Genomic DNA, 57671 nt, shown 5'->3' on the forward strand with positions numbered 1-57671 from the left:
TCTGTTGAACTCATTTATAAGAGTCTGGTAGGTCAGTTGGTACCTTAAATACCGTTTATATTCGAAGATTTGGGTTATTAATGGTTATTAGAACCTGAGGACAATACCGTCCTCAGGTTTTATGTTAAGGTTAATTAATTTGAAGTAAGGTATAAATATCCGTCTTTTGTATTTGTTTTCACACCGCCATTCCCATCAATGGAAGTGTAATTCAAAATATAAAAGTAGGTGCCGGTAGGCAAACCAGAGGATTGGCTAATAGTGGATCTTCCTTCAGAAACGCCTCTGAATGCTTTATCATTGTTGTTATATCCACTGGTTTCGTAAACCAATACACCCCAACGGTTGTAAATTGAAACTGTATTTTCAGGATAACATAGTGTATCGTCAATATTATCAATTGTAAAGACTTCATTGATTCCATCCCCGTTTGGAGAGAAAGCATTATGGACCGTTACAGTTCCACATCCTAATACAATACCAGGAGCTGTTACAATTACCGAAACCGTTGCTTGATCACAATTTGTTGGATTCAGTATTTCACAAATTTGGTAAATCAATGTGTAAGTGCCCGAAGGTGTTCCCGCAGCAACCAGAACACTAGTGCCGGATAAAGTAATCCCAGTATTTGTGGAAGACACAAAAGTGGTATTTACTTGGGCAGCAATAACCGCAGCACCATTAAGCGTATCGTTTGAAAGTATGTTGGTCAAAGCCGTTCCGCCTTCAGAACCATTCACTTCATTTCCGACATCGTCATTAGCAACAATATTTGCTCCAGTCACTGTTACAGTTACGTTAGCTTGATCACAATTGGTTGGATTGAGTATTTCACAGATGCTGTATACCAGAGTGTAAGATCCGGCAGGCGTTCCCGCAGCCACCAGCACAGTAGTGCCAGATAAAGTAATTCCCGCATTTGTGGAAGACACAAAAGTGGTATTTACCTGAGCAGGAAGAACCGCAACACCATTAAGCGTATCGTTTGAAAGTACGTTGGTTACAGCCGTTCCACCTGTTGAACCATTCACCGCATTTCCGGCATCGTCATTAGCAACAATATTTGCTCCAGTCACTATTACAGTTACGTTAGCTTGATCACAATTGGTTGGATTCAATATTTCACAGATGTTGTACACCAGAGTGTAAGACCCGACAGGCGTTCCCGCAGCCACCAGCACAGAAGTGCCAGATAAGGTAATTCCCGCATTTGTGGAAGACACAAAAGTGGTATTCACTTGCGCAGGATCAACCGCAACACCATTAAGCGTATCATTTGAAAGTACGTTGGCAACAGCCGTTCCGCCTGCAGAACCATTTACAGCAGTTCCGGCATCGTCATTGGCGACAATAGCAGCTGCGTTCACCGTCACAGTAACCGTAGCGGTATCACAATTTGTTGGATTTAATATTTCACAGATGCTGTACACCAATGAATAAGAGCCGGCAGGAGTTCCCGCAGCCACCATAACAGTAGTGCCGGATAAAGTAATTCCTGCATTTGTGGAAGACACAAAAGTGGTATTCACTTGGGAAGGAAGAACCGCAACACCATTAAGCGTATCATTTGAAAGTACGTTGGCAACAGCCGTTCCGCCTGTAGAACCATTCACCGCATTTCCGGCATCGTCATTAGCGACAATAGCAGCTGCGTTCACCGTTACAGTAACCGTAGCGGTATCACAATTGGTTGGATTTAATATTTCGCAGATGCTGTACACCAAAGAATAAGAGCCGGCAGGAGTTCCCGCAGCCACCATAACAGTAGTGCCGGATAAAGTAATCCCCGCATTTGTGGAAGACACAAAAGTGGTATTCACTTGGGCAGGAACAACTGCTACACCATTAAGCGTATCGTTTGAAAGTACGTTGGTCGAAGCCGTTCCTCCAATAGAACCATTTACAGCAGTTCCGGCATCATCATTAGCGACAATAGAAGCTGCATTAACAATAACTGAAACTGTAGCGGTATCACAATTGGTTGGATTTAATATTTCACAGATGCTGTACACCAAAGAATAAGAGCCTGCAGGAGTTCCCGCAGCCACCAGCACAGTAGTGCCTGATAAAGTAATTCCCGCATTCGTGGAAGACACAAAAGTGGTATTCACCTGGGCAGGATTAACCGCAACACCATTAAGCGTATCGTTTGAAAGTACGTTGGTTACAGCCGTTCCACCTGTTGAACCATTTACAGCAGTTCCGGCATCATCATTAGCGGCAATAGCAGCTGCGTTCACCGTTACAGTAACCGTAGCGGTATCACAATTTGTTGGATTTAATATTTCGCAGATGCTGTACACCAAAGTGTAAGAGCCGGCAGGAGTTCCCGCAGCCACCTGCACAGTAGTGCCGGATAAAGTAATCCCCGCATTTGTGGAAGACACAAAAGTGGTATTCACTTGGGAAGGAAGAACCGCAACACCATTAAGCGTATCATTTGAAAGTACGTTGGTCGAAGCCGTTCCTCCAATAGAACCATTTACAGCAGTTCCGGCATCATCATTGGCGACAATAGCAGCTGCGTTCACCGTTACAGTAACCGTAGCGGTATCACAATTGGTTGGATTTAATATTTCACAGATGCTGTACACCAAAGTGTAAGAGCCTGCAGTAGTTCCCGCAGCCACTATAACAGTAGTGCCGGATAAAGTAATTCCCGCATTTGTGGAAGACACAAAAGTGGTATTCACTTGCGCAGGATCAACCGCAGCACCATTAAGCGTATCATTTGAAAGTACGTTGGCAACAGCCGTTCCGCCTGTAGAACCATTGACAGCAGTTCCGGCATCATCATTGGCGACAATAGCAGCTGCGTTCACCGTTACAGTAACCGTAGCGGTATCACAATTGGTTGGATTTAATATTTCACAGATGCTGTACACCAAAGTGTAAGAGCCTGCAGGAGTTTCCGCAGCCACCATAACAGTAGTGCCGGATAAAGTAATTCCCGCATTTGTGGAAGACACAAAAGTGGTATTCACTTGCGCAGGATCAACCGCAGCACCATTAAGCGTATCATTTGAAAGTACGTTGGCAACAGCCGTTCCGCCTTTAGAACCATTGACAGCAGTTCCGGCATCATCATTGGCGACAATAGCAGCTGCGTTCACCGTCACATTAACCGTAGCGGTATCACAATTGGTTGGGTTTAATATTTCACAGATGCTGTACACCAAAGTGTAAGAGCCTGCAGGAGTTCCCGCAGCCACTATAACAGTAGTGCCGGATAAAGTAATCCCCGCATTTGTGGAAGACACAAAAGTGGTATTCACTTGCGCAGGATCAACCGCAGCACCATTAAGCGTATCATTTGAAAGTACGTTGGCAACAGCCGTTCCGCCTGTAGAACCATTGACAGCAGTTCCGGCATCATCATTGGCGACAATAGCAGCTGCGTTCACCGTTACAGTAACCGTAGCGGTATCACAATTGGTTGGATTTAATATTTCACAGATGCTGTACACCAAAGTGTAAGAGCCTGCAGTAGTTCCCGCAGCCACTATAACAGTAGTGCCGGATAAAGTAATTCCCGCATTTGTGGAAGACACAAAAGTGGTATTCACTTGGGAAGGAAGAACCGCAACACCATTTAGCGTATCGTTTGAAAGTACGTTGGCCGAAGCCGTTCCTCCAATAGAACCATTGACAGCAGTTCCGGCATCGTCATTAGCGACAATAGAAGCTGCATTAACAATTACTGAAACTGTAGCGGTATCACAATTGGTTGGATTTAATATTTCGCAGATGCTGTACACCAAAGTGTAAGAGCCGGCAGGAGTTCCCGCAGCCACCATAACAGTAGTGCCGGATAAAGTAATCCCCGCATTTGTGGAAGACACAAAAGTGGTATTCACCTGTGCAGGAACAACTGCTACACCATTAAGCGTATCGTTTGAAAGTACGTTGGCAACAGCCGTTCCGCCTGTAGAACCATTCACCGCATTTCCGGCATCGTCATTAGCGACAATAGCAGCTGCGTTCACCGTTACAGTAACCGTAGCGGTATCACAATTGGTTGGATTTAATATTTCACAGATGCTGTACACCAAAGAATAAGAGCCGGCAGGAGTTCCCGCAGCCACGATAACAGTAGTGCCCGATAAAGTAATCCCCGCATTTGTGGAAGACACAACAGTGGTATTCACCTGTGCAGGGACAACTGCCACACCATTAAGTGTATCATTTGAAAGTACGTTGGCAACAGCCGTTCCTCCAATAGAACCATTTACAGCAGTTCCGGCATCATCATTAGCGACAATAGCAGCTGCGTTCACCGTCACAGTAACCGTAGCGGTATCACAATTGGTTGGATTTAATATTTCGCAGATGCTGTACACCAACGAATAAGAGCCGGCAGGAGTTCCCGCAGCAACCAGAACACTAGTACCGGATAAAGTAATCCCCGCATTTGTGGAAGACACAAAAGTGGTATTCACTTGGGCAGCAACAACTGCCACACCATTAAGTGTATCGTTTGAAAGTACGTTGGTTACAGCCGTTCCTCCAATAGAACCATTTACAGCAGTTCCGGCATCGTCATTAGCGACAATAGCAGCTGCGTTCACCGTCACAGTAACCGTAGCGGTATCACAATTGGTTGGATTTAATATTTCGCAGATGCTGTACACCAAAGAATAAGAGCCGGCAGGAGTTCCCGCATCCACCAGCACAGTAGTACCGGATAAAGTAATCCCCGCATTTGTGGAAGACACAAAAGTGGTATTCACTTGGGAAGGAAGAACCGCAACACCATTAAGCATATCATTTGAAAGTACGTTGGCAACAGCCGTTCCGCCTGTAGAGCCATTCACCGCATTTCCGGCATCGTCATTAGCGACAATAGCTGCTGCCTTCACCGTTACAGTAACTGTAGCGGTATCACAATTGGTTGGATTTAATATTTCGCAGATGCTGTACACCAAAGTGTAAGAGCCGGCAGGAGTTCCCGCAGCCACCATAACAGTAGTGCCGGATAAAGTAATTCCCGCATTTGTGGAAGACACAAAAGTGGTATTCACTTGGGCAGGAACAACTGCTACACCATTAAGCGTATCATTTGAAAGTACATTGGTTACAGCCGTTCCGCCTGCAGAACCATTCACCGCATTTCCGGCATCGTCATTAGCGACAATAGCAGTTGCGTTTACCGTTACAGTAACCGTAGCGGTATCACAATTTGTTGGATTCAGTATTTCACAGATGCTGTACACCAAAGAATAAGAGCCGGCAGGAGTTCCCGCATCCACCAGCACAGTAGTACCGGATAAAGTAATCCCCGCATTTGTGGAAGACACAAAAGTGGTATTCACTTGGGAAGGAAGAACCGCAACACCATTAAGCATATCATTTGAAAGTACGTTGGCAACAGCCGTTCCGCCTGTAGAGCCATTCACCGCATTTCCGGCATCGTCATTAGCGACAATAGCAGCTGCATTAACAATTACTGAAACTGTAGCGGTATCACAATTGGTTGGATTTAATATTTCACAGATGCTGTACACCAAAGAATAAGAGCCTGCAGGAGTTCCCGCAGCCACCATAACAGTAGTGCCGGATAAAGTAATCCCCGAATTCATGGAAGACACAAAAGTGGTATTCACTTGATCAGGAACAACTGCCACACCATTAAGCGTATCGTTTGAAAGCACGTTGGTCGAAGCCGTTCCTCCAATAGAACCATTTACAGCAGTTCCAGCATCATCATTAGCGACAATAGCAGCTGCGTTCACCGTCACAGTAACCGTAGCGGTATCACAATTGGTTGGATTTAATATTTCACAGATGCTGTACACCAGAGTGTAAGACCCGACAGGCGTTCCCGCAGCCACCATAACAGTAGTGCCGGATAAAGTAATTCCTGCATTTGTGGAAGACACAAAAGTGGTATTCACTTGGGAAGGAAGAACCGCAACACCATTAAGCGTATCATTTGAAAGTACGTTGGCAACAGCCGTTCCGCCTGTAGAACCATTCACCGCATTTCCGGCATCGTCATTAGCGACAATAGAAGCTGCATTAACAATTACTGAAACTGTAGCGGTATCACAATTGGTTGGATTCAGTATTTCACAAATGCTGTACACCAAAGTGTAAGAGCCGGCAGGAGTTCCCGCAGCCACCATAACAGTAGTGCCGGATAAAGTAATCCCCGCATTTGTGGAAGACACAAAAGTGGTATTCACTTGCGCAGGATCAACCGCAACACCATTAAGCGTATCATTTGAAAGTACGTTGGTCGAAGCCGTTCCGCCTGTAGAACCATTCACCGCATTTCCGGCATCGTCATTAGCGACAATAGCAGCTGCATTAACAATTACTGAAACTGTAGCGGTATCACAATTGGTTGGATTTAATATTTCACAGATGCTGTACACCAAAGAATAAGAGCCTGCAGGAGTTCCCGCAGCCACCATAACAGTAGTGCCGGATAAAGTAATTCCCGCATTTGTGGAAGACACAAAAGTGGTATTCACTTGATCAGGAACAACTTCCACACCATTAAGCGTGTCGTTTGAAAGTACGTTGGGAACAGCCGTTCCTCCAATAGAACCATTTACAGCAGTTCCTGCATCATCATTAGCGACAATAGCAGCTGCGTTCACCGTCACAGTAACCGTAGCGGTATCACAATTGGTTGGATTTAATATTTCGCAGATGCTGTACACCAAAGTGTAAGAGCCGGCAGGAGTTCCCGCAGCCACCATAACAGTAGTGCCGGATAAAGTAATCTCCGCATTTGTGGAAGACACAAAAGTGGTATTCACTTGGGCAGGAACAACTGCTACACCATTAAGCGTATCGTTTGAAAGTACGTTGGCAACAGCCGTTCCGCCTGTAGAACCATTCACCGCATTTCCGGCATCGTCATTAGCGACAATAGCAGCTGCGTTCACCGTTACAGTAACCGTAGCGGTATCACAATTGGTTGGATTTAATATTTCACAGATGCTGTACACCAAAGTGTAAGAGCCTGCAGGAGTTCCCGGGGCTACTAAAACATTTGTTCCAGATAAAGTAACGCCTGAATTAGTGGAACTAATAAAGGTTGTAATGATATCGGCGGAATTAGCAGTTTTGCAGTTTAATAAGTCATTTGTCAAAACATTGATTAATGCTACACCGCCAATAGATCCATTAACATTCGTCCCTATATCATCATTAGCTATAATTGAACCAATAACAGTTACGGTTTGTTCACATGAAGCAGTCAAGCCCGCGCCATCTGTAACTGTCCAAGTGACTGTTGTCGTTCCGATAGGGAATGTGTTTGGTGCGTCATTGCTAACCGAGGCAACCACGCAATTATCGGCAGTAGAGGGTATATCCAATGTTACATTAGAAGCGTAACAAGCCGCAGAATCCAATTTTACCGTTACTGGACCGGCACAAGATATTGTTGGTAACGTGGTATCCGTTATAATTACATTTTGAGTAGCTGTTTCAACATTTCCATTACCATCTGTAAAGGTCCAGGTCACTACTGTGGTTCCCTGAGTTGTAATTGGAAAGACGGTTGAAGTTGTACCTGTTATTGTTCCTGAACAATCATCAGTAGTGGTAGGATGCGTGACCACAGCAGAACATTGACCAAATACATCTGTAAGTACTGGTTTTATAGGTTTAGTAGTATCGGCTATAATTACATTTTGTGTAGCCGTTTCTGTATTTCCTTTCGCATCAGTGAACGTCCAAATGACTACAGTAGTTCCCTTAGTTGTGATAGGAAAAACGGTTGTGGTAGTACCTGTAATTGTTCCTGAACAATTATCTGTAGTGCTAGGTGCCAAAACAGTAGCGGAACATATACCGTTTACATCAGTAAGAATAGGTTTTGTAGGTTTAGTAGTGTCGTTTATAATTACGTTTTGAGTAGCTGTTTCGATATTACCATTGCTATCAACGAAGGTCCAAGTCACTACAGTAGTTCCCTGAGTTGTGATAGGAAAAACGGTTGTAGTTGTACCTGTTATTGTTCCTGAACAAGCATCTGCAGCAGTAGGAGGCATTAGAACAACAGAACATTCCGCTGTTACATCTTGTAGTATTGTTTCTGATACAGTAGGAGCAGTAGTATCCTGAACAGTTACGGTTTGAGAATGTATTGTGGTAAGACCACAAGCATCGGTAGCAGTCCAAGTTCGTATTAAAACAAAAGAACCTGAATTAGTACCTGCAACAGAACTTTCCGTAAATTTTACCGTAGCCCCACCACAATTATCCGCAGCAGTTAAAGTAGCTGCAGTAGGGACAGCAGAACATTCGACAGTTACATTTTCGGGTAATGTTCCTATAAATGTGGGAGCAGTTGTATCCTGAACATTAATAATTTGAGAATGCGTTGTTGCAGTGCCGCAAGCATCAATAGCTGTCCAAGTGCGCGTTAGAATGTAAGAACCAGCACAAGCACCAGCAACAGAATTTTCAACAAAATTTACCGTAATTGCGCTACAATTGTCAGTAGCAGTTAAAATAGCAGGAGCAGGTACCATAGAACATTCCACCGTTAAATTTTTCGGTAATGTTTCTACGAAAACAGGAGCAGTTTTATCTTCAATTTTAATAGTTTGAGTAGCAGTAGTTTTATTTCCACAAGCGTCGGTTACCGCCCAAGTTCTTGCAATAAATTGCGTTACTGGACATGAAATTGCGGGCGTTAGACAAACACTTTTAAAATCAATACTGCCATTGACTTGAGCTTGTTTTCGGGCATAAATAAACCAGGTACCATTCATTGGTCCAGTAAAATTTTCAAAACTGGATACATAAGATGTCAGTCCAGCAATTGTATTGGGTGAAGTGGTGGTTCCGTATGGCTTGAAGTTTTGCGCACTGCCAACTTGAATAAAATTGCTGTTATTCCATTGTATATACTCAGAAGAATTTGGATAAAATACTGGTAAGTATAATTCTTTTGAATTTGATGTTGCATCATCACACTCGCCACCGGTGCAATAAGGACCAACTAAAATAATTCCTTGACCACTAGGTGAAACTAATGTAAATTCAGCTCTCCCTTTTCCTTGATTTGTTTCAAATGCTAAAGCAATTTTTTCAATATTACTTGCTGACAAGTCATCAAATCCACTTACAACAAAAGGGAAATAATTTCCACTCCCACTATTTATTGAGCCATTTTCTGGTGAGGAGCCAAAACAATTATCATCCTTATAGGTTACAATTGGATTAGAATCGCAAATGTCTTTTATGTTTGTTAAAGTACCAGTTACAGTAGGATTAGTATTTGCTATACAATTTTCAGCATTGCTTATTGTTATATTTTGTGGGATCGTAAAAGTAGGAGCTGTATCGTCTTGCACATTAATAGTTTGTGAAGCTGTACTAACATTATTGCAAGCATCTGTAGCAGTCCAAATCCTTGTTATTGAATACTCGCCGGCACAAGCACCGGGCGTTGTTACATCAGCCGACGTAAGTGTAAAAGCAGCATCACAATCATCGGTCGCGGTTGCATTAGCAAATAGTGGAGCTCCGGGACAAGAAATGGTCATAGCACTAGGTAGAGCAGCAATAACTGGAGCCGTTTGATCCACCAATCGGATTAATTTTTGGGTAACATTGATGGAGTTTCCACATGCATCGGTTACACTGTAAGTCCTTAAAGTGGTTTCGTTACATCCGTTTAAAGTTGGCGCACTATCGCTAACAAAAGCGACCAACGGAATAGAACATGTATCCGCTTCATCAATTACTACAGTAGTATCAGGCAGCGGGAAAGTTCCGTTGCAACCAGTAATAGTGATATCAGACGGATTGGAAGCCGTTGGTTTCGTAGTATCAATGGTTCTAATTAATTTTTGGGTTACCATTATGGAGTTTCCACATGCATCGGTTACACTGTAAGTCCTTAAAGTGGTTTCGTTACATCCGTTTAAAGTTGGCGCACTATCACTAACAAAAGCGACCACTGGAATAGAACATGTATCCGCTTCATCAATTACTACAGCAGTATCAGGCAGCGGGAAAGTTCCGTTGCAACCAGTAATAGTAATATCAGACGGATTGGAAGCCGTAGGTTTCGTAGTATCAATGGTTCTAATTAATTTTTGGGTAACATTGATGGAGTTTCCACATGCATCGGTTACACTGTAAGTCCTTAAAGTGGTTTCGTTACAGCCGTTTAAAGTTGGCGCACTATCACTAACAAAAGCGACCAACGGAATAGAACATGTATCCGCTTCATCAATTACTACAGCAGTATCAGGCAGCGGGAAAGCTCCGTTGCAACCAGTAATAGTAATGTCAGACGGATTGGAAGCAGTTGGTTTCGTAGTATCAATGGTTCTAATTAATTTTTGGGTTACCGTTATGGAGTTTCCACATGCATCGGTTACACTGTAAGTCCTTAAAGTGGTTTCGTTACATCCGTTTAAAGTTGGCGCACTATCGCTAACAAAAGCGACCACCGGAATAGAACATGTATCCGCTTCATCAATTACTACAGTAGTATCAGGCAGCGGGAAAGTTCCGTTGCAACCAGTAATAGTAATGTCAGACGGATTGGAAGCCGTTGGTTTCGTAGTATCAATGGTTCTAATTAATTTTTGGGTTACCGTTATGGAGTTTCCACATGCATCGGTTACACTGTAAGTCCTTAAAGTGGTTTCGTTACATCCGTTTAAAGTTGGCGTACTATCACTAACAAAAGCGACCACCGGAATAGAACATGTATCCATTGCATCAATTACTACAGCAGTATCAGGCAGCGGGAAAGTTCCGTTGCAACCAGTAATAGTGATATCAGACGGATTGGAAGCCGTTGGTTTCGTAGTATCAATGGTTCTAATTAATTTTTGGGTTACCGTTATGGAGTTTCCACATGCATCAGTTGCACTGTAAGTCCTTAAAGTGGTTTCGTTACATCCGTTTAAAGTTGGCGTACTATCACTAACAAAAGCGACCAACGGAATAGAACATGTATCCATTGCATCAATTACTACAGTAGTATCAGGCAGCGGGAAAGTTCCGTTGCAACCAGTAATAGTAATGTCAGACGGATTGGAAGCCGTTGGTTTCGTAGTATCAATGGTTCTAATTAATTTTTGGGTTACCGTTATGGAGTTTCCACATGCATCGGTTACACTGTAAGTCCTTAAAGTGGTTTCGTTACATCCGTTTAAAGTTGGCGCACTATCACTAACAAAAGCGACCAACGGAATAGAACACGCACCAGCTTCAACTGTAATTAATTTAATATCAGGAGCTGGAAAATTCCCGTTACAGCCTGTAAGAATAATATCAGACAGCTTCACAGAAGGCTTTGGCGTTGTACTATCTATTACATTTACTGTTTTTTCGCATGTGGAAGTACAGCCATTTTCATCAGTGACTGTTAATGAAAGCGTGAAAGAACTGTTGCATACTAAACCTGCTAAAACTGTAACATCTTTATCATCCTCTGTACCAGTAACAATTGTGGCACCATTTCCTGATACGAGAGACCATTTATAAGTTTTCATCCCAACAGGTGCTGCATAGGTATTAGAAGAAGAAGGACATACCGGACCGGCAGCACCTGTAATTGAACAAGCTGGTGGAGCGTTCTCATTAATGGTTCTGCTTTTTGTAATACTACAGTTATTAGCATCAGTTATAGTTACAGTATAAGTACCTGCAACTAAATTAGTAAGATCTTCATTGTTCAGTTGCGCGGTGGGGATATTGCCATCTAGAGTTGTCCATGAATAGGTATATGGGGCTTTACCGCCCACTGGCTTTAGGTCTATACTGCCGTTGCCGATGTTACATTTTGTATCGGTAAGAATAAATTCAGCATTAACTCCAGAGTTGATTTCTATTGAAGGTAATTTTCCGCATTTAGGAGAAATACTAGCTGGATCCAAAGGACATATGCTGTTTGGGCTGGCATCCGTCCATGCCAAGAACAAATTTGTGATTTTTAAAGTGTTGCCGCAAGTAAAAGATATATCAGAAAAGTTTAAATTCGTAATCCGTTTATCAGGAACGGGGCCCTTACATCCTGAAATTGGGGTTGTTTTCACTAATGATCCATCATCACCACTATATTCTTCCAAATCTCCCCAGAAAGCAAAGGAGGTCCTTGTAGAACCTGTAGAATTGTTTATGGACAATGTCAAGGTTTTCGTTACCAGTGTTCCAGAATCACATGAGTTACATAAATCTCCGCCAGTGAGCGTTGCTCCAACTAATGATAGGTCGCCGGATGGGCATGAAGTGTCTGAACTCGGCACTAATACTTGTGCAAATGTTGCTGAAAAACTTAATAAAAATAATAAAAGTAGAGTAGTTTTAATTTTCATATAGTCAAATTTTATTTTGTTATTTATGCTTTTTGATTCTAAAAAATCATATAATTTTTCTTAAAAAGAAATAATTTCAAGAAATATATTGGTAGGATTCAATAATTACTGTACGACCGATATATTAAATTTGTGCACTAAACTAACTAGAAAGATTTGAATCTATATTTTTTTTCTATCAATGACCTAAATACCCGTTGAAATGACATTTCTGGTTAAAAAAAGATTAAAAAATAATATTTATTTGGCACGATTGACACCTTTTTTTTACTTTTCTAGGATTTTAAACCTTTGATTAGCTATTTATTTAACATTTCAAATCTAATTTTTAAATTAATATTAACAAATAAAAATATCGATAAAAAGCATAAAAAACTGATTATTAGCATTTTTGACTATATTCATGTAAGAAAAATTTTAATTTAGAATAAATTGTTGATAAGTTTTTTTATAACTTTATAGTAATAATTCGATTTGTATCTGATTTTGGTTTTAAAAAAAAGGTTTTCATAAATAATTTCATTTAAAATAAATTTTGTATTATTATATAATTGGCGTTCTGGTAGTAACAAATAAAATTTTTGAGTATGAAAAATTTAATAATTGTAAGGCATGCAAAATCATCTTGGGAGGAACCCCTTCTGGACAAAGAGCGTCCTTTAACTAAAAGGGGAATCAAAGATGCGCAATTGGTCTCCTCGCAACTCAGCAAAAGTATTCCAGAAACATACGTCATTTGGAGTAGTACCGCAAAAAGAGCAGCTGAAACAGCAGCAATCTTTGCTCAAAATTTATCTTATCCAGTCGAATGTATCATTTACAATGACGACCTTTATACTTTTAATGAAAGTAAGCTGGAAAAAATCATAAAAATGTCTAATAACGCTTTCGAAAATGTTATTCTTTTCGGGCATAATGGTGCAATTACAAATTTTGTTAATAAATTTGGTGACGCTGACATCGAAAATGTTCCTACGGCGGGCGTTGTATCCTTGGAATTTGATACCGATGACTGGAAAAAAATTAAGAAAGGCAAAATAAAAAAAATAATATTCCCCAAAGATTTAAGATGAATAAAGTTATAGAAAACAAATATATAGACAGAGAGAAAAGCTGGCTGGCTTTTAACGCCAGGGTGCTTCAGGAAGCAGGAGATCATTCCGTTCCATTATTAGACAGGCTGCGATTTTTGGGAATTTTTTCAAATAATTTAGACGAATTTTTTAGAGTTCGCTTTGCGGCTATCAGACGATTGAGTTTAACAGGAATAACTGGGGAAAAATATCTGGGAGGTATTTCGGCTCAGCAATTAATCAAGGATATTACTGAAATTGTAATTCAGCAGCAATCTGAAAGTCTGCGAATATTAAATATTATCGAAACGGAGCTTGAGACTAAAAATATTTTTATTATTACAGAGAATGAAATAACAGAAGAGCATGAAATTTTTTTAAAAGATTATTTCATTCAACAATTAAGTCCTGAACTAGTAATCATAATTTTGAATGATTTAGCGGAGTTCCCCGTATTAAAAGATACTTCGGGTTATTTGGCCATCAAATTGGTGATGAACCAAAATTCGGAAGTTCGGTACGCCATTATCGAAATTCCAAAAACAATGAATCGCTTTGTTGTTTTACCATCCAAAAATGAAAAACAATATGTAATCCTCTTGGATGATGTAATCAGACATAATTTGAGCAGTATTTTCAATATTTTTGATTACAAAAGTGTTTCGGCTCATATGATAAAAATTACAAGAGATGCCCAATTGGATATCGATAGTGATTTAAGTAAGAGTATGATTGAAAAAATATCGTTAAGCGTAAAAGATAGAAGAATTGGGGAACCGGTGCGTTTTATTTATGACCAATTAATTGAAGAAGATACTCTTGAATTTTTTCTTGACAAAATGAAAATTGTTTCTACTGATAGTATTATTCCGGGAGGAAGATACCACAACAGACGAGATTATATGAATTTTCCAAATTTGGGCAGATATGATCTATTGTATCAAACCAATGATCCTTTACCTATTCCTGGATTGAGTCTGGAAGGAAGCATGTTAGAAAAAATAAGTAATAAAGATTATTTGTTAAATGCTCCTTATCAGTCCTTTTCCTATCTGACTAAATTTTTGCGCGAAGCGGCATTAGATCCAAAAGTAACCACCATAAAAATAACTTTGTATCGATTGGCCAAAAATTCCCAAATTATTAGTTCTCTGGTTAATGCTGCTAAAAATGGTAAAAAAGTAACCGTTCAAATCGAACTGCAAGCCCGTTTTGATGAAGCTTCCAATATTTCCTATGCTGAACAGATGCAAACGGAAGGAATTGAACTAATTTTTGGAATAAAAGGACTTAAGGTACATAGCAAAATATGTGTTATCGAAAGAAACGAAAATAATAAAATAAAAAGATACGGTTTTATTTCTACAGGAAATTTCAATGAATCTACCGCCAAAGTGTATACTGATGTGACACTTTTTACAAGTCATCAGCAAATACTTAAAGACTGTATGCGTATTTTTGAATTTTTCGAAATCAATTACAGGGTGCATCGCTACAAACACCTAATCGTTTCTCCACATTACACCAGATCGCGGTTTTTAAAACTGATTGACAGGGAAATTACGCATGCACTTGCTGGTAGGAAAACACACATAAAGCTGAAAATGAATAGTTTGTCAGATTATGAAATGATTGACAAATTATATGAAGCAAGCAGAGCAGGAGTGAAAATACAACTGGAAGTCCGAGGAATTTGTTCATTGATTCCCGGCATTTCCGGAATGAGCGAGAATATTGAGGCTATAAGCATAGTTGATAATTACCTAGAACATTCCCGAATTTATATTTTCGGGAACGCAGGACAAACCGAGGTCTACATTTCATCAGCTGATTTCATGACTAGAAATCTGGATGGGAGAGTAGAGGTAACTTGTCCAATTTACGATCAGGAAATAAAAAATGAATTGATAGATAATTTCGATATCGGTTGGAAAGGAAATGTCAAGGCGCGATTCCACTCGTATAAACTAGATAATAAATATAGATTAAGAAATCATAGTCCTATTTTCAGAGCACAGTTAGAAACTTATAAATACTATCAAAACAAACTGGAAATGACAGCTGAAAAGAAAGAAACAGTATAATTCTTTGATTTTTGAATTGGGAATGAACAAATTTAATATCGTAGAATAAACGAATAAAAACGAAAATGATTAATATAAAAAAATATGCAGCAATCGATATTGGTTCTAATGCCATGCGTCTGCTGATTGCAAATATTGTAGAACAAGAGGGAAAAGAACCGCAATTTAACAAAAGTTCGTTAGTTCGTGTTCCCATTCGTCTTGGACAAGACGCCTTTACCGTGGGTGAAATTTCAGAGGAGAATATTGAAAGAATGTGCGATGCTATGAATGCTTTTAATCTTTTGATGAAAGTGCATAAAGTAGAACGTTATATGGCTTTCGCTACCTCAGCGATGCGTGAAGCATACAACGGAAAAGAAGTTGTAGCGCTAATCAAGAAAAAAGCCGATATAAAAATAGAAATCATTGATGGAAAAAAGGAAGCAGCAATAATAGCTTCCACTGATTTACATCATCTTCTAAAAACAGATCAAACCTATCTTTTTGTGGATGTTGGTGGGGGAAGTACAGAGTTTACGTTGTTTTCAAATGGTAAAATGATAACTTCAAGATCTTTCAAAGCAGGAACAGTGCGGTTGTTGAATAACATGGTTTGTGATGTCGTCTGGGATGAAATTGAGAAATGGATCAAAGTAAATACAAAGGAATATGACGAAGTCACCTTGATTGGATCAGGTGGAAATATCAATAAAATTTTTAAAATGTCAGGAAAAATTCAAGACAAACCTTTGTCCTATATTTATATGAATTCACAGTACTCATTCCTGAATTCGCTCTCTTATGAGCAGCGAATTTCTGAATTAGGTCTGAATCCGGATCGTGCTGATGTTATTGTTCCGGCAACCAGAATTTATCTTAATGCCATGAAGTGGAGTGGCGCCAGAAATATTTATGTTCCGAAAATCGGGCTTTCTGACGGAATCGTTAAAGCGATGTATTTCGGAAAAATATAAGTTAAATAACTGATTTTTAACTATTTAAATAAATATTTGGAAGTACCTTTGGATAAAAATATCTAATGGACAAAATAAGATTAAAATTGTTCAGTGATGGCGTGTTGGCAATCATTATAACCATTATGGTATTGGAAATTAAAGTACCGGAAGGAGCGAATTTTAGTGATTTGATACCACTTTTTCCTTCTTTTATAAGTTATGGACTAAGTTTCATTTACGTAGGAATATATTGGAAAAATCATTACCATTTGTTGGAAAGTATTACTAAAGTTAATGGTAATATTCTATGGGCTAATCTCCATTTTTTATTCTGGATATCATTAATTCCTATTTCTACTAACTGGGTTGGAGAACATCTTTTTGCCAAAACCACAATGACTTTATATGGTATAATTCTTTTTTTATGCTCCATTCATTTTTGGATTCTCCAATGTACAATCATTGCGAGCGAAGGAAAAAATTCATTGTTAGCTCAAGCTGTAGGAAAAGACAGGAAGGGAAAAGTTACCCTCATTTTATATTTTATAGCTATCTTACTTTCTTTTTTAAACGAATGGATTGCGGGTTCTATTTATGTAATGGTTGCCCTGATTTGGCTTAAGCGTGACAAAAAGATTGAAAGAAAAATAAATTCACATGAAATAGATCCCGCTGAAAAAGCAATAAATTCAAATGAAACAACAATCAATCCACATGAAGAATAGATATTTAAGCATCTAAATCTAATCCAAATGTTGTTCGTAAGAGTTCAATGTTTGGATTTATTTCATTCAATCGGTTGTATCGGTCTTGATCATTCAAGTTTCTTTTATTTTGAAAACTTTCATTCACAATAACTTCTATAGTGATATCATGATTATGCAAATGTCCCTTCAAATGTCCTAAGAGTCCACTCATTTCTTTTTCGAAATCTAATTTAGAACCTTCATTTGGCAATTCAATCGAGATGGCAGTATCATTTAATTTAGGATCGTTGATGAGTAATAACGATTCCATGATTTTATACCCTTTGTCCCCCAATCTTTGCGCATATTTATTCCATTGCAGCAGCATTTCAGTTTCAGTGAACGAGTCAGTTGGGAAATGAATAACTTCCTTAACCAATCCTCTATTGCTTTCTTCTAACGCTTTTTTGGCTCGAATACTTGAAAGTGAAAAAGCCGAAACTTTTGGTTCGTTAGTTTGCGGAATATCAATTTTTACTGCAGGAGCAAAAACTGGCATTGAAGGAACAATAGTTGTAGTTTCCGGTTCTTTTAGTTCAACTGATTCAATAACCGGAATAGCAGGTTTTGAATTTTCGGTTTTTGCTTGAACCGTTATTGAATAATCATTCTTTCTGTAATAAGTAGGAGGAATTATATATTGCTCAACTTTTTTTTTTCTCCATCAAAAGTGATAGAGGCAAGTTGCATCAGGCAAAGTTCAACAAGAAGTCGCTGATTTTGACTTAACTTGTATTTCAAATCACAATCATTTGCAATTTCTATTCCTTTTAATAGAAAATCGGGACTACATTTTTGTGCTTGAACACCATACATTTGTTGCGCTTGTTCACCAACTTCTAATAAAATTAAAGTTGCAGGTGTTTTAGAAACTAATAAGTCTCTAAAATGCGAAGCCAATCCCGATACAAAATGATGTGAATCAAAACCTTTAGAAAGAATGTCATTAAAAGCCAACAGTAATTCAGGAATTTTATTCTCCAGAATTAGATCAGTAACTGTGATATAAGTTTCATAATCTAAAACATTCAAATTTTCCGTAACGGCCTGACGAGTTAAATCTTTTCCACAAAAAGAAACGACTCTGTCAAAAATAGACAAGGCATCACGCATGGCGCCATCAGCTTTTTGAGCAATAATGTGCAAAGCGTCATCTTCAAAAACTACGCCTTGACTGGTGGCTACTTCGGCAAGATGTTCTTTGGCATCTTTTACAGTAATTCTTTTAAAATCAAATATCTGACAACGAGAAAGTATCGTTGGAATAATTTTATGTTTTTCGGTCGTTGCCAAAATAAAAATGGCGTGCTTAGGCGGTTCTTCCAGTGTTTTCAGGAATGCATTAAAAGCTGCCGATGACAACATGTGAACCTCATCAATAATATAGACTTTGTATTGTCCCGTTTGTGGCGGGATCCGAACTTGGTCAATTAAATTCCTAATATCATCCACGGAGTTATTGGATGCGGCATCTAATTCGAAAACATTAAAAGCAAAATCTTCGTTTGGATCATCGTAACCTGGCTGATTTATTTTTCGAGCCAAAATACGGGCGCAAGTTGTTTTTCCAACGCCACGAGGTCCTGTGAATAATAATGCCGAAGCTAAGTGATTGCTTTCTATGGCATTCAATAAAGTATTGGTAATGGCTTTTTGTCCTACAACATCTTTAAATGTTTGAGGACGATATTTACGGGCCGACACAACAAATTGTTCCATAGAAATTTTATTCGAAAGCAAATATAGGTTTTAATTTAAAGATGCAAAAATTTAAGGATTGAAAGATTTTATAATTTTCAGAATGGATTTTATTACCCAAATTCCCTAGCCCAGATTACTTCACAGTACTATAATTTTATTGGAGTTCAGTGAACTGCGTTTGTAGTGAAAATCCTTATGCGCCGGTCCCGAAACCTCGGGATGGCGGATAAGATTGTAACGGATAGCTGGAATTAGCTCCTAAAAAAATAATTGATTTAAATTCTTGATTTAGTTTTAAATTATTTAGAAAACGAGCTTACTTATCTCTTCCTTTGATAGTGAGATCGACTAAAACTCTTGCGGCACCGTTATCTGAATTTGCTGCATATCCCGCTACAAACACACCTTTTTTACCCGAAGTTGATTTGATGCCATAAACTGTGGCTTCGTCATCTGGATTTGTATCTCCTTCGTAACGGTAGATATGTTGAATTTCATAGTGGCTTGGATTTTTTACAATATCTTCCTCATGAAGATTAAAATCAAAGGTAAATCCCATCTCATTCAAATCGTCTAAGGCTTTAGAAACGGTGGCATAATGATACATGTTTGACATAATCGAGATTTTTAGTTATTAACTAAAGGTAACTAATTTATTATGAATTGATTGTAAAAGGCTTGTTAAAGTAGGTAGCTGTAACTGAAAAAAGAGAATTAAATAGTGTAAATTTGCACCGCAGACCGCCTTATCGCTTAATGTTGAACTTGTTTCAACACCTGATTTCAGGTTCCGAATCGAGTTCGGAATAAAGAGGAAAGTCCGGACACCAAAGGGAAGCATAGCGGGTAACACCCGTCGGTCAAGCTTTAGGGCGTGATTAGGACAAGTGCAACAGAAAGTATGTACAGGTAATGCTGTAGTGAAACCAGGTAAACTCTATGCGGTGAAATATCAAGTATATCAGCATTTAAGGGCTTCTCGTCCGTTGTTGAAGGGTAGATAGCTTGAGTCCCGCAGTAATGCGGGATCTAGATAAATGATAAGGCTCCGATTTATCGGAGACAGAATCCGGCTTATAGGTCTGCATTTTTTTATTAAAAGTTTTAATAAAATAACGATTGTGAAATCTAAAATAGAACCATTAAGAAATTAAGTTTCTTTAAGTCATAAGGCTTAATTTTCTGAATTTCTTAATGGTTTAATTTTTATATAGTGATTATGAAAACAAGAATTGGAATTTTAGGAATGGGCGGAGTAGGAGGCTATTTCGGTGGATTATTGGCTAAAGCATATGCCGAGTCAGATTCTGTTGAAATAATTTTTATTGCACGTGGCGAAACTCAAAAGACGATTGCGCAAAACGGACTGAAAATTATTGCCGATGAAAACGAAATGACTGTTTTTCCTAGTGTCGTTTCCGATGATTCCAAGGTAATTGGAAGGCTGGATTATCTCATTTGTGCAACAAAAACGTATGATATAGAAGAGAGTCTTCTCTCTATTAAAAAAAATATAACCAAGAATACCGTTATTCTACCTTTATACAATGGTGTCGATGCGCCAGAACGAATAAGTGATTTATTTCCTGATAACGAAGTTTTACAAGGTTGTGTTTATATTGTTTCGATGATTGTATCTTCTGGAGTTATCAAAAAAATAGGAACTTATGAAAAACTCTTTTTTGGATCAAGAACAGCCCCAATTGCTACATTAAATAAATTGCAGGCGATTTTTGAAAAGGCTTCAATCGAAAGCTATCTTGTTGATGATATTGAAGAAACTGTTTGGGAAAAATTCATATTTATTTCGGCATTGGCTTCAGCCACATCCTATTTGAATCAGAATATTGGTGAAATTTTAGACAGCCAATCCAGTAGAGGAGTTTACGTTTCCTTATTAAATGAAATTACCATGATTGCGGCCGTAAAAGGATTGAATTTACCGGCTGATATTATCATGCACACTATTCTAAAATTAGAAAAAACGCCTCATGATGCCACTTCATCCATGCATAGGGATTTGATGGCGGGACGAAAAATCGAACTTTTTTCTTTGACTGAGTTTGTGGTTAATGAAGGGTTTAAATATGAAATTGAAACACCGACTTACCAAATGGTTTTGGATAAATTGTCAAGTGTTTCAATTCCTAATTAAATATAGAAGGACTACTCTTCTTCACCATCATTTTCCGAAGATTCCTCTTCATCTGAATCCGATTCAATTTCGAAGAAGCTAAAAATAGAACCGCCATAACTTTTCTTGAAAGAGAAATTAATCATGTGATCCAATTTGGTATATTTAGAATGTTCAATTACCATCATTCCGTCTTGATTGAGTAATTCTTTTTCGAAAATTAAGGATACAATTTTCTCAAAAGTGGCTTGATCTAAAGCGTAAGGAGGATCCGCAAATATAATATCATACGAAGTTTTACATCTTTCTAAATAGGTGAAAACATCACTTTTTGTGGCAGCAATATTAAAATCGAATTCTGTTGCCACTTGCTTAATGAATTTTACGCAACCAAAATCACCATCAACGGATGTGATTGGCGTACTTCCTCTAGAAGCAAATTCATAACTGATATTTCCTGTTCCGGCAAATAAATCCAATATTTTAAGTCCTTCAAGGCTGAAATGGTTATTCAAAACATTGAATAATGCTTCTTTAGACATGTCGGTTGTTGGACGAACAGGCAGGCCTTTTGGGGGAGAAATGCGTCTTCCTTTGTATTTTCCTGAAATGATTCTCATGAATTGAAAAGTATAAAATGATTTCTGTTTTCGGCCTCAGAAAAATAATTGTTCCATCGCAAATTTCCCACATCGATAAGGGAAACGTTACGAATATATTTGTAAGCGATTTTGAAATAATCACTTTCGGTTTCAATATTTCCGATTAATTCCAAAGGGAAGTTTTCGGGATTTAAATTCAATTGTTCGGCAGTGAATAAAATATAATACAAGAAATCTTCGGGCGTATTGTAATCGAAAGAATTGAAAAGTAATAATTTTTGGTTCTGAACCACGATGATTTCAAAATGACCTGTATTGATATGTACAAACATTTTTTTCTCATCCTTGTTTTTGGATGCAACCAAAAGTTTTGAAACTAAAATACTGTTGGCATGTTTGTAATCGAAAGAACCAAACTGGTCAATAAAAAAATTATTGATATTCACATATGGAATATAAACCGCATTCATTTGATAGTTTGGAATTTCATCAAAAGCGAAAAAATCGGTTTCAAAAACCTTGGTATTGTATTGCAAATAACTGCCTAAAAAGTCTTCATCAAATAACGGTTCCGGTACAAAAGTCGAAAGGTTATTGTTGTGGATGACCAAAATTTCATCATAAGAATCCTTTAATTCCATATGATTGTTGAAAGCATCGGCAAACAAATCTTCAATTTTAGTGCCTTTGTTAAAGTTATCAAAATGCACTTCGTTGAATGAAATTACTGTATTATTTAGCGTATCAAAACAACAAAAAGAAAGTCCTGTCAAGGAAACTTGAATGGAAAGTTTTCGATATTTTTTTTCGGCTATGTTTATCATACTATTGATTTTTTCAACAACGCAAACTTACAAATTTAAAAATCAATAACAATATCAATTGCAGTGGCAATGGCAAAAATCAATGACAAAACTCAATTGCAATCACAATAGCAAAATTCAATTTAAAGAAGATTTATTAATTCAATTTAAATTATAGAATATTTCATAAATGGCAAAGGGATTCTTTTTTGCTTTTCATTTCTAATTGAGGTATAACATTTTTATTTTCTTCGGACTTTGCTATTGCAATTGAATTTTGCCATTGCAATTGATATTTTTCACTTACTTTGTATTAAAATCTTACTAGATGAATTCCTCCCTGTTTTATAGTCTTTTACAAAAAAAGTTCCCTTTTCAACCTACGTATAAACAGGATATTTTTTTTCAAAAAATCGCCATTTTTTTAACCGAAACCGATAACAGAACCATTTTTGTATTAAAAGGATATGCGGGTACGGGAAAAACAACCGTTATTTCTACGATTGTAAACAGTTTATTAGACATCAATAAAAAATATGTTTTGCTGGCGCCAACAGGTCGTGCGGCTAAAGTAATTGCGAATTATTCGAACAAACCTGCCTTTACGATTCATAAAAAAATCTATTTCCCTAAGAAATCTTCCGGTGGCGGCGTTTCGTTTACGTTGCAACAAAACAAACATAAGAACACGATTTTTATCGTCGATGAAGCTTCGATGATTTCGGATACCAATTCAGATTCTAAGTTATATGAAAACGGTTCCTTGTTAGATGATTTGATTTCCTACGTATATTCGGGAACCAATTGCAAAATGATTTTATTGGGAGATACCGCTCAGTTGCCTCCGGTGAATTTGGATATCAGTCCGGCTTTGGATATTCAAACTTTGGGAATGAATTATGATAAGGAAGTGGAGCATATAGAATTGGACGAAGTGATGCGTCAGGAAGAAAATTCCGGGATTTTGCATAACGCGACCGAGCTTCGGGAATTATTGAAAGATTCCTTTATTGATGAGTTCAAATTTGATGTGAAGAAATTCAAAGATATTGTTCGATTGACCGATGGTTATGATATTCAGGACGCGATCAATTCTGCCTATAGTAATTATAGTATTGAAGATACCGCCTTTATTGTTCGTTCTAATAAAAGGGCGAATCAATATAATGAGCAGATCCGAACCAAAATTCTCGATAAAGAAAGTGAACTTTCTACTGGCGATTTTTTGATGGTAGTGAAAAACAATTATTTTTGGTTGAAAGATTCTGATGAAGCGGGTTTTATTGCCAATGGTGATATTATCGAAGTGTTGGAAATTTTCAATATCAAAGAATTGTACGGTTTTAAGTTTGCCAAAGTAAAAATAAGAATGATTGATTACCCGAATCAGATTCCTTTTGAAACCGTCCTATTATTGGACACCATAAAGAGCGAATCGCCATCGTTAACGTACGAAGAATCCAACCGACTTTATCAGGAAGTGTTGAAAGATTATGAAGGAGATACTAAATTCCAAAAATTCCAAAAAGTAAAAGCCAACGAATATTTCAATGGTTTACAGGTTAAATTCTCGTATGCAATTACGTGTCATAAGTCTCAAGGTGGTCAGTGGAATACTGTTTTTATAGAACAACCGTATTTGCCCGACGGTATCAATCGGGATTACATCCGCTGGTTGTACACCGCAATGACCCGAGCTAAAAATAAATTATATTTGATAGGTTTTAAGGATGAGAATTTTGTAGAGTAAATTTTTTAAATTAAACCATTAAGAAATTTAAGGTTATTAAGTAATTTTCCTAACACCTTAAAAAACTTAAATTTCATAATGGTTTAAAAATAAATATTTGTTTATGAACACATTAAACGACTTTCATAAAATATCTGGCTCTTTTTCGAATACCGAAAAAATGCCGGTTTTATTTTTGGGACACGGAAGCCCGATGAACGCGATTGAAGAAAATCAGTTTGTGACGGGTTTTCGAAATTTGGCTAAAACCTTACCGCAACCCAATGCTATTTTGTGTATTTCGGCGCATTGGTTTACTAATGGGACAAAGGTTACCGCCATGGAAATGCCAAGAACGATTCATGATTTTGGTGGTTTTCCGCAAGCGTTGTTCGATGTGCAATATCCAGCAAAAGGAAGTCCGGAATTAGCGATAGACACAAAACAATTATTGACACCGGTAGAAGTAGAGCTGGACGAACATTGGGGTTTGGATCACGGAGCTTGGAGTGTTATTAAACATTTATATCCCGAAGCGAATGTTCCAGTGATTCAGTTGAGTATTGATTACACCAAATCTGGGCAATACCATTTTGAACTAGCTCAGAAACTAGGTGCGTTGCGTAGCAAAGGAATCTTGATTGTAGGTAGCGGAAACATTGTTCATAATTTGGGATTGGTCGATTATCACAATTTCGATAAAGACAATTACGGCTACGATTGGGCAATTGAAGCAAGGGAAACGGTGAACAACTATTTATTGGACGGGAATTTTCAACCATTGATTGATTTTGAAAAACAAAGCAAGGCGTTTCAATTAGCGATTCCTACGCCAGAACATTATTTACCTTTGATTTATACTTTGGGATTAAAAGGAAAAACCGAAGAGTTAAGTTTGTTCAATGATAAATTATTAGCGGGTTCTTTGAGTATGACTTCGGTGAAGATTGTGTAGAATAAATCTTATATTTGGGGAGTATAAATTAAAAATCAACAAAGTTATACTAGTTCTTAAATAATTAAAAAAAATATGAGAGAATTTAATTTCCGCGAAAAAAAACAAATTAGATTATTGACTGATATTAGTTTTGAAAATGTTGAACTTTTTTCACATTTTCTTCAAGAAAAATATTTCACAAAAACATCCAATATTGCACTTTTCATTTTAGCACAACAGAATAGTTCATTATTATATTTCAAAAAAGAAATTTTTGACGATATAAAAAAACGTAAACAAGAATATGGTGAATTTTTAGAACTTATTTCACTAATAAAATATTTAAAAGAAAATCGATATATTACGATATTTGATATTGATAAAAAAAATGATATATATGTTTTAAAACAAGATTTTTTACCGATTCCAAATCCTGATAAAATTCAGTTTCTGAATAATCAAAATATTTTAACAATTGATCCTGGTGCGCCAGTAAATATTACTAATGAAAACAATGACATTATTTATTGTGCCCATACATTAGATAAATCAATAAATGATTTTATTTTAGAAAATTTTACTGGACTAGCTTATGTATCTGAGGATTTAAAATATTTTGTTAAAAATAATTTTAAAACAAAGGAAGATATAAGATTTATTAATACTCAATCTGCTACTTGGATAAGTATATTTTTGGCTACAATTATTGGCTTATATAGTATTTTTAGAGTGCCAGACAAACAAAGTGTTCAAATTGCTAAAAGCCAAGTTGATAGCATTATTAATTCAAATAAGAAACAAAAAGATATTCAAAAAGAAATTTTGTTGGAGTTAAGAAATAAAAATAATTTAAAAAAATAAAACTTTGCGACTTAGTGTCTTTGTTTCCAAAAAATATAAAAGTAATGAAAATAATAGCCGTTATTCCCGCCCGTTACGCTTCCACACGATTTCCCGCTAAACTGATGCAGGATTTAGGAAGTAAAACAGTTATTTTAAGAACTTATGAATCCGCGATAAACACAAAATTATTTGATGATGTTTTTGTCGTGACCGATTCAGATTTAATTTATGATGAAATAATTTCTAATGGTGGAAAAGCCATTCGCAGCATCAAGGAACACGAATCAGGAAGCGACCGAATTGCAGAAGCGATTGAACACCTGGATGTGTCTGTTGTGGTTAATGTGCAGGGAGACGAACCTTTTATCGATGCAGAACCTTTGGCAAAACTTATCGAAATTTTCAGACATGACGCTACTCAGCAAGTCGATTTGGCTTCTTTGATGCGCGAGATAAAAAATGAAGACGAAATTCATAATCCCAATAATGTAAAAGTGGTGGTGGATCAAAACGGATTTGCTTTGTACTTTTCACGTTCGGTAATTCCGTATGCAAGAGAGAAAAATGTGGGCGTTCGTTATTTTCAACATATCGGAATTTATGCTTTTAGAAAACAGGCATTGTTAGATTTTTACCATTTACCAATGAAATCTTTGGAAGCATCCGAAAAACTGGAGCAATTACGATATCTGGAATTTGGAAAACGAATCAAGATGGTCGAAACCACTCATGTTGGAATTGGGATTGATACTCCGGAAGATTTAGAAAAAGCAAGAAAGATGTTGTAATTTACTCTAGATTTTCATGGTCAAAATAGCCTTTCGGTTTTAGTTTGGCGGAAAAGAAATTTAAGAAAAGGAAAATAAAAAACAGAAACACTAACGCTTGTGTACTGACCAGAAATTTCCCGACTGTAGTAATTGGATAATAATCTCCATACCCAACAGTAGAGGAGGTCATTATACTAAAATAAACCGCATCAAACCAATGAAAGAAGGGTTTGTTCAAGTAACTGCCAACGGAATAAAAGACGGCATATCCAAATGCAATCTCTAAATAATTAAATAAAAGCAATAACATCGATCTTCTGTATGATCGCGGTTTGGAAAATCGATCAGAAGCAAAAATCAATGTTGGAATGTACAAAACGGTTTCCAGAAAAACATAAATAAGAATCCAGATGAGCCATTGATGACTTTGCCAATGGTTTATCAAAATCACAATTGGAAAAATTACTTTGGCTAAAACATAGAAATCCAATGCTAAATCCTGATATTCGACTCCTTTCTTGCTGGCCAAATATTTTATGTAAATTCCAGGGAAAAGTAATTGAGAAGAGGCAAGAAATAATCGCACTATTTTTTCGATACCATTGTCTTCATGATGATCATTATTCCAAATGGATTGAATATTCTGTATCCGTTTTTGAATGGGATTAAATTTAGGTTGAGCGCCCTTTGACGTTTTTCCGAGAAGAAGTTTTTTTAATATTTTTTTCATTCCAGCAACTTATTAAAGAGGGCTGTGTAAGAGTACAAAATAATTGCGTTGCTTTAATACAATAGGATTATAAATTTAGAAATAACATATTTCCATCAAAATTTAATCCAATTTTTCGATCACGATCAACTCATTGTGAACTTCAACTCTAGGAATTGTTTTAATTTTAAATTCACTTTTGAAAAACTCGGATACGTATTTTTTATTTCTTAGATTTTGGCTTTCATCCAATAGCATCGTATTGAAAAGAATAAAACCATGACTTTTCAAAAGAAAGCAAATTCTGTTGATGAAAAAGGTTTCAAATAGAAAATTTGGCATTGTTGTATCCTGAAAAATATCAATAATAATTAAATCGTATTTGGTTTTGGTTTTCAAAACAAATTCGAAAGCATCATCAATTACAATTTCGAGATTTTTTACTTCGTCTAATTTAAAATATGTATTGGCTATTTTAATTATTTCAGGGTCAATTTCAACTCCGGTAATTTTTCCTTTGTATTTTATTTCATCAACCAATGTTTTGATAACGCTTCCACCGGCAACTCCCAGAACTAAAATATGCTTCATCGGAACTATCTTTTCATAGCCAATGTTTTTTAATCCAAATCTTAAAATGCGTTGCAAACTGCCATACGAATAATTGGCATTTTTAGAATCTAAAACCAATTCACCATTTGTCCAAGTCACTTCAATCGATTTACTTAAAGAAGATTTTGTTTCATAAATTTTTATCGGAATTAGATAACTGAATATTTTTTTAATCATTGGTTGCGGTTTTATCCAAAAATAAGATTTTAATTATTTCTTTTATATCAAATAAAAACAATTTTGCAAATAGATATTCTTCAGATTGTAATTATTGGAGAAGAAGGATTTCTATATTTTTGAAAAAATATTATTGTAATGAAAGTTTTAGTGAATTTTCAATAATTACTTTTGTACGCGCATTTCTCTTTCGAGGTCTGTCTCAATTTGTACTTTTTACGGTAAAATAACTAGGGGAGTCTGCCCTTCATAGACTAATTCGTTAATCAGGAATTTTCTGAAAAGCTGGTCTGTCAAATGGCGTGACCCTTTTTGAACAATCAGCATTTCATCAATTTTATTGTTTATTACTTTCTTAATATCATCAAATGGATTGCTGCCTTCGTAAATTGCAAAAGTTGTAGTAAATCTTTCGGCAAACAATTCAGATAAATCTCTAAGCAGTTTTTCTGTCCCTATTGTTTTTTCATTCGGTTTGGACAAGTAGAAAAAGGTTATTCTTGTGTTTTTTTTGTCGATTAATTCCAAAAAATTATTAAGTTCTAATAAATTCAAGGGGTGTTTTTCTGTCACTGCAACAAATATTTTTTCGTGAGAAAAAGTGGCTATTTCTCTCGGCATTGCAACTACAATACTTTTTATGTTGTCAATTACCTCTAATGCCACGCTTCCGATAAATATCTTTTTTAAAAATCCTGTTCCTTTAAGACCAACAAAGATTAAATTTTCGTAGGCTTCTTCTAATAACTTGGGCAAAGTTATTTCCAGATTACTTTCCGAAACGCAATAAGATACTTTAACAGTTGGTGGAATTAATCTCTTAGCTAGTGCTTTTAATTTTTGTAATGCTTCGTCATTGCCTTGTTCAGCGATGCTTTTTTTGCGGTCATAGTCAGTAAATACTGGTGCCAGTACTGTGGTTTGATGAACTAATAGAAGTTCAGCATTTACGTGTTTGTTCCAATCGCAGGCGTATTTTAATAAGTTGCCTGAATATTCTGAAAAGTCTATAAGTATTATAAATCGTTTTTTCATAGCATTAAGATTTTTGTGGATGAAATTTTTTGTCTAGGCTGTCATTTACTTTGGTGAAAACCTTTTGATCATCACCAAGAACCATTAACGTGTCTTTAGCTTCAATTACCGTAGAACCGCCTGGTCTTATATATTCGCCATTTCGTTTAATCATAACAATAAACGCGGATTTTGGAAAACTTAAATCAACAATTCTTTTGTTTACGGCAAAGAAGTCTGGTAAAATTTCGATTTCCTGCAACGTAGATTTAGGAATATTTGAAATAATACTTTCAATATCAGAAAAAGGTTTAATTTTTTCTGGCAAAGCAACATTCAGCCATTTTGCAACAAGTGGTAGTGTTGTTCCCTGAATTAGAACAGAGGTAACTGAAATAAAAAATACAATATTAAATATCATATGGGCTTTTTCAATTCCTGCTAGTAATGGGTACGTTGCAAACACGATTGGAACAGCCCCGCGCAAACCGACCCAAGAAATATAGAAACGCCTTCTTAATCTCATTTTAAAAAAAATCAAACTTAAGAAAACGCTTACTGGCCGGGCAACAACAATCAGGAATAATGAAATAAGTAATCCAATGCCCATATATGGAAAGACTTGAGAAGGGAAAACAAGTAGGCCCAAAGTGAGAAACAAAACGATTTGCATAAGCCACGCTAAGCCGTCGTACATTTTAAAGATGGTTTTTTTGTGTATAAGGTCTTGATTGCCTAAATAAACCGCACAAATATATATGGCAAGAAAACCATTGCCACCTATAAAATCGGTTGCCGAAAATGTAATAAACATTAGCGCGATGACTAGCACAGGATAAAGACCTTCATAATCGAGTTTGATACTGTTGATGATGAATTTGCTTAGCCTGCCAAAACCAAAACCTGCAATTGCGCCGAAAATCATTTGTTGAAAAAATAGAGGAATAATAGAAATCACACTGAGGTCTTTGTTAATTACTAGTGTCAGAAATGCAATGGTCAGCACATAAGCGGTTGGGTCGTTACTTCCGGTTTCTAATTCTAAAGTAGGTCTGAGATTTGTTTTCAAAGTAAGTCCTTTTGAACGTAAAATTGAAAATACCGCAGCTGCGTCTGTGGAAGATACAATAGAACCCAACAACATACTTTCATAAATGGTAAAGTCGGTAACGAACCAAACAAAAATGCCAAGTGAAATTGCTGTAAGCAAAACGCCTAACGTAGAGAGAACAATTCCTTCCCGAAGAATGGGTTTTACTGAAGACCAATTAGTGTCAAGTCCCCCTGAAAATAAAATAAAATTAAGGGCAACAATACCAATGAATTGCGCAGTTTGAGGGTCGTCAAAGTGGATGCCTATAATGCCTTCAGAACCTGCTAACATTCCTATTGCCAAAAAGAGTAATAAAGTTGGGACTCCAAATTTATAAGAAGTTTTACCTACAATTATGCTTACAAAAAGCAACAGAGAACCAACTAATAGAATATTTTCAATCGTTAAATTCATTTAGTTTATTTTAACGGTACCACTCCTGCCATTTCTCCAATTATATTTACCAATTCTGTTCCGGCTGGAACTACAATTTTTGCATTTGATTTTAATGACACTTCAACGGTTTCCAATTTTTTGAATAATTGTGCATTGCCCGTGAAATATTTATCGGCAGCTTCGTTTACTAATTTGATTGCCTCGGCTTCGCCCTCGGCATTCAGTATTTTAGATTTTTTTACGCCTTCGGCTTCTTTTATTTTGGCACGCTTCACACCATCGGCAACAGTTTCTGCTGCAGTAGCATAATCCACGGCAGCAATTTTTTCGTTCTCGGCTTTTACCACCTTGTTCATTGTTTCCTGCACGTCTTTTGGTGGGTCAATCTCCTTTAATTCCGTACGAACGATAATAATTCCCCAGTTTTTTGTTTCGTCCGATAATGTTCGATGAAACTCAGAATTTATCTTGTTTCTTTCACTGTTGGCGGATTTTAGTGTAAGTGTTCCAATGATATTTCGGAGTGTGGTCCGTGAAAGGTTTACAATTTGTGATTTGTAATCAAACACATGATATTGAGAGCTTTTTACATTTTCTTCTTCCTCCAAAACTTTAAAATAAACTACGGCATCCACACGAGCATTAAGGTTGTCATTGGTTATGATTTCTTGTGGTTCGGCATCGACCATTTGTTCGGTTATATTTACAAAAAACAAACGGTCAATGATTGGAATTATCCAGTGAAATCCGGGATGAGCGAACTTTTTATACTTACCCAGACGTTCTATCAATCCTCTTTGTGTGGGCCTGATTATTCTGATTCCAGCAAAGAAAATAAAGACGACAATGAAGATGATGCTATAAATAATTGATGTGTTCATTTTTTCGTTTTTAAATTGTTAATAAAAATTATTCAACCTACTTACTCACTTCTATTGTTTTCCATTACAATACTGATGCGCAACTTATCGTCTTAAAATAGGATCAGAGATTTCTGGAACTTGTTTAAAAGTGAGCGGAAAATCTTTGAATTGCATCGAAATTATTTTTTATACTTTTCATAGTTCTCAATTATTTTAAATAATTTTATAACTGATAGCTATTTAGCTACATATAATTTTAATTCGCGGATTAAAAAAAAGTTTAGCTTGAATAATTATTGAATAACCATTTAAATGTCAATTATTTAAAAGTGTTTATTTTTGTTGTACTATTGTTTTTCTGATTGATAGCAATGGTACTTTTAATTGATTTGCCAAATATTCAGTTTTACTACTGGTAAAAATTTTAGAAAACCAGGATTTTTCTTCAGGAAACATAACCAAAATTTCAGGTTTATGTTTTACTAAATATTTTTTTAGTTGTTCGGCTATCGACCTAGCAAGGGTAGCTTCTTTTTCAATAAATCTAATTTTTTTATAACTAAGGGATTTAATTTTTCTTTCTATTACTTGATTCTCATCATCAGTATTACCGTATTCATAATTCAAATTCAATATTTCAATGGTGGCGTCTAATTGTTTTGCTATTGGAATAATATATTTCAGTTCATTAAAAGTGTTTTTTAAGTCGGAAGCATAAACGATGGTCTCTATTTTTCTGAAACGATAACGCTGCGGAATCGCAAGGACAGGAACGGTAGATTTTGAGATTACACCAGAAGTATTACTGCCAAACAATATTCTGCTTAACCCAGTTGCGCCATGAGTTCCCATAATAATTAAATTAAATTTGATTTTTTTGGGTACGTCTAAAATCGTGTCGCCTACCGAAACAAAGTAATCAGAAGGTCCTTCTACATATTTATTACACAATTTTTCTAATTTTTTTTGACTCTCTATTTTGACTCTCTCATTTTCTTCGGCAACTATTCCAGGAATCCTATTGTAGTTTCCTAATATTGGAATATGAGTGTGTAGCAAAACTATTTTGTTGTTTGTCGCTTGAGCAAAAGCATTTGCATATTTTAATGCGTTATTTGCATTTGATGAAAAGTCTGTGGGTACCAGTATTGTCTTCATGATTTTCTTATTTAAGTTATAAATGAACATACATTAATTCTATCTTTTTAACCACGATTCATATTTAATTAAATATAATAAATTTAAATAAAAAAAAATAATTTTTAATCGTTTATTTTTTGTTAAAACAATAATAATCAGTTAATTAGTAAAAAGTAATAGAAAACTAAAGTTGAATAAAACGGATATGATTCATCATCTTTTTTTTGAAAAAATTATTTTGGTTTACGTCTATTTTCTCCATATTGATCTAGTTTACATACTCGCTATATCAGTATTTATTGCAGAATATTTTAGATGTAGTTAAAATTCTAATTCCCTTATTTTTATAAAAAAATATAAATACACACAAATTTTAAAGAAAAATAATTTTACAAATGAAATCCATTTGTTTTTTACCTTTTCACCTTAATCGATTTATTCCAAGTAGTTTTTTCTTTATAAATTTTATTGGAATGCGATAACTGAATATTTTTTTATCATTGGTGGCGGTTTTGCTCAAAAATCAGATTTAAATTATTTATTTTGTACTAAATAAGAAAGAATGAAAAAACAATTTTATAAGTGGATATTTTTCAAACTCATGGGCTGGAAAATAGTTGGAGGAATTGATGCTAATATCAAAAAATGTGTAATGATGGTAATGCCGCATACGAGTGCGCACGATTTTTATTTGGGAATTTTTACCAGAGGAATAACCGGATTAGAAATGAACTGGGTGGGTAAAAAAGAATTGTTTCGTTTTCCTTTCGGATTTTATTTTAGATATATGGGCGGAGAACCACTGGATCGTTCTGGAGGTTTGAACAAAGTCGATTCTATTGCGGCTATTTTTCAAAGGAAGGAAATTTTTCGTTTGGCTGTCGCTCCAGAAGGAACCCGCGAAAAAGTTACCGAACTAAAAACAGGATTTTATTATATCGCGTTTAAAGCAAATGTTCCTATAATCCCTGTCACATTTGATTTTGGAAGAAAAGAAGTAAATTTAGGAAATCCGGTTTTACCTTCTGGAGATCTCGAAAGTGATATGAAGATTTTGAGGAAACATTATTTGGGTGTAAAAGGTAAAATCCCGGAAAACGGATATTCATTTGAATAAATAATAATGTAAACAATAAATTCAGTTTCTTATTGAAAAACTGAAACAAGAAAATAATGTAAGAGAACCCCAATTTAGAAATCTGAATTGGGGTTCTCTATTTTTAATCGGGAACATAACTTTTAAAAGTTCCATTTTTATAAAAAATCACAATTTTATCTATGGCATCAGAACCTGATTCTTTGATGCTATTTTGATTTTCTCTTTTATTTATTTCCAAAGCTGGGATCACAGGCGAAGTTTTTATTTCGGAAAATAAGTTCTCAGAAATTGTTTCGGGATTCGATGGAATAGGAATATTTTGTTTTGCAACTTGCTGAACGCTGTTATCTGTTTTATATAACTGGTCTGAATTTTTTGGAAAAGTTCCTTTTCCGTTCAATATCCAATACAAATCAACATCAGGAAAAACCTCTAATATTTTAAGGATAAAGTCCAAGCTGGGTTTGTTTCTTCCTGACAGTAGGTGAGACAAACTGGAGCGCTGAACGCCAATTTTATCGGCAAAAGAAGAAGCATTCAAGCTGTAATAATCCAGTATAATTTCTAATCTTTTTATAAAATCTTCTGTGTTTACCATTGTAAATTAGTATTGAAAACTACCTATTTACAAATGTAATTAAAATCAAGTTAAATACCTAAATTACAACTGTAAATTACTTATAATTAATGTTTTTTATTAAAGTTTTATTAAATATGAATATACTTAAAGTACTGATAAATATATATTTAAATATTAATAAATAAATCAGTGACATTTGTCATTTATAGGAATGCATATCTACATAGTTTGCTGTGTTTAAGTGTTTACATCATTGAAATAAATCAAATCAAATCAGTTTACAAATGTAAATATAAAGATGTTTACTTTTGTAAATCAAATAAAACAGCATGAATTTAGAACAATTATTTAGTCAATATAAAGAAGAAACCATTCACGGTCGTTACATCACTTTGGATTCTATTGAGCCGTTATTGCAAAAATTAAACACCAATAATCAACTTCAAATTATTGGGAAATCAGTTCTTGGAAAGTCAATTTATTCGTTTGAAATAGGAGAAGGTAAAACTAGAATTTTCCTTTGGTCCCAAATGCATGGAAATGAAAGTACAACTACAAAAGCATTGTTTGACTTTCTGAATGTATTGCAGAGCGGCTCTGAATTGGCACAAAAATTACTCAATACATTTACTTTTTGCAGTATTCCAATGTTGAATCCTGATGGCGCAACATTATATACCAGAGAAAATGCCAATAAAGTAGATTTAAATCGCGATTCGCAAGCATTGACGCAACCAGAAAGTAAGGCGCTAAGAGCGACTTTTGAGTCTTTTAAACCGGATTATTGCTTTAATCTTCATGATCAGCGTACAATTTTTGGCGTAAGTGATACCGGGAAGCCGGCAACACTGTCATTTTTAGCGCCGTCTTATAATGAAGAACGGGAAATAAACGAGCCCCGATTGAAAGCTATCAATTTGATTGCGAGCATAAATGAGGTGCTTCAGCAATATTTACCCAATCAAATTGGACGTTTTGATGATTCGTTTAATATAAATTGCATCGGAGATACATTTCAACATTTGGGAGTACCAACAATATTGTTCGAAGCAGGTCATTTCGAAAATGATTATCAAAGAGAGAAAACGCGCAAATACGTTTTTATGGCTTTGATCTCGAGTTTTATCACAATTGACGAAAACGTTATAGTTAGCAACGGAATTGACAAATATTTGAATATTCCTCAAAATAAAGTCGTTTTTTATGATTTTATTTATAAAAACATCAAAATAAATTATGATGGTATCGAAATAATCACCAATTTTGCAGCACAATACAGAGAAGAGTTAATTGAAAATCAGATTTGTTTTAATGCCTATGTTTCACAGATAGGCGATTTAGAGAATTATTTGGGTCATTTTGAATACGATGCTGAAGGAGCACTTTATAAAGATGATTTTGATTCAATTCCTAAATTAAACCAAAAAGCCGATTTTTATTTAGATAATAACATAAAAGTTGTTAACGGAATGATAAAAATATAATATTTTTGTCTTTTTATTGTTTTTATGTATATTTTTATACTTTGTTAAAGCAATTAATAATATTAATTTAAGAGTTATGAGTAAATTTCGTTTAGATGAAGTAGATCACCAGATTTTAGATATGTTGATAGACAACACAAGAGTTCCATTTACGGATATTGCAAAAAAATTATTGATTTCTGCAGGAACTGTTCATGTCAGAGTTAAAAAAATGGAGGATGCCGGAATTATCATGGGATCGTCATTAGTTCTTGATTATGATAAATTGGGATACTCTTTTATCGCTTATGTAGGTGTTTTTCTAAACAATACTTCTCAAACAAAATTTGTTTTGGAACGTATCAACGAAATTCCATTTGTAACGGTAGCTTCAGTAACTACAGGGAAATTTAATATTTTTTGTAAAATTAGAGCTAAAGATACAAAGCATGCAAAAGATGTTATCTTTATGATCGATGATATTGATGGCGTTTACAGAACAGAAACAATGATCTCACTGGAGGAAAGCATAAATGACAAGAAGCGCTTGATGCATACTATTTTCAAAAATATGTAATTACCTTGAATGCGCTATATATAAATATAACCTCAAGTTAATTCTTGGGGTTTTTTTATGAAAACATAACTAAACCAACTACAACTAGACTATGTATACACTACCTAAAATTGAACAGTTCAATCAAGATGTTCTCTCTAAATACCATATTTACAATAGTGTTTTTATCACGTTGCCATTTCACTCCATAGACAATACTGGTGCTTTGCTTCCTTTGTTTACAGATATATGCGATACAGGATTTAAAAAACAAGAGACTCCAAAAGAGATTGTAGATTTTTTTGCCAATAGATATTTGCACAATGCTTCTGAGTCAGAGAAAATTGATATTATGTTTCGTTTTATACAATATATCGAACGTCAAATTGTATTGTTTGATGCTATTGAAGATGCCGCATTTCCTGCGATCAACAACATGGAAGGGATAGGTTCCTTGAGGGATATCAAAGAAAAATCAGATGCAGAAGACAAGGAAGAAGAGTTGATTGAATTTTTGGAAGATTTCAATGTAAGAACGGTTTTGACTGCACATCCTACGCAGTTTTACCCAGGTGCGGTTCTTGGAATTATCAATGATTTGACAGATGCAATTCGAGATAATAATCTACTGAATATTAAGCAATTGCTGGCTCAATTAGGTAAGACTCCTTTTATTCAAAACGAAAAACCAAATCCCTATGATGAAGCGGTAAGTTTAATTTGGTATTTGGAAAACGTTTTTTACCAAACTTCCGGCGAAATGGTGCAGTACCTGCAAAAGAATCTTTTTAACGGAAATTCCATAAATAATCCATTGATTAAGCTTGGATTTTGGCCTGGAGGCGACCGTGATGGAAATCCATTTGTGACTACTGAAATAACTTTGAAAGTAGCAGAACGTTTGCGAACTTCGATTTTGAAATGTTATTACATCGAAATGCGAAATTTAAAAAGAAAGCTAACATTCTCAGGGGTTGATACTTTGGTTACGGAACTGGAACAAAAACTTTATAGGTCTGTTTTTTATTCTAAAGGAGAAATTTTCATTACTCTTGACGAATTTAAATCGCAATTGAGTAAAATAAAACAGATAATTATTGATCAGCATCAATCGTTATATTTAGATGAGTTGGATGCGCTATTGATAAAAGTCAATTTATTTGGATTTCATTTCGCATCTTTAGATATTCGTCAGAACAGTAAAATTCATGATTCAGTATTCAAAGATATAGTAGATTTTTATTTAAAAACAGATGCCTCAGTTTTTCCTAATAACTATTTTGAATTATCAGAAGAAGACAAATTTACTGTATTGTCAAAAACCAACGGAAATCTGGATCCTGCATCATTTTCAAATGAGATGACACGTTTGACGATTGAATCTATTCAGGCAATTAAAACAATTCAGGAAAATAATGGAGAATTTGGTGCAAACCGATATATTATAAGTAATAATGAAAGCGCGCTAAATGTGATGGAAACTTTTGCGTTATTCCGTTTGAGTAATTGGGAAAATCCTCCTGTAGATATAATTCCGCTTTTTGAATCGGTTGATGATTTGCAGAATGCGCATGAAATCATGGAAAAATTATACACAAATCCTGCTTATTCAGCACATTTGACGAATAGAAATAATAAACAAACAATCATGTTGGGTTTCTCTGACGGTACAAAAGACGGAGGCTATTTAATGGCGAATTGGAGTATTTATAAGGCTAAAGAAGAACTTACTGCAATTTCCAGGAAATATGGTGTAAAAGCAATTTTCTTTGATGGTCGTGGTGGACCTCCAGCCCGTGGTGGTGGAAAAACACATAAATTCTATGCTTCATTGGGCCCAAATATTGAAAACAATGAAATTCAGGTTACAGTACAAGGGCAAACGATTAGTTCTAATTTTGGAACTTTAGATTCTTGTCGTTATAACTTAGAGAATTTATTAAGTGCAGGTGTCACCAATCAGGTTTTTAGCAAAGGACAAAATGAATTGACTTTGGACGAAAAAAATATATTGGATAAATTGGCAGGATTTGGTTATGAAAAGTATTTGAGCTTTAAAAACCACCCAAAATTTATTCCTTATTTGGAACAAATGAGCACGTTGAAATATTACGCTAAAACGAATATTGGAAGCCGACCGTCCAAAAGAAGTAAATCAGAACATTTAGATTTTGCTGATTTACGTGCGATTCCTTTTGTGGGTTCCTGGAGTCAATTGAAGCAAAATGTACCCGGATTTTTTGGTGTAGGTACCGCGTTAAAACATTTTGAAGACACAAATCAATGGAGTAAAGTTCAGGACTTATACGATAATTCATTGTTCTTTAAAACCTTGTTAGAAAATAGTATGATGTCATTGGCTAAATCATTTTTTCCACTGACAGCTTACATGAAAAAAGACCCGCAATTTGGTGCTTTTTGGCAAATTATTTATGACGAATTTTTAGAAACAAAACGATTACTTTTGAAAATTGCCGGTCATAAAGAACTAATGGAAAACTATCCTGATGGTAAAGCATCTATACAAATAAGAGAGCGTATTGTATTGCCATTGTTGACAATACAACAATATGCTTTATTGCGAATTAACGAGTTAAACAAAGAAGCGCAACCAGATGAAGCTTTAATAAAAGTGTACGAAAAAATAGTAACTCGTTCTCTTTTTGGAAATACAAATGCGAGCAGAAACTCCGCTTAAACGATAAAAAATGAAGTCAACAGAATTGCCGGCAAACGAATATGCTTCCTATTATGCTCCTTATATAAACGCTTTGGGAGAAGTAAATTTGATTGAAGAATTAGAAATTTCATTACATGATTTTATCCGTTTTGTTCAAAATATCCCAATGGATAAATTTGATTATAGATATGCAGAAGGGAAGTGGGATATCAAAGAAATTATTCAGCATGTCATAGATACCGAGCGTATTTTTGCGTATCGTGCGTTGCGTATTTCCCGAAATGACCAAACACCTTTACCAGGATTTGATGAAAATGATTATGTAAATAATACTGAAGCTGCCAATAGAAGTATTCAGGATTTGCTAACTGAATTATCAGCCGTGCGACATTCGAATTTGTTTCTTTTCAAAAGTTTATCTCAAGAACAATTAAAGAGAGTTGGGACTGCTTCGAATGCAGCTGTATCAGTTCGTGCGATCGGTTTTATTATGATTGGACATCAAAAACACCATCAAAAGGTTTTTCAGGAAAGGTATTTATAATTTATTGAAAACCGGCTGACCAAATTTTTAGCTTGTTTTCAAAAGACATAGTATTTGCAGGACTAGTGGAAGGCATCACATAGTACGTGATGCCTTTTATTTGTCCAAATTTTTTCAGAAAGTATTTATGGCTTTCTTTTCCGTTAAAAATGATTGTAGTGATTCCGGGGAATTCTTTGAATAATGTTTCAAAATCATTTTCCTTTTGATTTTTGATATGAATGTCCAAACTTCCTTTTCTGTCGCAATTTTCTAAAACATCCCAAAGCCCAATGTTGTTCGCTTGGAGCATTTGTATTTTTACTTCGAAGATTTCAAACATCGGTAAATTATCTAACAACATGTGCATTATTTTCCAAAAATGATTTCTTTTGTGCGCATAGTATTCCTGTTTTTCCAGTGATGCAATGCCGGGCATAGTTCCCAAAATCAAAATTTTGGTTTCAGAATTTACAAAAGGAGGAAAGGATTGTATCATTTAAATGAATTAAAGTACTGCATTTTCTTTTTCTAATACTGCCAATGCCAATCGGATTTTTCCATAATCTATTTTTTCTTCAAAATAATCAAAATAGGGTTTTAAGGCATTTGGTGATTCCAGTTTTATTTGCGCTTCTGCAATTTGTGAAACTTCTTCTTTTGAGATAAACGATTCTAAATCTATGTCCGCACCGTCAACATACAGTTTCGCTAAATGGGACATAATCGTACTTAATCCTAATTTTCTTTTTTGAGCAATTTCCTCAACAGTCAATCCGTTTTTATAAAGTTCCAATGTTTCTTTATAAGTAGTGGCTTCTTTCTTTTTTCTGACAACTTTTGATTTTTGAAAATCAATAATTGCATTTATAAAAGCATCGCCATACTTTTCCAGTTTTGCCTTACCAACACCATCAATTGCTAGTAATTCGGTATCACTCATTGGTCTTTCGGTTTCCATTTGGCGTAAAGCCGCATCACTGAAAATTACATAAGCAGGAACGGATTCTTCTTTTGAAATTTCATAACGTAATTTTCGTAAAGTTTCAAAAAGCGAATTAGCTACTGATCTGCTTTTTGTTTCTTTAATTTCTTGTTTCTCAATATTTATTTTCTGAACCGTGGTCAGTTGTACTTTTTCGCCTTCAAACAATACTTTTTTAGCTAACGAAGTAAGTCGGATTTTATTTTGTTTATGAAAAGCAATTTCACAGTACCCAAGATTTATCAATTGTATTAAATATTGATTCCAGTCATACCAGGAAATATCAGCACCAACACTATATGTTTTCAGGTTTTGGTATTCTTTTTCATAAATATAAGCATTTTTAGAACCGCGTAAAAAGTCAATAATTACAGGCAGTGGTTCGGTTTCTTGTAACCGAATAATTGCCGATAATGCTTTTTGAGCAATTATGGTTCCATCGAAAAAAAGCGGCGGATTTTTACAGATATCACAATTTCCACAATTTTCTGTTACAAGTTCGCCAAAATAGGAGAGCAATATCTTCCTACGACAACTCAGCGCATCGGCATATTGTTTCATTCGCTCCAGTTTGGCCAGTTGTACTTCGGCATTTAAACCTTGAGAAGCAAATTTTTGCAATTGAATCACATCACCATAACTTTCGAACAATACGGTTTCTGATGGTAAACCATCGCGACCTGCACGACCAATTTCCTGATAATAACCTTCAATGTTTTTCGGCAAGTTGTAGTGAATCACCCAACGCACATTAGATTTATCAATTCCCATCCCAAAAGCAATGGTTGCACATACTACTTTGCAATCATCATTGATAAATTCATCTTGTGTTTTCGAGCGAATTTTATTGTCTAAACCGGCGTGATAAGCCTTAGCACTAATGCCTATTTTTTGCAATTTTTCGGATAATTCTTCGGTTGTTTTTCTGCTCAAGCAATATACAATCCCGGATTCGTTTGGTTTTTCTTGGATGAAATCTATTATTTGTTTGACTCTGTCCAAAGCGGGTCGTACTTCTAAACTCAAATTTTTTCGATCAAAAGATGCTACAAATAGTTTTGGATTTTTCAGATTTAATTGTTCGCTAATATCCTTACGTGTAGCTTTATCAGCGGTTGCAGTTAAAGCTAAGATTGGAGTAGAAGGAAAGCGGTTTTTTAGATATCCAAGATTTGTATAGGCTGGTCGGAAATCATGTCCCCAAGATGAAATGCAATGAGCTTCATCAATGGCAATAAGGCTTATGATCAAACTATTGAAAATATTGTCCAGAAAAGACAAACTTTCTGGGGCGATATAAACCAATTTAATTGCATTTGATTTTAAGCTTTCGATATAAAATTGACGTTCGTCCTCGGTTTGACTGCTGTTGATAAAACAGGCTTCAATTCCGTTTGCTTTCAAGCCATCGACTTGATCTTTCATCAAAGCAATAAGTGGGGAAATTACGATTGTAATCCCTGGAAACAGTAATGCTGGTAATTGAAAACATATTGATTTCCCGCCACCTGTTGGCATAATGGCCAATGTATCTTGCCCAGAGAGAACACAATTTATTATTTCTTCCTGGTTGGGTCTGAATTTTTCAAAACCAAAGTTTTCTTTGAGTTTGGCATATAAAATTTGATGAGTCATTGTGGCGTATATTTAGAAGTCTAAAGTTATAAAAAAAGGAACTCGTGAATGAGTTCCTTTTTATAAATATATTAAAACGGGATTAATTAATCCTCATCTTCGTCATCGTCTTCGTCTGCGTAATCTTTTTCATCAGCATCTTCGTCGTCCTCATCATCTCCTGAATCAGAATCCGGTTTGTCGATGGCGTCGTCTTCGTCGTCGTCATCAATGTCATCGTCTAAATCCAGACCTTTGATAGGTTCAACTACTTCATCGATAAGGATTTCATCATCTTCATCATAATTCTCAATTCTGTCCGCAAGTTTAGTGCTCACTTTTACTAAATAAATAGTATCGTCAGTTCGTACTTCAACCGCTTCCACCAATTCATTTTTAGCGTTTCTAAAACTAATAATGTTTGAATCATCATAACCATCTGGAAATTTATCAACCAATAGGTTTAAAATTTCATTGGTAAGTTTTGCGTAATCAACAATTACTCTTTTCATAAAAATATTCTATAGATCTAATAAATAAGCGAAAATTAAAGGTGCTACTATGGTAGCATCCGACTCAATAATAAACTTAGGAGTTTTAATGTCTAATTTCCCCCAAGTAATTTTTTCATTTGGCACCGCTCCAGAATACGAACCATAACTGGTTGTTGAATCTGAAATCTGACAGAAATAACTCCAGAAAGGAATGTCATGCATTTCCATGTCCTGGTATAACATTGGTACCACGCATATTGGAAAATCTCCCGCAATACCACCACCAATTTGGAAGAAACCGACACCTTTTGTACTGTTTTTCGGATACCAATCCGATAAGAAAACCATATATTCGATACCGGATTTCATTGTAGAAGCTTTCAAATCTCCTTTAATTACGTACGATGCAAAAATATTTCCCATTGTGCTATCTTCCCATCCCGGTACAATAATGGGTAAATTTTTCTCAGCAGCTGCATACATCCAACTGTCTTTTAAGTCAATTTCATAATATTCTTCAAGAACACCTGAAAGTAACATTTTGTACATAAACTCATGCGGAAAATATCTTTCGCCTTTATCATCAGCATCTTTCCAGATTTTGTAAATATGCTTTTGCAAACGACGGAAAGCTTCATGTTCCGGAATACAAGTATCAGTTACACGGTTTAGACCTCTTTCCAATAAATCCCATTCGTCTTGCGGAGTCAAATCACGATAATTGGGAACTCTTTCATAATGAGAATGAGCAACTAAATTCATGATGTCTTCTTCTAGATTTGCTCCAGTACATGAAATGATATGTACTTTGTCCTGACGAATAATTTCAGAAAATATTTTTCCAATCTCGGCAGTACTCATAGCTCCAGCCATGCTCACCATCATTTTTGCACCATTGGCTAATTGTTCTTCGTATGCCTTAGCTGCGTCAACTAAAGATGCAGAGTTGAAATGCAAATAATGCTTTTCAATAAACTGACTGATTGGTCCTTTGCTCATTTTTTAAAATTTAAATACTTAAAAGTCAAAACGTTAAAATTATAATCTCAAATTTAACGAATTTTTATATTGAATAATTGAATAGTTGTTAATTTATTTTTTGTCGTAACCTAATATTTTCAAAACCTCTTCAGAGGTTTGTTGTTCAGAGAAAACTTCCGTGGCTAATATACCGTTTTCGTCTCTGTCAATCAATATATGTTTCGGTTGCGGAATCAAGCAGTGGTGCAAACCACCATATCCACCGATGGTTTCCTGATAAGCTCCTGTATTAAAGAATCCAATATACAATGGTTTTTCTTTATTGTATTTTGGCAAATAAATAGCATTCATATTTTGTTCGGAATTGTAATAATCATCGCTATCACAGGTCATTCCGCCTAACAAAACCCGCTCGTATGTATCGTTCCAGCGATTGACTGCCAGCATGATAAAACGTTTGTTGATTGCCCAAGTATCCGGTAAAGTAGTGATAAAAGAAGAGTCAATCATATTCCACTTTTCTCTGTCATTTTGTTGTTTTTGATACAAAATCTGATAGATTGCTCCACCACTTTCGCCTACAGTATAGGAACCAAATTCAGTAAAAATATTTGGAACATCAACTTCGGCTTCATCACAAGCTATTTTAATTTGATTGATGATTTCGTCAATCATGTATTGATAATCGTATTCAAATGCCAATGAGTTTTTTATTGGAAAACCACCACCAATATTTAATCCGTCAAGAGAAGGACATTCTTTTTTTAATGCCACGTATACCTTGATACATTTTACTAATTCATTCCAGTAATAGGCATTGTCATTAATTCCTGTATTGATAAAAAAGTGCAACATTTTCAGTTCCAATTTTTTATTTTCCTTGATTTCTCTCTTGTAAAACGGAACAATATTTTTGTATCCAATTCCTAATCTGGAAGTGTAAAACTCAAATTTAGGTTCTTCTTCGGCCGCAATACGAATTCCAATTTTGAATTTGCTTTTTATTTGTCCCTGAAGCAAGTCAAGTTCTTCAAAATTATCAATAATTGGAATGGTGTTTTTATGACCATTATTGATCAGTCGTGCAATATTGTCGATGTATTGGTCCCTTTTGAAACCATTACAAATTACATACGTACTTTTATTGATTTTGCCGTTTGCCAAAAGATTTTCAACAATATTAATGTCAAAAGCAGAAGATGTTTCAATATGAATGTTATTCTTGAACGCTTCGTTCATAATGTATTCAAAATGCGAACTTTTTGTGCAGTAACAGTAGTAATATTTTGCCTCATACTTGTTTTTTTCCATCGACTTACGAAACCAACTTTTGGCTTTGTTGATGTTGTTGGAAATCTGAGGTAAGTACGTGAATTTTAAAGGCGTACCATATTGCTCCACCAGTTTCATCAAATCGATATTGTGAAACTGAAGGTTATCTTTGTTTAATGTAAATTCTTCTTGTGGAAAATAGTAGGTTTGATTAATTAAATCAGAATATTTTGTATTCATTAGATGTCTTGATTATAGATTAAAATATTGTAAAATAAAGTAACCTATAATTCAAACCCGAATATTTGCATATACGATCTGAAGCTTCTCGTGGTCTGCTTTTAAGTATTGGAAAATGTCAAAACTAAAGTTTCCTTTAATCGAATAAAACCGCTTCAATATCCTTAAAAAAGAAATATTGTTTCGGGTTTTACTGGAACTATAATTTGGCTTGTTTTGACTTTTTTTCATCGGTGCAAATGTAAAAAATATTATATACGCAATGCAATCCTTTTTATAAAAAATAATTAAGATTTATAATCCAGAAACGCCTGAAGAATTAATTCATTTTCAACCGATTGATTAATTATTATTTTTCCGATACCTTCAATCAATGCAAACTGAATGTTGCCATACTCATTTTTCTTGTCGTGAATCAGTAATTCCAAGATTGGTTCAATGTCATTTTCTTCAAAAATGATGTCGTCATATATAGACTTGATACAGGTTTTTATCTCAGAATATTCTTCTTTAGTGATTAGTTTTTTATCCAATGAAATAAAACTTTCCAAGATCATCCCAACGGCAATGGCTTCTCCGTGCAGTAAAGTAGTTTTATTTTCATTTTCCAAAAAGTAGCTTTCAATGGCATGTCCTAAAGTATGACCAAAATTCAGTGCTTTTCTTATATTTTTTTCGGTAGGATCTTGAAGGACAATATCATTTTTTATTTCAACCGAACGGTAAATTAATGCGTCAAAATCAGCAAAATCTATAGCATTTAAATCTAAAAATTGCTCCCAATATTCTTTATCATAGATCAAACCGTGTTTCAGCATTTCGGCAAGACCGGAACGCATTTCGTTTTGCGGCACCGTTTCTAAGTATTGAGTGTCAATAAGGACCATATTTGGTACATTGATGACACCTATTTGGTTTTTTAAATTCCCTAAATCCACCCCGTTTTTACCTCCTACAGAAGCATCAACCATTGATAATAGCGTAGTTGGAATATGTATAAAATCTACCCCACGCTTGAATGTTGAAGCAACAAATCCGCCTAAATCAGTAACAACTCCGCCGCCCAGATTAATTATAAGACTTTTTCGGTCAGCGCCAAGTTCCGTGAGTACATTCCATATTTGGACGCAAGTCTCAATGTTTTTATTTTCTTCACCGGCATCAAATTCTATGATTTCAATCGTAAGATCAGTTTCCAGATAAGGAAGAAAAATAGGCAAGCAAAACTCATTAGTATTGCTGTCTACAATTATAAATAGGTTGGAGTATTTGTTTTCTTTTAAATGAAGGTTTAATGCTTCATATCCTTTTTCATTAAAATGTATCGGATAACTATTGGCTTGAATTGACTGCATCGTTATGTATTAATTGAATCCGCAAAATAAGGTAATTTTTGCTAAATAATATTCAAAACTCTGTCTATATTTGTTCAAAAAATCATAGGGATGGAAAAAATATTTGATAATACACAAGTTGCCTTTGCGTTAAAAAGTGATACCGAATTGGATAGGGCTTATTTTCTTTTCAAAATGATCGCAAATCAACCTTTAGTTCGCATAGGAACTGCTGTTACTAATTTTGCCTTAAAAGCCAATCTTCCTGTTGAAGGTTTGATTCGCGCTACTGTTTTTGACCATTTTTGTGGTGGCGTAAATGAAGTGGATTGTTTATCGGTAGTTGATAAAATGTATACGAAAGGAGTTTCTTCCGTCTTGGACTATTCTGTGGAAGGGAAAGAAGAGGAAGAGCAATTTGATGCGGCGCTGGAAATGACTTTAAAAACCATCGAATTTGCCAAAGAGCGTCAGGCGATCCCTTTTGCCGTTTTTAAACCAACGGGTTTCGGCCGTTTTGAATTGTATGAGAAATTAGGAGAGAAACAAACCTTGACGCCAGAAGAACAATCCGAATGGAATAGAGTAGTGGCGCGTTTTGATTTAGTATGCAGTGAAGCACATAAAAAGAATGTCGCTTTACTTATTGATGGCGAAGAAAGTTGGATGCAAGATGCTGCAGATGATTTAGTGACAGAAATGATGCGAAAATACAACAAAGAAAAAGCCATTGTGTTCAATACGTTGCAAATGTACCGATGGGATCGTTTGGATTACTTAAAAAAATTGCACGAACAGGCCAAATCAGACGGATTCTTCATAGGAATGAAACTAGTGCGAGGTGCTTACATGGAAAAAGAAATTGTTCGTGCTAACGAAAAGGGATATTCATCGCCAATATGCGCTTCAAAAGAAGACACAGATGAAAATTATGACGCTGCGGTTCTATATATGGTTGCGCATTTAGATACAATGGCTATTTTCGCGGGAACGCACAACGAATTAAGTACGTACAAATTGATGGAACTGATGCAAGAAAAAGGCATTAAAACCAACGATGACAGAATTTGGTTTGGACAATTATATGGAATGAGTGATAATATCAGTTATAATTTAGCCGCTCATCGTTACAACGTCGCTAAATATTTACCATTCGGACCTGTAAAAGATGTGATGCCGTATTTAATTCGTCGTGCTGAGGAAAATACTTCTGTGGCGGGACAAACGAGTCGTGAGTTGTCTATGATAAAAGCAGAAAGAAAAAGAAGAAAAGACAATTAGTATTGAGGCTAGAAATTACTTTAGTTTCTTTAATTTTTAAATCGAGCACAATTTAGACAATATCACGAGTCTAGGTTGTGCTCGATTTTTTTTACAGTAAAAGCAATTTAAATTGGTCCAAAAAAAAAACTCTTCAATTTCTTGAAGAGTTTTGTGGGGAGAGCAGGATTCGAACCAATAAGCTGGAACCCGTGCCTATACTGCATTTTCAACTACTTATAAACTAATGTGCCACGATTTTGCCACAAAACTCAACATGACAATTTTAAGCCATTTTTTAAGTAAATTATTGAATTAACTTGTTTAAATTGAATGATGTAATTCATGTTTTGAAAATCAAAATTAAGTAATTTTATGATAGTCCAAAAAGTTTATTTAATATTTTTGCAGTTTAACGCTAATTTAATATTTTTTACTAATAGTGTCCTAAACGTTTTCTTGAACCAATTGTAATAATTTAAATACAGAAAAATGCATTGCTTTTTGATGAAAATGAGTATCGAACCCCAAGAATAAATGTGATTGAAAATAATATTTATTTTGATTAACAACGATTTAATGAATAAAAGAACCGAACAAATGAGTCATTTTCTCATTTGTCCTGATATCCTAATTTCAAAATTTTATAATGTCAATTTTAACGCATCATTCAATCGTAATGCTACATTATCCCAATTAATAATATTAAACAAAGCATCCACGAAATCGGTTCGTTTATTTTTGTATTTTAAATAATAGGCGTGTTCCCAAACATCAATAACCAATAAAGGAATGGCACCCCATTGTGTTAGTTTTTCATGGTTTTCGCATTGTAAAATCACCAAACTATTGCTGTATGGCTGATATGCCAAAATTCCCCAACCATTGCCATCTACATTTTTTGCGGTAGCAGCAATTAAGATTTTAAGTTTATCGAAACTCCCAAAATTTTTCTCTATTCGCTTTAGCAACTCGCCTTGTGGTGCTGTTTTTTTATTAGTTAGGTTTGTCCAAAATATGGAATGCAAGATATGTGATGAAAAATGATAGGATAATTTCTTCGTCCAGAGATCTACAGTTTCCAAATTATTATCGTCCAACGCTTTTTTTATCATTTGCAAATCCTTGTTCGCTCCTTTTACTGCTCCACCGTGATGAAAAGTATAATGTAGATGTAAGGTTTCAGCATCCATATAGGGTTCTAAAAAACTTTCGCTATAGGGTAAGGTCTGTTGAATATAATTACCATTGACATCTACTAATTTATCAATTGAATTGTCAGCTAAATTTTTGGGAAACGCATTTGTAGTGGGAAGCACTAATGCAGCTGCGCCAAACAATGTACTTGATTTTAAAAACTCTTTTCTGTCCATACTGTAAATTTACGTTTTTATTCTTCTACATTTTTCATTTTCATCAAAAGTGAATAAGCACCTTTAATCACAATAGTCGCCTCATTCAAATCGTCTGAAAGAATTTCTGTAAACCCATTTTCAGCTGTTCCAATTCTAATTTCTTTCATTTCAAATTGTTTGTTTTGTTTGGCAACAAAAATATAATTCTTGTTTTCATAATTCACTATAGCATCAGATGGCAATACATTTGATTGCTGACTTTTTAATTCTATTTCGGCATTCATATACATTCCTGGTAAAAGTGCTTTGTCGTAATTTGTAAAATGGCAATGCATTTCAGTGCTTCTGTTTTCGGAAAAATCCTTACCGATTAAAATAATTTTGCCAAGATATTTTTTTTCAGGATTGGTATTTGTATAGGATATAACTGATTGGCCAATAGTCAATTTATTGATGTCTTTTTCAAAAACGGTCAATGCCAAATGAATATCCAAAGGATTAACAATCTCGAATAAAATATCGCTTGGGTTTACATACTTGCCAATATTTACATTGACTTTAGAAATATAACCGCTTATTGGCGAATAAATATTGATGCTTTTTGAAATGTTCTTTGTAGAAACATTACTTGGATTTATCCCTGCGAATTTTAATTTCTCGCCATACGATTGTACCATTACCGATAGTGAGTTGTATTCTGATTGTGCTTGTTGATATACTTTATCGCTGCTAGCTTTGCTTCGGTTGAGTTCTTTTTGTCTTTCGAATTCGGCTTTTGCATACCCTATTTTTGCTTTCGCCAAAAGGTAATCTTCTTGTAGTTGAATGTATTGCTGGTCTTCTACAACGCACAATACTTGTCCTTTGGTTACATACATTCCCTCTAAAAGTTTGGTGTATTTTAAATAACCACCCATCGGCACACTTATGGAAACTAAATTTTGAGGCGGTACATCTATTTTTCCATTTAATTTTAAGGTAGATGAAATTTCTTTTTGCTCTATTTTCCCCGTTTCAATACCTGCATTTTTTATTTGTGCATCGGTAAGTGTTGTCGTGTTTTCGATAGTTGGAGTGGCTTCTGTTTGGCTTTCAGTTTTCTTGTCTCCACATGAAGAAAGGAATACTATTGCCATTATTGTAACTATTGTGTTTTTACTCATGATTGTATTTTTATTTTGGTGTTTGTGAATCTGCGATTTCATTTTATTTTGAATAGTAAGATAGTGTTTGTTATTTAAAATTTCATTGCCCTTGCTAATCGGTTAGGCATCAATCTTAACGCGAAGGAGTTTTACGGAATTAATAAAAACTAAAGTGTCAGGAAGCAAATGAATAGCAGCTGCTTCAATTGGTCCAATTATTTTAAGCAAGACAAGGGTAATTCCAATCACATGAACAACGCCAACTCCCACAAAAATATTTTCACGAATGGTTCGATAGGCTCTTTTACTAATAGCACGAGCCTTTGCGATTTTTTCCAACTTATCCTGCATCAGAACGATGTCGGCTGCTTCCATTGCTGCTTCGGTTCCCATAGCACCCATTGCTATGCCTATATTTGCCTGAACTAAAGCAGGCGCATCATTAATCCCATCACCGACCATTGCTACTTTTGAACCTTCTTTTTGCAATTCTTTTATAATATTGATTTTGTCTTCGGGCAATAAATTTGCTCTGTAATCGGTAATTCCTATCTGATTGGCAACGTGCTTGGCAGTTTCAGGATTATCACCGGTAAGCATAATTATGTTTTCAATTCCACTTTTTCTTAAACCTTCAATCATTTCTTTTGCACCTTCGCGTATCGCATCGGATATATAAAAGATACACGCCAATTTATTGTCAACTGAAAGATAAATAGCAGTATCGGTACTATTTTCTGAGGATTTCGACACCGGTACTTTACTTTCTTCCATAAAGAGCTTGTTCCCTAATAAAACCGATTTGCCATCTATTTTTGCGGAAACACCCCGTCCTTTTACCACCTCGAAATTTTCAGGCTCGCCATAGGTAAGTTTTAATTGATCCGCATAGCTTAAGATTGCTTTTGCTAATGGATGGCTGGAACGACGGTCAACATTAGCAGCAAATTGAACCAATTGGTTTTCATTATAAGCAGGATCTATTATTTCAACGGTATTCACAATAGGACTTCCAACGGTTAATGTCCCTGTTTTATCAAAAACAATGGTAGTTACTTTAGCAAGCTCTTCTAAAAACAAACCTCCTTTTATCAAAATACCTTCTCTCGCTGCACGAGCAATTGCCGCAATGGTCACAAGCGGTGTTGCCAAACCTAATTCGGCAGGGGAAGTAAAAATCAGCAATGCAATCACCAGTTTGACATCACGGGTAAAAAAGTAAACAGTACCAACAAAAATAAATACCACCGGAATAAGCCATGAAGCCACTTTATCTGTGAATTTTTCAATAGGTGCTTGCTGGCTTTCTGCCTCTTCCACCAAGGCTATAATACGCGAAAAAACGGTGTCTAATCCTGCTTTAGTCATTTCTATATCTAGCGCACCTAATTCCAGTATGGTTCCGGCAAATGCTTCACTTCCCGCTGTTTTTTCTTGAGGTACGCTTTCGCCGGTTATTGGTGCCTGATTCACAGAACCTGATCCGCCAATCACTTTGCCATCAACAGGGATTTTTTCTCCAGCTTTTACCAGAACAATATCACCGATTTTTAAATCGGTTATTTGCACTACGGATTCCTGATTGTCTTTTTTTACTATTGCCGTTTTAGGCACGGAACCAATCAACTCTTTTATAGATGCTCTCGCTTTTTCAGTGCTCGCACTTGCAATATATTCTGCAATGAGGATGATCATAAGCACGACAGCACCAGCCAAATATTCTTTGCCAAGAACTGAAATTATGACCGCTATGGTTATAAACAATTCGGTACCTGTTTTTCTTTCTTTTATGATATCCAGTACCGCAGTTTTTACTAACGAATAAAGACCGAAAGCCATTGCGGCTATCAAAATGGGTAATAGAATAACATCGAAATAAAATAATAAACAGGCTATTCCCACTGTTATGATCCGTACAATTTCCCAAAGGAACTGTCGCGAAAAAAAGGTTTGTGTATAATTCATATGTTGATATTTATTGTTTTTTATCGGTCATATGTAATTCGCATATCATCATTGGCGCTTGCGACCCCAATTACGGTCATGCTCATTTCATAATTAAACTATTTTAATTAGTTAATGCATTGATTTCTATTATACTTATATTCAATTTTCTAACCGCTTCAATATAATCACTTTGAATTCCTGTGCTTTGATTAATAAGCATTACCCATTCCAGATAATTGATGTCACCATTGATAAATTTATCATTAGCAGCTTTGGTTACCAAATCAACATTTTTCAAGGCTTGACTTTCAAAATAGGCAATAGTTTCTTTCTGTTTTTTATATTCTTGGACTAATTCCTGATTCTTACTTTCCAGTTTTAGTTTTTCATTATTTAAATTATTTTCGGCAATTTGGGTGTTTATCTCTAATGCTTTTTTCTTATTATTTATTGCCGCATTGAATAACGGAATTGCCACTCCAAATTGTCCGTAAACACCATTATAACTGTTTTGAAACTCCGCATTTGTTTTGAAAGTCTGGTAATAAACACCACCAATTAATTCGGGCAATTTTTTAGATTTTTCAAGTGAAATTTCAGCTTTGCTACTATTTACTTCTTGCTCAAATAATTTTATACTGGGTTGATTGCCAATAGCATTTTTATCTAAATTTTCGGTAAAATCCATTTTTAATTTATCTGAAACTGGGACAAAGTCTTTATCAGTATTAAGTAAATACTTTAATTGCGATTGTATTATTTTATAATCACTTTGTAATTCCAGAAGTTGAATTTTTATTTGTCCAGATTGGTTTTCAGCGGTTGCTTTTTCTAATATATTACTTTCGCCTTTGTCAAAACGAAGCGCTGTTTTCCTTAAAAATTCGGAATAAATACTATCACTTTTTAACAACAACTTTTCCTTTTCTTTTAGATACATCATTTCGTAAAACACGATTGTTACCTGTCTAGTCAATTCCTTTCTTTGCAAAGCTTCGTTCCATTGTCCTTTTTTGGCTTCTTCTATTAAAAGTTGTTTCTGCCTTTTGTAAACGGTTGGGAATTTTATGCTTTGCGAAATACCAATTTTCACATCATTTGCATTGCTGTTAAACTGACCGAATTCCCCAATAATTCCCGTGTTGGAAATATCATAGCCTGTTTTGGTCATTTTTTGCAAGTACTCTGAATTTAGTTTTTCGTTTTTAATTTTTATATTGTTTGAAAGAGCCGTTTCAATCGCTTTATCAATTGAAATTATTTCCTGAGCATCAGTACTTTGAAAAGAAAAAAGCAGTCCCAATACCATGATTGTTGTAATTGATTTTATCTTTTTTGGTTTTAAATTAATTCCTTTTTCAAACATGATATATAAAATTGGTAAAACAAATAATGTTAAGAACGTTGCAATCAACAGACCTCCAATTACCACAGTTGCCAAAGGTTTTTGTACTTCTGCACCAGAACCATTGCTTAATGCCATGGGTAAAAAGCCTAATGATGCTACAAATGCAGTCATTAAAACTGGTCGTAAACGTATTTTGGTACCTTGTAAAACAATCGCTTTTAAATCGGTTTCACCCGATTTTCGTATGCTATTGAATTCTGCAATCAATACTAAACCATTCAGAACCGCTACACCAAATAAAGCAATAAAACCAACTCCGGCACTAATGCTAAACGGCATTCCCCGCATCGCTAAAAAGAAAATACCTCCAATTGCAGAAAGCGGGATTGCGGAATAAATCAATAATCCTTGTTTTACGGAATTGAATGCGAAATAGAGCAAAATAAATATTAATAGTAATGAAACTGGAACAGCAATCATCAAACGATTTTTGGCTTCGTTTAAGTTTTCAAAAGCACCGCCATACGTAGGATAGTAGCCCGCAGGAAATTTTATTTGAGCTTCGACTTTACCTTGTAATTCTTTTACGATGCTTTGCACATCACGACCTCGAACATTAAAACCAACTACAATTCTACGTTTGGCATCTTCTCTTTGTATTTGATTTGGGCCTTCAGTAATTTCAACTTTGGCCAATTGAGATAGAGGAATTTGCGAACCAGTGGACGTTGGTATTAGTAAATTTTGAACATCCACCAAATCCTGACGTTTTTCGCCTGTTAAACGAACAACTAAATCAAATCGTTTTTCACCTTCGTAAACAACCCCAGTGCTTTGTCCTGCAAATGCGGTGTTTACAATTCGATTGATATCCTGAATGTTCAAACCGTATTGTGCAATGGAAGCTCTGTTGTAGTCAATTACTACTTGAGGCATTCCAGTAACGGTTTCTACATATAGGTCTGAAGTTCCTTCTACTGTATTTACAATTTTACCTAATTTATTGGCGTACAAAGCCAGTGTGTCTAAATTTTCTCCAAATATTTTACAGACTACATCTTGTCTTGCTCCTGTCATCAATTCATTAAAACGCATTTGTACCGGATATTGAAAACCATAAGAAACACCTGGAACGGCTTCCAATTCCTTTGCCATTTTTTCTGATAATTCATCAAAAGTTTTGGCAGAAGTCCATTCGCTTTTGTCCTTTAAAATAATCATCATATCACTGGCATCAATGGGCATTGGATCAGTTGGCACTTCGCTACTTCCTGTTTTGCCTACTATTTTCTCCACTTCCGGAAATTTTTCTATTAGTATTTTTGCGCCTTGTGAAATTGCAGTCATTGAAGTTTGCAAATTACTTCCCGGCAAAACCCTTGTTTCTACAGCAAAATCTCCTTCTTCTAACGAGGGCATAAATTCGCCACCCATGAACGAAAGTGTAATCAGCGCTAAAACAAATAATCCCAAAGTTGCACCGATAATTGTTCTTGGAATTCCTAATGCTTTGTTCAGAAGAGGTTGGTAGAAATTTTCTAATTTTTCCATCATTCTATCTGAAAAAGTTTTTTTGTGAGATATATTTTTATTCAAAAATAAAGCGGTCATCATCGGAACATAAGTCAGCGACAATATAAAAGCACCAAATAATGCAAATGCAATGGTTTGTGCCATTGGTAAAAACATTTTCCCTTCAATACCCCGCAAAGTAAAAATGGGAATGTACACGATTAATATAATCAACTCTCCAAATACGGAAACATTACGCATTTTTATTGACGTATTTAATACGGTGCTGTCCATTTCTTGCTGTGATATTTTAGACGTTTTCCTGCTGTGTAAACTAAACAAACACGCTTCAACAATAATAACTGCCCCATCCACAATTAATCCAAAATCTAGTGCCCCTAGACTCATTAAATTACCGCTCACCCCAAAAATATTCATCAGTATGACCGCTATCAGCATCGCCAATGGAATAACTGATGCTACGATTAAGCCTGCTCTTATATTTCCTAAAAATAAAATAAGAACAAAAAGTACAATTAATGCTCCTTCCAATAAGTTTTTTTCCACTGTTGAAATGGAATTATTGACCATTTTGGTTCGGTCTAGAAATGGCTCCAGAATAACGCCTTCGGGTAATGTTTTTTCGATTTGTGCAATACGATCCTTAATGTTTTTAATAACCACATTACTATTGGCTCCTTTTAACATCATTACTACTGCACCCGAAACTTCACCAGATTGAACTCCTTTTTTATTAAAAGTCATTGCTCCGTAACGGATAGCACTTCCAATTCGTACATCAGCTACATCACGAATAAATAAAGGACTTCCGCTACTGGTATTTTTAATAGAAATATCTTTAATATTTTCGATAGTATTAATTAACCCTTCACTTCTGATGTACAAAACTTTAGGTCCTTTTTCGATATAAGCACCACCTGTATTTTGATTGTTTTTTTCTAAAGCAGTAAAAACATCAGTAATAGTAATATTAAAGGATTGCAATTTATTTGGGTCAACGGCAATTTCAAATTGTTTCAATTTTCCACCGAAACTACTTACTTCTGCAACACCTTCAACTCCTAATAATTGACGGCGAACAATCCAATCCTGAATGGTTCTCAACTCGGTTACATCGTATTTTTTTTCGTAACCGGGTTTGGTTCGAACAGCATATTGATAAATTTCGCCTAGTCCTGTTGTTACCGGTGCAAGAACTGGATCTCCAATACCTTTGGGAATTTGGTCTTTAACAGCGCTTAATCGTTCTGTTACTTGTTGTCTTGCCCAGTAAACATCCGTTGCATCATTAAAAACAATGGTAACCACTGATAAGCCAAAACGAGAGAAACTACGAATTTCTTTCAATCCAGGAATATTACTATTCGCTTGTTCAATTGGAAAAGTAATCAGTCGTTCAATATCGGTTGCACCCAATGATGGTGCTGAAGTGATTACCTGAACTTGATTATCTGTAATATCAGGAACCGCATCGATTGGTAATTTGGTAAATTGATAACTCCCATATCCGATGAGCGCAAAAATAAATAGTCCAATAATGAGTTTGTTTTTGATTGAAAACTCAATAATTTTATTTAGCATAATTAGTAAGATTAATGGTTAGTCAATAGTTACATTGAATATTGACCTTTTAATTTTAGAGTAACTGTAATATCTTTATTTTCATTATTCCTAAAAAACCATCCATGCTTTCCTTCAAAAGGAGCATAAAAAGTTCCTACCATATTATTGGAATAAGCAAGTGTGTAACTTTCAAAATAGACATCATTAACTGCCTTTGCCTGTTTTACTTCACCGTGAAAATCTAAATAAACGGTTCCATCATTAGTTTTCCATTCGTATTTCATTTTTCCGCCTTTTAGCATATAGGTTTTATATTCAATCCCTTTTCCTGCAGGAACAATTACTTCAACCGTATCTTCTCTTTCTGCGTATTGCTTTTCTGGAATAGGATTATCCGCCTCGACTGGTCTTTTTACTTCTGGTCCAGAACCTGCTTTTTCCATTTTTATTAGAGGAAATGTTTTCCCGGTTGTTGTTGCTAAGCCATCAGGAGCATCCTCTGGCACATAAAGCTTACTGAAACCGAACAATTTCCCTGTTCCTATTGGGTCGATTCCATATTCAGCGGGTAAAACGGCACTAACTAAAATGACTATCCCTAATACCAATGCAAATAAGACTGCTTTGATAATTTCTTTTTTTTCTACTATTTGATGATTTATTTCTGACATTGTTTAATTTTTTTAAGATGTAAAATAACCTGTTAATTGATACCCTAATAAGACAAATCCAGCAGCAATAAGCATGGTATTTGTGAATGTTGAAAATTTCATGAAACTCGGGTATCTGCGCCATATTGTAATAAGGATTAACACAAAAGTTAATGCTATAAACTGACCAATTTCGACCCCAATGTTGAATCCAAGCAGATTGGTAAACAATCCTTCTTTTTCAAATTTGAAATCTTGTAATTTGCTGGCTAACCCAAACCCGTGAAACAATCCGAAAATTAAAACGGCTGCTTTTGTATTGGGCTGTTTCCCGAAAAATCTTTTGAAACCACCTAAATTATCAAAACCTTTATACACTATTG

General features: G+C 35.3%; 40 protein-coding genes and 1 other RNA gene (1 of these 41 running past the window's edge). 16 read left to right on the forward strand and 25 right to left on the reverse strand.

Features of this window, described 5'->3' with window-relative positions:
• Window positions 1–134: 134 nt before the first annotated feature.
• Window positions 135–12302: a gliding motility-associated C-terminal domain-containing protein gene (locus tag E0F89_RS16215; protein ID WP_131910780.1), complete on the reverse strand. Its 12168-nt coding sequence runs from the start codon at window positions 12300–12302 to the stop codon at window positions 135–137.
• 587 nt (window positions 12303–12889) lie between these two features.
• Between E0F89_RS16215 and E0F89_RS16220 the strand changes: the two genes are divergently transcribed.
• From E0F89_RS16220 to E0F89_RS16235, 4 genes are all read left to right on the forward strand, one after another.
• The gene (locus tag E0F89_RS16220; RefSeq protein ID WP_131910781.1) at window positions 12890–13375 is read left to right on the forward strand and encodes a SixA phosphatase family protein; all 486 of its coding nucleotides are present in this window, start codon (window positions 12890–12892) and stop codon (window positions 13373–13375) included.
• Window positions 13372–15459 carry a polyphosphate kinase 1 gene (gene ppk1 / locus E0F89_RS16225; RefSeq protein WP_131910782.1) on the forward strand — a complete coding sequence of 696 codons (2088 nt, stop codon included), beginning with the start codon at window positions 13372–13374 and terminating at the stop codon, window positions 15457–15459. Before E0F89_RS16220 ends, ppk1 begins: the two co-directional genes overlap by 4 nt.
• Before the next feature lie 65 nt (window positions 15460–15524).
• A complete protein-coding gene (locus E0F89_RS16230) occupies window positions 15525–16415 on the forward strand; it encodes a Ppx/GppA phosphatase family protein (protein WP_131910783.1) in 891 nt (296 codons plus the stop codon).
• A 65-nt stretch (window positions 16416–16480) separates the two neighbouring features.
• Window positions 16481–17122 carry a TMEM175 family protein gene (locus tag E0F89_RS16235; RefSeq protein WP_131910784.1) on the forward strand — a complete coding sequence of 214 codons (642 nt, stop codon included), beginning with the start codon at window positions 16481–16483 and terminating at the stop codon, window positions 17120–17122.
• A 4-nt stretch (window positions 17123–17126) separates the two neighbouring features.
• On the opposite strand, the gene E0F89_RS16240 is transcribed toward E0F89_RS16235, so the two are convergent.
• The 3 genes from E0F89_RS16240 to E0F89_RS16250 form a co-directional block, all read right to left on the reverse strand.
• Window positions 17127–17642: a DNA polymerase III subunit gamma/tau gene (locus E0F89_RS16240; RefSeq protein ID WP_243699542.1), complete on the reverse strand. Its 516-nt coding sequence runs from the start codon at window positions 17640–17642 to the stop codon at window positions 17127–17129.
• Window positions 17643–17776: 134 nt separating this feature from the next.
• Window positions 17777–18862, reverse strand: coding sequence for a DNA polymerase III subunit gamma/tau (gene dnaX / locus E0F89_RS16245; protein ID WP_131910785.1), 1086 nt, complete (start codon window positions 18860–18862; stop codon window positions 17777–17779).
• Between the two features lie 298 nt (window positions 18863–19160).
• Window positions 19161–19460 (reverse strand): hypothetical protein, encoded by a 300-nt coding sequence (locus tag E0F89_RS16250; protein ID WP_131910786.1) that lies wholly within the window; start codon window positions 19458–19460, stop codon window positions 19161–19163.
• A 117-nt stretch (window positions 19461–19577) separates the two neighbouring features.
• On the opposite strand from E0F89_RS16250, the gene rnpB reads away from it, so the two are divergent.
• Window positions 19578–19937, forward strand: an RNA gene (gene rnpB, locus E0F89_RS16255) — RNase P RNA component class A.
• Between the two features lie 126 nt (window positions 19938–20063).
• Complete coding sequence (locus tag E0F89_RS16260; protein ID WP_131910787.1) at window positions 20064–20999, forward strand: ketopantoate reductase family protein; 936 nt, start codon at window positions 20064–20066, stop codon at window positions 20997–20999.
• Window positions 21000–21010: 11 nt separating this feature from the next.
• On the opposite strand, the gene E0F89_RS16265 is transcribed toward E0F89_RS16260, so the two are convergent.
• Both E0F89_RS16265 and E0F89_RS16270 read right to left on the reverse strand, forming a co-directional pair.
• On the reverse strand, window positions 21011–21598 hold the full coding sequence (locus E0F89_RS16265; protein ID WP_131910788.1) for an RsmD family RNA methyltransferase: 588 nt from the start codon (window positions 21596–21598) through the stop codon (window positions 21011–21013).
• A complete protein-coding gene (locus E0F89_RS16270; protein ID WP_131910789.1) occupies window positions 21595–22404 on the reverse strand; it encodes a DUF3822 family protein in 810 nt (269 codons plus the stop codon). The genes E0F89_RS16265 and E0F89_RS16270 overlap by 4 nt, the downstream gene beginning before the upstream one ends.
• Before the next feature lie 307 nt (window positions 22405–22711).
• On the opposite strand from E0F89_RS16270, the gene E0F89_RS16275 reads away from it, so the two are divergent.
• From E0F89_RS16275 to kdsB, 4 genes are all read left to right on the forward strand, one after another.
• The gene (locus tag E0F89_RS16275; protein WP_131910790.1) at window positions 22712–24133 is read left to right on the forward strand and encodes an ATP-dependent DNA helicase; all 1422 of its coding nucleotides are present in this window, start codon (window positions 22712–22714) and stop codon (window positions 24131–24133) included.
• A 103-nt stretch (window positions 24134–24236) separates the two neighbouring features.
• A complete protein-coding gene (gene ygiD / locus E0F89_RS16280; protein WP_131910791.1) occupies window positions 24237–25067 on the forward strand; it encodes a 4,5-DOPA-extradiol-dioxygenase in 831 nt (276 codons plus the stop codon).
• Window positions 25068–25142: 75 nt separating this feature from the next.
• Entirely contained in the window at window positions 25143–25910 is a 768-nt protein-coding gene (locus E0F89_RS16285; protein WP_131910792.1) for a hypothetical protein, read from the forward strand.
• A 44-nt stretch (window positions 25911–25954) separates the two neighbouring features.
• Window positions 25955–26680 (forward strand): 3-deoxy-manno-octulosonate cytidylyltransferase, encoded by a 726-nt coding sequence (kdsB, locus tag E0F89_RS16290; RefSeq protein WP_131910793.1) that lies wholly within the window; start codon window positions 25955–25957, stop codon window positions 26678–26680.
• Between the two features lies 1 nt (window position 26681).
• On the opposite strand, the gene E0F89_RS16295 is transcribed toward kdsB, so the two are convergent.
• The 6 genes from E0F89_RS16295 to E0F89_RS16320 all read right to left on the reverse strand — a co-directional run bounded on the left by E0F89_RS16295 (window position 26682) and on the right by E0F89_RS16320 (window position 32684).
• Entirely contained in the window at window positions 26682–27392 is a 711-nt protein-coding gene (locus E0F89_RS16295) for a potassium channel family protein (protein WP_131910794.1), read from the reverse strand.
• 102 nt (window positions 27393–27494) lie between these two features.
• On the reverse strand, window positions 27495–28160 hold the full coding sequence (locus tag E0F89_RS16300; protein ID WP_131910795.1) for a spermidine synthase: 666 nt from the start codon (window positions 28158–28160) through the stop codon (window positions 27495–27497).
• A gap of 216 nt (window positions 28161–28376) precedes the next feature.
• The gene (locus E0F89_RS16305) at window positions 28377–29195 is read right to left on the reverse strand and encodes a universal stress protein (protein ID WP_131910796.1); all 819 of its coding nucleotides are present in this window, start codon (window positions 29193–29195) and stop codon (window positions 28377–28379) included.
• Window positions 29196–29199: 4 nt separating this feature from the next.
• The gene (locus E0F89_RS16310) at window positions 29200–30681 is read right to left on the reverse strand and encodes a potassium/proton antiporter (protein WP_131910797.1); all 1482 of its coding nucleotides are present in this window, start codon (window positions 30679–30681) and stop codon (window positions 29200–29202) included.
• Window positions 30682–30686: 5 nt separating this feature from the next.
• Window positions 30687–31544, reverse strand: coding sequence for an SPFH domain-containing protein (locus E0F89_RS16315; RefSeq protein ID WP_131910798.1), 858 nt, complete (start codon window positions 31542–31544; stop codon window positions 30687–30689).
• Between the two features lie 315 nt (window positions 31545–31859).
• Window positions 31860–32684 carry a universal stress protein gene (locus E0F89_RS16320; RefSeq protein WP_165930059.1) on the reverse strand — a complete coding sequence of 275 codons (825 nt, stop codon included), beginning with the start codon at window positions 32682–32684 and terminating at the stop codon, window positions 31860–31862.
• A 544-nt stretch (window positions 32685–33228) separates the two neighbouring features.
• Here E0F89_RS16320 and E0F89_RS16325 point away from each other — a divergent pair.
• Window positions 33229–33783, forward strand: a complete 555-nt coding sequence (locus E0F89_RS16325; protein WP_131910800.1) for a 1-acyl-sn-glycerol-3-phosphate acyltransferase — start codon at window positions 33229–33231, stop codon at window positions 33781–33783.
• Between the two features lie 103 nt (window positions 33784–33886).
• Here E0F89_RS16325 and E0F89_RS16330 read toward each other — a convergent pair whose 3' ends face one another.
• The gene (locus tag E0F89_RS16330) at window positions 33887–34363 is read right to left on the reverse strand and encodes a helix-turn-helix domain-containing protein (RefSeq protein WP_131910801.1); all 477 of its coding nucleotides are present in this window, start codon (window positions 34361–34363) and stop codon (window positions 33887–33889) included.
• Between the two features lie 311 nt (window positions 34364–34674).
• Between E0F89_RS16330 and E0F89_RS16335 the strand changes: the two genes are divergently transcribed.
• The 4 genes from E0F89_RS16335 to E0F89_RS16350 all read left to right on the forward strand — a co-directional run bounded on the left by E0F89_RS16335 (window position 34675) and on the right by E0F89_RS16350 (window position 39588).
• Window positions 34675–35829: a M14 family metallopeptidase gene (locus E0F89_RS16335; RefSeq protein ID WP_131910802.1), complete on the forward strand. Its 1155-nt coding sequence runs from the start codon at window positions 34675–34677 to the stop codon at window positions 35827–35829.
• Between the two features lie 76 nt (window positions 35830–35905).
• The gene (locus E0F89_RS16340) at window positions 35906–36385 is read left to right on the forward strand and encodes an Lrp/AsnC family transcriptional regulator (protein WP_072943262.1); all 480 of its coding nucleotides are present in this window, start codon (window positions 35906–35908) and stop codon (window positions 36383–36385) included.
• 91 nt (window positions 36386–36476) lie between these two features.
• Entirely contained in the window at window positions 36477–39062 is a 2586-nt protein-coding gene (locus E0F89_RS16345; RefSeq protein ID WP_131910803.1) for a phosphoenolpyruvate carboxylase, read from the forward strand.
• A 10-nt stretch (window positions 39063–39072) separates the two neighbouring features.
• Window positions 39073–39588: a DinB family protein gene (locus E0F89_RS16350; RefSeq protein WP_131910804.1), complete on the forward strand. Its 516-nt coding sequence runs from the start codon at window positions 39073–39075 to the stop codon at window positions 39586–39588.
• 1 nt (window position 39589) lies between these two features.
• Here E0F89_RS16350 and E0F89_RS16355 read toward each other — a convergent pair whose 3' ends face one another.
• From E0F89_RS16355 to aroB, 6 genes are all read right to left on the reverse strand, one after another.
• Window positions 39590–40066, reverse strand: a complete 477-nt coding sequence (locus tag E0F89_RS16355) for a DNA-deoxyinosine glycosylase (protein ID WP_131910805.1) — start codon at window positions 40064–40066, stop codon at window positions 39590–39592.
• A gap of 9 nt (window positions 40067–40075) precedes the next feature.
• Window positions 40076–42187 (reverse strand): DNA helicase RecQ, encoded by a 2112-nt coding sequence (gene recQ / locus E0F89_RS16360; RefSeq protein WP_131910806.1) that lies wholly within the window; start codon window positions 42185–42187, stop codon window positions 40076–40078.
• An 86-nt stretch (window positions 42188–42273) separates the two neighbouring features.
• The gene (locus tag E0F89_RS16365) at window positions 42274–42678 is read right to left on the reverse strand and encodes a DNA primase (RefSeq protein ID WP_131910807.1); all 405 of its coding nucleotides are present in this window, start codon (window positions 42676–42678) and stop codon (window positions 42274–42276) included.
• Window positions 42679–42687: 9 nt separating this feature from the next.
• Entirely contained in the window at window positions 42688–43659 is a 972-nt protein-coding gene (locus E0F89_RS16370; RefSeq protein ID WP_131910808.1) for a deoxyhypusine synthase family protein, read from the reverse strand.
• A 93-nt stretch (window positions 43660–43752) separates the two neighbouring features.
• Complete coding sequence (locus tag E0F89_RS16375) at window positions 43753–45153, reverse strand: type III PLP-dependent enzyme domain-containing protein (protein WP_131910809.1); 1401 nt, start codon at window positions 45151–45153, stop codon at window positions 43753–43755.
• A 287-nt stretch (window positions 45154–45440) separates the two neighbouring features.
• Window positions 45441–46508, reverse strand: a complete 1068-nt coding sequence (gene aroB / locus E0F89_RS16380) for a 3-dehydroquinate synthase (RefSeq protein WP_131910810.1) — start codon at window positions 46506–46508, stop codon at window positions 45441–45443.
• Window positions 46509–46598: 90 nt separating this feature from the next.
• On the opposite strand from aroB, the gene E0F89_RS16385 reads away from it, so the two are divergent.
• Entirely contained in the window at window positions 46599–47768 is a 1170-nt protein-coding gene (locus tag E0F89_RS16385; RefSeq protein ID WP_131910811.1) for a proline dehydrogenase family protein, read from the forward strand.
• 623 nt (window positions 47769–48391) lie between these two features.
• Here the strand turns inward: E0F89_RS16385 and E0F89_RS16390 are convergent.
• From E0F89_RS16390 to E0F89_RS16415, 6 genes are all read right to left on the reverse strand, one after another.
• The gene (locus E0F89_RS16390) at window positions 48392–49120 is read right to left on the reverse strand and encodes a superoxide dismutase (RefSeq protein WP_113634469.1); all 729 of its coding nucleotides are present in this window, start codon (window positions 49118–49120) and stop codon (window positions 48392–48394) included.
• Between the two features lie 17 nt (window positions 49121–49137).
• The gene (locus tag E0F89_RS16395; protein WP_113634621.1) at window positions 49138–50265 is read right to left on the reverse strand and encodes an efflux RND transporter periplasmic adaptor subunit; all 1128 of its coding nucleotides are present in this window, start codon (window positions 50263–50265) and stop codon (window positions 49138–49140) included.
• Window positions 50266–50367: 102 nt separating this feature from the next.
• Window positions 50368–52212, reverse strand: coding sequence for a heavy metal translocating P-type ATPase (locus E0F89_RS16400; protein WP_113634468.1), 1845 nt, complete (start codon window positions 52210–52212; stop codon window positions 50368–50370).
• A gap of 103 nt (window positions 52213–52315) precedes the next feature.
• Entirely contained in the window at window positions 52316–56656 is a 4341-nt protein-coding gene (locus tag E0F89_RS16405) for a CusA/CzcA family heavy metal efflux RND transporter (RefSeq protein WP_131910812.1), read from the reverse strand.
• Window positions 56657–56685: 29 nt separating this feature from the next.
• On the reverse strand, window positions 56686–57309 hold the full coding sequence (locus E0F89_RS16410) for a hypothetical protein (RefSeq protein ID WP_113634466.1): 624 nt from the start codon (window positions 57307–57309) through the stop codon (window positions 56686–56688).
• A 12-nt stretch (window positions 57310–57321) separates the two neighbouring features.
• Window positions 57322–57671, reverse strand: partial view of a HupE/UreJ family protein gene (locus tag E0F89_RS16415; protein ID WP_113634465.1) — the 3' portion only. It continues 334 nt past the right edge of the window; 350 of the gene's 684 nt are visible here — the last part of the coding sequence; its start codon lies off the right edge, out of view; its stop codon occupies window positions 57322–57324.

The sequence above is a fragment of the Flavobacterium caseinilyticum genome (assembly GCF_004349085.1).
Lineage (GTDB): Bacteria > Bacteroidota > Bacteroidia > Flavobacteriales > Flavobacteriaceae > Flavobacterium > Flavobacterium caseinilyticum.

Excerpts from the sequence above, each read along its gene's own strand:
- E0F89_RS16400 (WP_113634468.1), bottom strand. The coding sequence starts at position 52,212 with ATGAATTATACACAAACCTTTTTTTCGCGACAGTTCCTTTGGGAAATT.
- E0F89_RS16340 (WP_072943262.1), top strand. The coding sequence starts at position 35,906 with ATGAGTAAATTTCGTTTAGATGAAGTAGATCACCAGATTTTAGATATG.
- aroB (WP_131910810.1), bottom strand. The coding sequence starts at position 46,508 with ATGCAGTCAATTCAAGCCAATAGTTATCCGATACATTTTAATGAAAAA.
- E0F89_RS16375 (WP_131910809.1), bottom strand. The coding sequence starts at position 45,153 with ATGAATACAAAATATTCTGATTTAATTAATCAAACCTACTATTTTCCA.
- E0F89_RS16295 (WP_131910794.1), bottom strand. The coding sequence starts at position 27,392 with ATGAAAAAAATATTAAAAAAACTTCTTCTCGGAAAAACGTCAAAGGGC.
- E0F89_RS16355 (WP_131910805.1), bottom strand. The coding sequence starts at position 40,066 with ATGATACAATCCTTTCCTCCTTTTGTAAATTCTGAAACCAAAATTTTG.
- ygiD (WP_131910791.1), top strand. The coding sequence starts at position 24,237 with ATGAACACATTAAACGACTTTCATAAAATATCTGGCTCTTTTTCGAAT.
- E0F89_RS16220 (WP_131910781.1), top strand. The coding sequence starts at position 12,890 with ATGAAAAATTTAATAATTGTAAGGCATGCAAAATCATCTTGGGAGGAA.
- E0F89_RS16235 (WP_131910784.1), top strand. The coding sequence starts at position 16,481 with ATGGACAAAATAAGATTAAAATTGTTCAGTGATGGCGTGTTGGCAATC.
- E0F89_RS16335 (WP_131910802.1), top strand. The coding sequence starts at position 34,675 with ATGAATTTAGAACAATTATTTAGTCAATATAAAGAAGAAACCATTCAC.
- E0F89_RS16365 (WP_131910807.1), bottom strand. The coding sequence starts at position 42,678 with ATGAAAAGAGTAATTGTTGATTACGCAAAACTTACCAATGAAATTTTA.
- E0F89_RS16345 (WP_131910803.1), top strand. The coding sequence starts at position 36,477 with ATGTATACACTACCTAAAATTGAACAGTTCAATCAAGATGTTCTCTCT.
- E0F89_RS16395 (WP_113634621.1), bottom strand. The coding sequence starts at position 50,265 with ATGAGTAAAAACACAATAGTTACAATAATGGCAATAGTATTCCTTTCT.
- E0F89_RS16270 (WP_131910789.1), bottom strand. The coding sequence starts at position 22,404 with ATGATAAACATAGCCGAAAAAAAATATCGAAAACTTTCCATTCAAGTT.
- E0F89_RS16390 (WP_113634469.1), bottom strand. The coding sequence starts at position 49,120 with ATGGACAGAAAAGAGTTTTTAAAATCAAGTACATTGTTTGGCGCAGCT.
- E0F89_RS16330 (WP_131910801.1), bottom strand. The coding sequence starts at position 34,363 with ATGGTAAACACAGAAGATTTTATAAAAAGATTAGAAATTATACTGGAT.
- E0F89_RS16250 (WP_131910786.1), bottom strand. The coding sequence starts at position 19,460 with ATGTCAAACATGTATCATTATGCCACCGTTTCTAAAGCCTTAGACGAT.
- recQ (WP_131910806.1), bottom strand. The coding sequence starts at position 42,187 with ATGACTCATCAAATTTTATATGCCAAACTCAAAGAAAACTTTGGTTTT.
- E0F89_RS16260 (WP_131910787.1), top strand. The coding sequence starts at position 20,064 with ATGAAAACAAGAATTGGAATTTTAGGAATGGGCGGAGTAGGAGGCTAT.
- dnaX (WP_131910785.1), bottom strand. The coding sequence starts at position 18,862 with ATGGAACAATTTGTTGTGTCGGCCCGTAAATATCGTCCTCAAACATTT.
- E0F89_RS16410 (WP_113634466.1), bottom strand. The coding sequence starts at position 57,309 with ATGTCAGAAATAAATCATCAAATAGTAGAAAAAAAAGAAATTATCAAA.
- E0F89_RS16325 (WP_131910800.1), top strand. The coding sequence starts at position 33,229 with ATGAAAAAACAATTTTATAAGTGGATATTTTTCAAACTCATGGGCTGG.
- E0F89_RS16305 (WP_131910796.1), bottom strand. The coding sequence starts at position 29,195 with ATGAAAAAACGATTTATAATACTTATAGACTTTTCAGAATATTCAGGC.
- E0F89_RS16285 (WP_131910792.1), top strand. The coding sequence starts at position 25,143 with ATGAGAGAATTTAATTTCCGCGAAAAAAAACAAATTAGATTATTGACT.
- kdsB (WP_131910793.1), top strand. The coding sequence starts at position 25,955 with ATGAAAATAATAGCCGTTATTCCCGCCCGTTACGCTTCCACACGATTT.
- E0F89_RS16315 (WP_131910798.1), bottom strand. The coding sequence starts at position 31,544 with ATGAACACATCAATTATTTATAGCATCATCTTCATTGTCGTCTTTATT.
- E0F89_RS16370 (WP_131910808.1), bottom strand. The coding sequence starts at position 43,659 with ATGAGCAAAGGACCAATCAGTCAGTTTATTGAAAAGCATTATTTGCAT.
- E0F89_RS16265 (WP_131910788.1), bottom strand. The coding sequence starts at position 21,598 with ATGAGAATCATTTCAGGAAAATACAAAGGAAGACGCATTTCTCCCCCA.
- E0F89_RS16300 (WP_131910795.1), bottom strand. The coding sequence starts at position 28,160 with ATGATTAAAAAAATATTCAGTTATCTAATTCCGATAAAAATTTATGAA.
- ppk1 (WP_131910782.1), top strand. The coding sequence starts at position 13,372 with ATGAATAAAGTTATAGAAAACAAATATATAGACAGAGAGAAAAGCTGG.
- E0F89_RS16240 (WP_243699542.1), bottom strand. The coding sequence starts at position 17,642 with ATGCCAGTTTTTGCTCCTGCAGTAAAAATTGATATTCCGCAAACTAAC.
- E0F89_RS16310 (WP_131910797.1), bottom strand. The coding sequence starts at position 30,681 with ATGAATTTAACGATTGAAAATATTCTATTAGTTGGTTCTCTGTTGCTT.
- E0F89_RS16215 (WP_131910780.1), bottom strand. The coding sequence starts at position 12,302 with ATGAAAATTAAAACTACTCTACTTTTATTATTTTTATTAAGTTTTTCA.
- E0F89_RS16320 (WP_165930059.1), bottom strand. The coding sequence starts at position 32,684 with ATGAAGACAATACTGGTACCCACAGACTTTTCATCAAATGCAAATAAC.
- E0F89_RS16350 (WP_131910804.1), top strand. The coding sequence starts at position 39,073 with ATGAAGTCAACAGAATTGCCGGCAAACGAATATGCTTCCTATTATGCT.
- E0F89_RS16405 (WP_131910812.1), bottom strand. The coding sequence starts at position 56,656 with ATGCTAAATAAAATTATTGAGTTTTCAATCAAAAACAAACTCATTATT.
- E0F89_RS16275 (WP_131910790.1), top strand. The coding sequence starts at position 22,712 with ATGAATTCCTCCCTGTTTTATAGTCTTTTACAAAAAAAGTTCCCTTTT.
- E0F89_RS16230 (WP_131910783.1), top strand. The coding sequence starts at position 15,525 with ATGATTAATATAAAAAAATATGCAGCAATCGATATTGGTTCTAATGCC.
- E0F89_RS16385 (WP_131910811.1), top strand. The coding sequence starts at position 46,599 with ATGGAAAAAATATTTGATAATACACAAGTTGCCTTTGCGTTAAAAAGT.